Origin of the sequence: Sphingobacterium sp. Mn56C, from assembly GCF_049319645.1 — a bacterium.
In the GTDB taxonomy this organism is placed as follows: Bacteria; Bacteroidota; Bacteroidia; order Sphingobacteriales; family Sphingobacteriaceae; genus Sphingobacterium.
The window spans coordinates 57,672-115,342 of sequence record NZ_JBMOUC010000003.1 but is presented as its reverse complement, the minus strand read 5'-3'; the positions used below and the strand labels follow the sequence as shown (position 1 = coordinate 115,342).

The 57,671-nt window shown below is 41.2% G+C and carries 47 protein-coding genes (2 of these 47 cut by a window edge); 22 read left to right on the top strand and 25 right to left on the bottom strand.

From position 1 onward, the window contains the following. The 12 genes from ACL9RF_RS10170 to ACL9RF_RS10115 form a co-directional block, all read left to right on the top strand. A protein-coding gene (locus ACL9RF_RS10170) for a 3-hydroxyacyl-CoA dehydrogenase/enoyl-CoA hydratase family protein (protein ID WP_422800518.1) crosses the window boundary here: on the top strand, positions 1–2,136 show its 3' portion. It extends 291 nt beyond the left edge of the window; 2,136 of the gene's 2,427 nt are visible here — the last part of the coding sequence; its start codon lies off the left edge, out of view; the stop codon is at positions 2,134–2,136. An 82-nt stretch (positions 2,137–2,218) separates the two neighbouring features. Then, positions 2,219–3,391 carry an acetyl-CoA C-acyltransferase gene (locus ACL9RF_RS10165; protein ID WP_422800517.1) on the top strand — a complete coding sequence of 391 codons (1,173 nt, stop codon included), beginning with the start codon at positions 2,219–2,221 and terminating at the stop codon, positions 3,389–3,391. A 38-nt stretch (positions 3,392–3,429) separates the two neighbouring features. Then, positions 3,430–5,214 (top strand): acyl-CoA dehydrogenase family protein, encoded by a 1,785-nt coding sequence (locus ACL9RF_RS10160; protein ID WP_422800516.1) that lies wholly within the window; start codon positions 3,430–3,432, stop codon positions 5,212–5,214. A 444-nt stretch (positions 5,215–5,658) separates the two neighbouring features. Then, entirely contained in the window at positions 5,659–8,244 is a 2,586-nt protein-coding gene (locus ACL9RF_RS10155) for a TonB-dependent receptor (protein ID WP_422800515.1), read from the top strand. A gap of 209 nt (positions 8,245–8,453) precedes the next feature. Beyond that, positions 8,454–9,887 (top strand): phytoene desaturase family protein, encoded by a 1,434-nt coding sequence (locus ACL9RF_RS10150; RefSeq protein WP_422800514.1) that lies wholly within the window; start codon positions 8,454–8,456, stop codon positions 9,885–9,887. Between the two features lie 4 nt (positions 9,888–9,891). Beyond that, the gene (locus ACL9RF_RS10145; protein WP_422800513.1) at positions 9,892–10,824 is read left to right on the top strand and encodes an epimerase; all 933 of its coding nucleotides are present in this window, start codon (positions 9,892–9,894) and stop codon (positions 10,822–10,824) included. 5 nt (positions 10,825–10,829) lie between these two features. Further along, on the top strand, positions 10,830–12,083 hold the full coding sequence (locus ACL9RF_RS10140) for a YeiH family protein (protein ID WP_422800512.1): 1,254 nt from the start codon (positions 10,830–10,832) through the stop codon (positions 12,081–12,083). Positions 12,084–12,223: 140 nt separating this feature from the next. After that, on the top strand, positions 12,224–12,748 hold the full coding sequence (locus ACL9RF_RS10135) for a hypothetical protein (protein WP_422800511.1): 525 nt from the start codon (positions 12,224–12,226) through the stop codon (positions 12,746–12,748). 35 nt (positions 12,749–12,783) lie between these two features. After that, complete coding sequence (locus ACL9RF_RS10130; protein ID WP_422800510.1) at positions 12,784–13,263, top strand: hypothetical protein; 480 nt, start codon at positions 12,784–12,786, stop codon at positions 13,261–13,263. Beyond that, complete coding sequence (locus tag ACL9RF_RS10125; RefSeq protein ID WP_422800509.1) at positions 13,226–13,819, top strand: hypothetical protein; 594 nt, start codon at positions 13,226–13,228, stop codon at positions 13,817–13,819. Before ACL9RF_RS10130 ends, ACL9RF_RS10125 begins: the two co-directional genes overlap by 38 nt. A gap of 397 nt (positions 13,820–14,216) precedes the next feature. Continuing rightward, positions 14,217–14,771, top strand: coding sequence for an RNA polymerase sigma factor (locus tag ACL9RF_RS10120; RefSeq protein ID WP_422800508.1), 555 nt, complete (start codon positions 14,217–14,219; stop codon positions 14,769–14,771). After that, entirely contained in the window at positions 14,761–15,429 is a 669-nt protein-coding gene (locus ACL9RF_RS10115) for a hypothetical protein (protein ID WP_422800507.1), read from the top strand. The genes ACL9RF_RS10120 and ACL9RF_RS10115 overlap by 11 nt, the downstream gene beginning before the upstream one ends. A 69-nt stretch (positions 15,430–15,498) precedes the next feature. Here ACL9RF_RS10115 and ACL9RF_RS10110 read toward each other — a convergent pair whose 3' ends face one another. The 7 genes from ACL9RF_RS10110 to ACL9RF_RS10080 form a co-directional block, all read right to left on the bottom strand. Continuing rightward, on the bottom strand, positions 15,499–16,068 hold the full coding sequence (locus ACL9RF_RS10110) for a nitroreductase family protein (RefSeq protein WP_422800506.1): 570 nt from the start codon (positions 16,066–16,068) through the stop codon (positions 15,499–15,501). A gap of 12 nt (positions 16,069–16,080) precedes the next feature. Next, complete coding sequence (pepT, locus tag ACL9RF_RS10105; protein ID WP_422800505.1) at positions 16,081–17,334, bottom strand: peptidase T; 1,254 nt, start codon at positions 17,332–17,334, stop codon at positions 16,081–16,083. 63 nt (positions 17,335–17,397) lie between these two features. Then, the gene (locus tag ACL9RF_RS10100) at positions 17,398–18,183 is read right to left on the bottom strand and encodes a DUF4197 domain-containing protein (RefSeq protein ID WP_422800504.1); all 786 of its coding nucleotides are present in this window, start codon (positions 18,181–18,183) and stop codon (positions 17,398–17,400) included. 49 nt (positions 18,184–18,232) lie between these two features. Beyond that, complete coding sequence (locus ACL9RF_RS10095; RefSeq protein ID WP_422800503.1) at positions 18,233–19,066, bottom strand: endonuclease/exonuclease/phosphatase family protein; 834 nt, start codon at positions 19,064–19,066, stop codon at positions 18,233–18,235. A gap of 10 nt (positions 19,067–19,076) precedes the next feature. Then, on the bottom strand, positions 19,077–19,841 hold the full coding sequence (locus ACL9RF_RS10090) for a glycerophosphodiester phosphodiesterase family protein (protein WP_422800502.1): 765 nt from the start codon (positions 19,839–19,841) through the stop codon (positions 19,077–19,079). Positions 19,842–19,904: 63 nt separating this feature from the next. After that, entirely contained in the window at positions 19,905–20,552 is a 648-nt protein-coding gene (locus tag ACL9RF_RS10085; RefSeq protein ID WP_422800501.1) for an HD domain-containing protein, read from the bottom strand. 2 nt (positions 20,553–20,554) lie between these two features. Beyond that, entirely contained in the window at positions 20,555–21,718 is a 1,164-nt protein-coding gene (locus ACL9RF_RS10080) for a THUMP domain-containing class I SAM-dependent RNA methyltransferase (protein ID WP_422800500.1), read from the bottom strand. 67 nt (positions 21,719–21,785) lie between these two features. Here ACL9RF_RS10080 and ACL9RF_RS10075 point away from each other — a divergent pair, with 67 nt between their 5' ends. The 3 genes from ACL9RF_RS10075 (at position 21,786) to ACL9RF_RS10065 (ending at position 24,324) form a co-directional block, all read left to right on the top strand. Beyond that, positions 21,786–22,163 carry a DUF3127 domain-containing protein gene (locus ACL9RF_RS10075; RefSeq protein WP_422800499.1) on the top strand — a complete coding sequence of 126 codons (378 nt, stop codon included), beginning with the start codon at positions 21,786–21,788 and terminating at the stop codon, positions 22,161–22,163. A 254-nt stretch (positions 22,164–22,417) separates the two neighbouring features. Then, on the top strand, positions 22,418–23,206 hold the full coding sequence (locus tag ACL9RF_RS10070) for a hypothetical protein (RefSeq protein ID WP_422800498.1): 789 nt from the start codon (positions 22,418–22,420) through the stop codon (positions 23,204–23,206). 5 nt (positions 23,207–23,211) lie between these two features. Next, entirely contained in the window at positions 23,212–24,324 is a 1,113-nt protein-coding gene (locus ACL9RF_RS10065) for a toxic anion resistance protein (protein ID WP_422800497.1), read from the top strand. Between the two features lie 69 nt (positions 24,325–24,393). Here ACL9RF_RS10065 and ACL9RF_RS10060 read toward each other — a convergent pair whose 3' ends face one another. From ACL9RF_RS10060 to ACL9RF_RS10050, 3 genes are all read right to left on the bottom strand, one after another. Continuing rightward, complete coding sequence (locus tag ACL9RF_RS10060; protein WP_422800496.1) at positions 24,394–24,927, bottom strand: fumarate hydratase; 534 nt, start codon at positions 24,925–24,927, stop codon at positions 24,394–24,396. Positions 24,928–24,931: 4 nt separating this feature from the next. Further along, a complete protein-coding gene (gene fumC, locus ACL9RF_RS10055; protein ID WP_422800495.1) occupies positions 24,932–26,329 on the bottom strand; it encodes a class II fumarate hydratase in 1,398 nt (465 codons plus the stop codon). A 112-nt stretch (positions 26,330–26,441) separates the two neighbouring features. Next, a complete protein-coding gene (locus ACL9RF_RS10050; RefSeq protein ID WP_422800494.1) occupies positions 26,442–27,011 on the bottom strand; it encodes a hypothetical protein in 570 nt (189 codons plus the stop codon). A 137-nt stretch (positions 27,012–27,148) separates the two neighbouring features. Here ACL9RF_RS10050 and ACL9RF_RS10045 point away from each other — a divergent pair, with 137 nt between their 5' ends. After that, a complete protein-coding gene (locus ACL9RF_RS10045; protein ID WP_422800493.1) occupies positions 27,149–28,750 on the top strand; it encodes a S41 family peptidase in 1,602 nt (533 codons plus the stop codon). A gap of 88 nt (positions 28,751–28,838) precedes the next feature. Here ACL9RF_RS10045 and ACL9RF_RS10040 read toward each other — a convergent pair whose 3' ends face one another. From ACL9RF_RS10040 to ACL9RF_RS10020, 5 genes are all read right to left on the bottom strand, one after another. Beyond that, positions 28,839–29,954, bottom strand: a complete 1,116-nt coding sequence (locus ACL9RF_RS10040; protein WP_422800492.1) for an endonuclease/exonuclease/phosphatase family protein — start codon at positions 29,952–29,954, stop codon at positions 28,839–28,841. Then, entirely contained in the window at positions 29,954–30,829 is an 876-nt protein-coding gene (locus tag ACL9RF_RS10035) for a rhomboid family intramembrane serine protease (protein WP_422800491.1), read from the bottom strand. Before ACL9RF_RS10035 ends, ACL9RF_RS10040 begins: the two co-directional genes overlap by 1 nt. Before the next feature lie 13 nt (positions 30,830–30,842). After that, a complete protein-coding gene (locus ACL9RF_RS10030; protein ID WP_422800490.1) occupies positions 30,843–31,571 on the bottom strand; it encodes a rhomboid family intramembrane serine protease in 729 nt (242 codons plus the stop codon). A 14-nt stretch (positions 31,572–31,585) separates the two neighbouring features. Then, positions 31,586–33,568 (bottom strand): DNA mismatch repair endonuclease MutL, encoded by a 1,983-nt coding sequence (mutL, locus tag ACL9RF_RS10025; protein ID WP_422800489.1) that lies wholly within the window; start codon positions 33,566–33,568, stop codon positions 31,586–31,588. Positions 33,569–33,680: 112 nt separating this feature from the next. After that, a complete protein-coding gene (locus tag ACL9RF_RS10020) occupies positions 33,681–34,151 on the bottom strand; it encodes an Lrp/AsnC ligand binding domain-containing protein (protein ID WP_422800488.1) in 471 nt (156 codons plus the stop codon). A 426-nt stretch (positions 34,152–34,577) separates the two neighbouring features. Here ACL9RF_RS10020 and ACL9RF_RS10015 point away from each other — a divergent pair, with 426 nt between their 5' ends. Then, positions 34,578–35,621, top strand: a complete 1,044-nt coding sequence (locus ACL9RF_RS10015) for a hypothetical protein (RefSeq protein WP_422800487.1) — start codon at positions 34,578–34,580, stop codon at positions 35,619–35,621. Here ACL9RF_RS10015 and ruvC read toward each other — a convergent pair. Continuing rightward, entirely contained in the window at positions 35,618–36,181 is a 564-nt protein-coding gene (ruvC, locus tag ACL9RF_RS10010) for a crossover junction endodeoxyribonuclease RuvC (RefSeq protein WP_422800486.1), read from the bottom strand. The two genes, ACL9RF_RS10015 and ruvC, sit on opposite strands and share 4 nt — an antisense overlap. A 97-nt stretch (positions 36,182–36,278) precedes the next feature. Here ruvC and ACL9RF_RS10005 point away from each other — a divergent pair, with 97 nt between their 5' ends. Then, positions 36,279–37,253: a hypothetical protein gene (locus ACL9RF_RS10005; RefSeq protein WP_422800485.1), complete on the top strand. Its 975-nt coding sequence runs from the start codon at positions 36,279–36,281 to the stop codon at positions 37,251–37,253. Beyond that, a complete protein-coding gene (locus tag ACL9RF_RS10000) occupies positions 37,237–38,367 on the top strand; it encodes a glycosyltransferase (protein ID WP_422800484.1) in 1,131 nt (376 codons plus the stop codon). Before ACL9RF_RS10005 ends, ACL9RF_RS10000 begins: the two co-directional genes overlap by 17 nt. Here the strand turns inward: ACL9RF_RS10000 and ACL9RF_RS09995 are convergent. Next, the gene (locus tag ACL9RF_RS09995; RefSeq protein ID WP_422800483.1) at positions 38,364–39,101 is read right to left on the bottom strand and encodes a lysophospholipid acyltransferase family protein; all 738 of its coding nucleotides are present in this window, start codon (positions 39,099–39,101) and stop codon (positions 38,364–38,366) included. The two genes, ACL9RF_RS10000 and ACL9RF_RS09995, sit on opposite strands and share 4 nt — an antisense overlap. Positions 39,102–39,291: 190 nt before the next feature. Between ACL9RF_RS09995 and ACL9RF_RS09990 the strand changes: the two genes are divergently transcribed. Beyond that, positions 39,292–40,662: an alpha/beta hydrolase family protein gene (locus ACL9RF_RS09990; protein ID WP_422800482.1), complete on the top strand. Its 1,371-nt coding sequence runs from the start codon at positions 39,292–39,294 to the stop codon at positions 40,660–40,662. Positions 40,663–40,794: 132 nt separating this feature from the next. On the opposite strand, the gene ACL9RF_RS09985 is transcribed toward ACL9RF_RS09990, so the two are convergent. From ACL9RF_RS09985 to ACL9RF_RS09975, 3 genes are read right to left on the bottom strand one after another with little or no spacing between them, the layout of a single operon-like run. Beyond that, entirely contained in the window at positions 40,795–41,505 is a 711-nt protein-coding gene (locus ACL9RF_RS09985; protein ID WP_422800481.1) for an SDR family NAD(P)-dependent oxidoreductase, read from the bottom strand. After that, positions 41,498–42,433: a lysylphosphatidylglycerol synthase transmembrane domain-containing protein gene (locus ACL9RF_RS09980; protein WP_422800480.1), complete on the bottom strand. Its 936-nt coding sequence runs from the start codon at positions 42,431–42,433 to the stop codon at positions 41,498–41,500. Before ACL9RF_RS09980 ends, ACL9RF_RS09985 begins: the two co-directional genes overlap by 8 nt. A gap of 35 nt (positions 42,434–42,468) precedes the next feature. Continuing rightward, a complete protein-coding gene (locus ACL9RF_RS09975) occupies positions 42,469–42,780 on the bottom strand; it encodes a hypothetical protein (protein ID WP_422800479.1) in 312 nt (103 codons plus the stop codon). Between the two features lie 65 nt (positions 42,781–42,845). On the opposite strand from ACL9RF_RS09975, the gene ACL9RF_RS09970 reads away from it, so the two are divergent. After that, positions 42,846–43,412, top strand: a complete 567-nt coding sequence (locus ACL9RF_RS09970; RefSeq protein WP_422800478.1) for a hypothetical protein — start codon at positions 42,846–42,848, stop codon at positions 43,410–43,412. A 325-nt stretch (positions 43,413–43,737) separates the two neighbouring features. Here the strand turns inward: ACL9RF_RS09970 and ACL9RF_RS09965 are convergent, their stop codons facing one another. Together ACL9RF_RS09965 and ACL9RF_RS09960 are read right to left on the bottom strand one after the other, a co-directional pair. Further along, the gene (locus ACL9RF_RS09965) at positions 43,738–44,910 is read right to left on the bottom strand and encodes a trans-sulfuration enzyme family protein (protein WP_422800477.1); all 1,173 of its coding nucleotides are present in this window, start codon (positions 44,908–44,910) and stop codon (positions 43,738–43,740) included. Between the two features lie 438 nt (positions 44,911–45,348). Continuing rightward, complete coding sequence (locus tag ACL9RF_RS09960; protein WP_422800476.1) at positions 45,349–46,842, bottom strand: catalase; 1,494 nt, start codon at positions 46,840–46,842, stop codon at positions 45,349–45,351. A 242-nt stretch (positions 46,843–47,084) separates the two neighbouring features. On the opposite strand from ACL9RF_RS09960, the gene ACL9RF_RS09955 reads away from it, so the two are divergent. Beyond that, positions 47,085–48,536 (top strand): TPM domain-containing protein, encoded by a 1,452-nt coding sequence (locus ACL9RF_RS09955; protein ID WP_422800752.1) that lies wholly within the window; start codon positions 47,085–47,087, stop codon positions 48,534–48,536. Between the two features lie 72 nt (positions 48,537–48,608). Here the strand turns inward: ACL9RF_RS09955 and ACL9RF_RS09950 are convergent, their stop codons facing one another. From ACL9RF_RS09950 to ACL9RF_RS09940, 3 genes are all read right to left on the bottom strand, one after another. Next, entirely contained in the window at positions 48,609–50,999 is a 2,391-nt protein-coding gene (locus ACL9RF_RS09950) for a hypothetical protein (RefSeq protein WP_422800475.1), read from the bottom strand. Between the two features lie 86 nt (positions 51,000–51,085). After that, positions 51,086–55,921, bottom strand: a complete 4,836-nt coding sequence (locus tag ACL9RF_RS09945) for a DNA repair ATPase (RefSeq protein WP_422800474.1) — start codon at positions 55,919–55,921, stop codon at positions 51,086–51,088. Positions 55,922–55,997: 76 nt separating this feature from the next. Then, positions 55,998–57,671 carry the 3' portion of a flotillin family protein gene (locus ACL9RF_RS09940; RefSeq protein ID WP_422800473.1) on the bottom strand. It continues 444 nt past the right edge of the window, so only the last 1,674 of its 2,118 coding nucleotides appear in the window; its start codon lies off the right edge, out of view; the stop codon is at positions 55,998–56,000.

The following is a 57,671-nucleotide window of genomic DNA, read 5'->3' as shown; positions in this document are numbered from 1 at the left end:
ATAGCGCAGGTCGACTGGATTATTGAGGTGGTAGTAGAACGGTTGGATATTAAAAAATCTATTTTTGAACAGGTGGAGAAGTATCGGAAACCTGGCACATTAATAACCTCTAATACCTCTGGTATCCCCATACAGCTAATGGCCGAGGGGCGTTCGCCTGATTTTATTGACCACTTCTGTGGTACCCATTTTTTTAACCCGCCGCGCTATCTGCAGTTGTTAGAAATAATACCTTCCCCACATACTAAAAAAGATGTTATTGATTTTCTGGTGGATTTCGGTGATAGAATGTTAGGGAAAACGGTAGTGCTGTGTAAAGATACGCCGGCATTTATAGGCAACCGTATTGGGGTGTATTCTATGTTGGCGATTACCCACCTGGTCGAACAGTTGGGGCTTTCTGTGGAGGAGGTTGATAAATATACTGGCCCGGCAATGGGGCACCCTAAATCTGCAACCTTCCGTACAGCAGATGTGGTTGGTTTAGATACGCTGGTAAATGTGGCTAATGGTTTGGCCGAAAATGCACCAAACGATGAAGCTAAGGGCATTTTTAAGCTTCCAGCGTTTATTTCGAAGATGGTGGAAAATAAATGGCTTGGCGAAAAGACTAAAAAAGGTTTTTATGAAAAAGTGCGCACAGCGGATGGCAGTTCCGAAATTCTTTCTCTGGATTTGCAAACGCTGACTTATGCGACGCAAAAGAAAGTGAAGTCCGCTACGTTGGAGGCTACCAAGCTCGTTGATGACCTGGCGAAACGTATGCAGGTATATGAGCAAGGTACGGATAAGGCGGGGGAGCTGTTCCGTGCAATGCATTACCCTTTGTTTGAGTATGTGTCGAATAGAGTGCCCGAAATTACGGATGATTTTTTCCGTATCGACGATGCTATACGTGCGGGTTTTGGTTGGGAGTTAGGGCCCTTTGAGGTTTGGGATGCTATCGGTGTGCGGGCGTCCTTAGAAAAAATTAAAGCCGAGCCTAAACGTCTACCCGGACAGTCGGGGGTAGTCGCTTCTTGGGTGCTTGAAATGCTCGAGTCGGGGGCGGAAAGTTTTTATAAAATTGAAAATGGCGTACGTCATTTTTATGATATTGCCAGTAAATCTTACAAACCTATTCCAGGAACGGAAGATTTAATTGTCTTGGACCATATCCGGGATACCAAAACTATATGGAAAAATTCGGGTGTTTCTATTCTTGATCTGGGGGATGGTATTTTAAATTGTGAGTTCCATACCAAAATGAATACCATTGGTGGCGATGTGATTCAGGGCGTAAATAAAGCCATAGACCTCGCTGAAAAAGAGTACAAAGGTTTAGTTATCAGTAATGATGGCAAGAATTTCTCTGCCGGAGCTAATATCGGAATGATATTTATGATGGCTGTAGAACAAGATTACGACGAGCTGAATATGGCGGTACGGATGTTTCAGAATACATCTATGCGGATACGCTACTCTTCAATCCCGGTGGTGGTCGCTCCTTTCCAGCTTACGCTGGGTGGTGGTTGTGAGTTTGCTATGCATGCCGACTTTGTGCAGCTACATGCTGAAACGTACATGGGGCTGGTAGAGTTTGGTGTTGGCGTTATTCCAGGTGGTGGTGGGTCTAAGGAATTTGCCCTCCGTGCATCCGATGAATATAAGGACGATCAGATTGTGCAAAATACCTTAAAAGATAAGTTTCTGACCATTGGACAGGCAAAGGTGTCAACGTCGGCCGTGGAAGCGTATGAGTTGGGATACCTACAAAAAGGAAAGTATGCCATTACCATGAACCGATCTCGGTTGTTGTTAGATGCGAAGCATAAAGCATTAGAATTGGCCAATGCGGGGTATATACAACCTGCGCATCGTCAAGATATCAAGGTGTTGGGCAACCAGGGTTTGGGTATTGTTTATGTTGGTGCATCTTCTATGCGTGCCGGAAATTACATTTCCGATCATGACCAGAAAATTTCAGAAAAATTAGGTTGGGTTATGTGCGGTGGAGATCTTTCTGCACCGACCGAAGTATCTGAACAGTATCTCTTGGATTTAGAACGTAAAGCTTTTCTGGAGCTTTGTGCCGAACGCAAAACATTGGAGCGTATTCAACATATGCTAACCAAGGGTAAGCCGTTAAGAAATTAACCGTAAAAACTAGAATTTGAGCTGTGCTTTTAGGCGGTTTTAACGCTGGAGTACAACCTGTAAACGACTAAACATAGAAAAAATGGAAGCATATATTGTAGCAGGATATCGTACCGCTGTAGGGAAAGCACCACGTGGTGGTTTCCGTTTTATGCGGGCTGATGATTTGGCAACAGCAGTTATACAACATCTTGTGGCATCGGTGCCAAACTTAGATAAAGAAGAAATCGACGATGTAATCGTTGGCAATGCTATGCCCGAGGCGGAGCAAGGTATGAATATGGCGCGTTTTATCGCTTTAATGGGGCTGGATACCGATAAGGTTCCGGGCGTAACCGTAAATCGCTATTGCGCTTCAGGCTTGGATACCATTGCCACGGCCACAGCAAAGATTAAAGCAGGTATGGCTGATGTCATTATTGCGGGGGGGGCCGAGGTGATGTCGGGAATGCCTTTTGGTGGTTGGAAAATTGTTCCCAACCCTAAGGTTGCCAAAAATAACCCCGATTGGTATTGGGGAATGGGTTTAACAGCTGAAGCTGTAGCGCAGGAATATAAAGTTTCACGTGAAGATCAGGATGCCTTCTCCTTAAAATCGCACCAGAAAGCTGTTGAGGCCCTAAAAAATGGGCACCTTAAGGATGGCGTTGTACCGATTACTGTACAGGAGAACTACAGTAAAGATGGCAAATTAGCTACCCGCTCGTATGTCGTGGATACGGATGAAGGGCCGCGTGCTGACACCACATTGGAGGCTTTGTCGAAGTTAAAGCCCGTTTTTGCTGCCGATGGTTGTGTTACCGCAGGAAATTCTTCTCAAACATCGGATGGGGCGGCATTTGTGTTGGTTATGTCGGAGCGTAAAATGAAAGCTTTAGGCTTAAAGCCTATTGCCAAGCTTCTTTCGTATGCCGTTGCGGGTGTTCCGCCGCGTATTATGGGTATTGGTCCGATTTATGCCATTCCTAAAGCCTTGGAACAGGCTGGCTTAAAGCAGGAGGATATCGATCTTTTTGAGCTGAACGAAGCCTTTGCTTCGCAGTCGCTGGCGGTAATTCGAACATTGGGGCTCGACGAGGATAAAGTAAATGTTAATGGTGGTGCTATTGCATTAGGCCACCCGCTAGGTTGCACAGGTGCTAAACTTACTGTACAGCTTTTACATGAGCTAAAACGTAGAGGTAAAAAATATGGTATGGTTACCATGTGTGTGGGTACCGGACAGGGGGCAGCCGGTGTATTTGAACTATTATAATGTAAAATAGATTTCTCACAACTATAAATGCAAAAATTATGAGCGAAAAAACAACAATAAAAGGTGGAGAATTCGTAATAAAAGAGACGAAATATACGGATATTTTTATTCCTGAGGAGTTTGATGAAGAGGCAAAAATGATACGTGAAACCTGCTTGGACTTCTTGGACAGGGAGGTGCTTACGAAATTGGATAAAATTGATGCGCAGGAGGAGGGGCTGATGCAGAGCTTGATGGATAAATCTGGCGAGCTTGGTATGCTGGGGGTTTCTATTCCTGAGGAATATGGTGGTTTTGGTAAGAATTTTAATACGTCGATGTTGGTTGCTGATGCGGTCGGAGGGGGCTTCTCCTTTGCGGTGGCACTGTCTGCCCATACGGGGATTGGTACTTTACCGATTTTATATTACGGAAATGCGGCACAGAAGGAAAAATATATCCCGAAGCTGGCAACAGGCGAGTGGAAGGCTTCTTACTGCCTTACAGAGCCTAATGCGGGTTCTGATGCCAACTCGGGGCGCACTACGGCGAAGTTAAATGCCGAGGGTACACATTACCTGATTAATGGGCAGAAAATGTGGATTACCAATGGGGGCTTTGCGGATATTTTTATTGTATTTGCAAAAATTGATGACGATAAAAATTTGACCGCATTTATTGTTGAAAAATCTTTTGGCGGTATTACCATGAACCCTGAGGAGCATAAATTGGGAATCAAGGGGTCTTCCACAAGACAGATTTTCTTTAACGACTGTGCTGTGCCGGTGGAGAATATGCTTTCTGACAGGGAGAATGGATTTAAAATTGCCGTTAATATTTTAAATATTGGCCGTATTAAATTGGGTGCGGCAACTATCGGTGCTGGGCGTAAAGCTATTTCTACCGCCGTTAATTATGCCAATGAAAGGGTGCAGTTTAATTTGCCTATTTCTAAGTTTGGCGCTATACGTTATAAGCTTGCTGAGATGGCGATACGATTGTATGCTAACGAGTCTGCAGCGTATCGTGCTGGCCAAAATATCGATGATGCGTATGCTGCTTTGGTCGCTGCGGGGATGGATGAGGGGAAAGCCAAGCTGAAGTCGGTAGAGCAGTTTGCTATTGAATGTGCCATTATTAAGGTGTGGTGTTCCGAAATGTTGGATTATGTCGTGGATGAAGGGGTTCAAATTTATGGTGGCATGGGCTATTCGGCCGACGCGCCTATGGAAAGGGCGTATAGGGATTCGCGTATCAACCGGATTTTTGAAGGTACCAACGAGGTAAACCGTCTTTTGGTGGTTGATATGTTATTAAAGCGTGCGATGAAGGGGGAACTGGATCTGATGGGGCCTGCGCAGGCTGTTGCTGCTGAGCTGATGGCTATTCCGGACTTTGCTGATGCGGATGAAACGCCTTTTGCTGCGGAAAAGAAAATTGTTGCCAATCTTAAAAAAGCGGGTTTGTTAATCGCTGGCGCTGCCGTACAAAAATTAATGATGTCTTTGTCTAAAGAACAAGAAATTTTAATGAATATTGCGGATATTATTGGTTATGTGTATGTTGCCGAATCGGTTTTATTGCGTGCCGAAAAGATTTATTATACCCAGGGTGAAGCTGCTGCGGCACTCCCTGTAGATATAGCTAAAGTGTACTTGTATTCTGCTATTGATAAGGTGAACAGCGCGGGAAAAGAGGCATTGTACTCGTTTGGCGAGGGCGATGAATTGAATATGATGCTCGTCGGATTGCGTCGTTTTACCAAAGCTCAGCCGTTTAACGTTAAGGATGCACGCCAGCGTATTGCGCGCAAACTAATTGACGACAATAAATATAGTTTCTAATTTTATTTATAATATTTTTTTAGACTACCATTTCGGGATTTGATGCCGGAGATGGTAGTTTTTTTTTGCTTCTAGCAACAGATATTTTAGAGGAATAAAAAAAAAAGAATATTAAATCTATAAAAATAGTAGTCTTTTTTGAAAAATGTTTTTACATTTGTTAAGAATTGATTGTAATCATAGTTGCAGTCTTGCTATTAACCAAAAAATTACGAACATTTATGAATAACATTTACGCAAAAAAAATAAGAAAAAACCGACAGCAGTGGGTGGTAAACTTGACAAGCAGCCTGATTGTTGACGAGCGAATGTGCAGTTAAATTTCTCTTCCCTTAATATATATATATGGATGGGGAAGCTAGGCTTCCCCATACTGTAAGAATCAAACAAGTAGTCAATTGGCGTTGGAACTTGCTTTTTTCCACTAATAATCAACCTAAATATATGAAAAGAAATGCTTTTTACCGCATCTTATTGACCTTTGTTGGCCTATTTGCAGGTAGTTATATTTTGCTTGCACAGGTAGAAACAAAACCTATTATAAATGCAAGTCTTGTCGGATCGGTAGTCGATGCGCTGACAAAAGAACCTTTAGAAGGCGTTACCGTGCAGCTGGATGCTGTAACCCACCAGGTGCGTACCGACCGGGATGGTTTATTTCAGTTTGTTACCGGACAGAAATTGCCTTTTACGTTAATCCTTACCCGTGTAGGGTATCAAACACAAAAAATTGTGGTGCATACGTCGCCTACTGTAATCGAGCTACAGCCTCAGGTGGAGTCGCTGGATCAGGTGCTGGTAACGTCGCGCCGTAGAAAAGAACAATTGCAAGATATTCCGATTCCAATTTCCTTAATACGGGGTGCAGCATTGGAGGATGCCGGTGCTTTTAACGTAAACCGCCTAAAGGAATTGGTTCCTACCGTGCAGTTGTATTCATCTAATGCACGCAATACTACTTTAAATATCCGGGGCTTAGGTTCCACCTATGGTTTGACAAACGATGGTATCGATCCGGGCGTTGGTTTTTACCTCGACGGGGTCTACCTGGCGCGGCCGGCAGCTACCTGGTTAGATTTTATAGATATTGAGCAGATTGAGGTATTACGCGGACCTCAGGGTACTCTTTTTGGCAAAAATACTACCGCAGGAGCATTCAATGTCACCACACGCCTGCCCCAGTTTCGCCCGGAAGCGAACTTTGAGGTTAGCTACGGTAATTATGGGTTTATACAGGCGAAGTCTTCTATTACAGGACCTCTGGCTAAGAATTTAGCAGCAAGGGTTTCCTTCTCCGGAACACAGCGCGATGGAACATTGTTTAATGTTTTTACCAATCGAAAAATAAATAATACCAATAACTTAGGTGTGCGCGGACAGGTTTTGTTTACCCCTTCCGATGATGTGAAAATTGTTGTGGCAGGGGATGTAGGTACGCAACGCCCCGATGGTTATGGCTGGGGTGTGGCTGGCGTAGTAAAAACACAACGTGCAGATTACAGGCAGTTTGATGCCATCATCAAAGACTTGGGTTATGTTATTCCTTATAACAGCGCATTTGAGCGTAAAATTGATTTGGATACGCAATCGAAGGCCGATAATGAGCTGGGTGGTGTTTCGGTAAATGCGGATATAAAAATAGGCAATGGTACCTTGACCTCTACTACGGCATGGCGGTATTGGGATTGGGTGCCTTTGAACGATCGCGATTATTTGGGTATTCCTGTATTCACCATATCGGCAGGCAACTCGAAACACAACCAGTATTCGCAGGAGTTTCGGTATTCAGGAAAAATAAGCGATAAGGTTTCTGGGGTGCTGGGGCTTTTTGGATTATGGCAAGACTTAAAAACAGATCCTGTACATACGGAAGAGGGCGGTTCGGCCTTATGGCGTTTTGCGCAGAGCTCGACGAGTGCATTGTGGAAGACCCCTGGGTTGTTTGATAATTTTGGTATACGTACAAAATATGGTATTAAAAGTACAGGATTGGCAGCCTATACGCAGATTGATTGGGCTGTTACGTCACAGCTTCATGTTTTGCCGGGTTTACGTTATAATTATGATAAAAAAATTGCTAACTATAACCGGCAAAGGTACGGTGGGTTAGATACTCAAGATCCCGCTTTATTGGCACTTAAAAACTCTATTTATACCGATCAATCTTTTGATACTGACGCTTCTGCTGATAACTTCTCGGGGCAGCTTTCTGTGCAGTACAAACTGAACCCCAAAGTTAATGCTTTCGCTACATATGCCATCAGTTATAAACCTGTAGGTATAAATGTGGGTGGTTTGCCTACAGCAAATGGGCAGGTGCTGCTGGATCTGGCGCGTGTAAAGCCGGAAGGGGTACAGCATAAAGAGTTTGGAATAAAGAGCAGTCCGGGAAAAAATGCTATACTTAATTTAACCCTTTACCAAACGGATATTAAGGATTTCCAGACGCAGGTGCAAACGCCTGATCCGGGGGTAAACAGGGGGTACCTGGCCAATGCCGAGAAAGTACGTGTGCAGGGGATAGAGCTCGATGGTTCGGTAAATATTAAAAATATTTTACGCTTAAATACGGCCTTGGCTTATACCGACGGAAAGTATACCAAATTTACAAATGCACCGGTGCCCCTTGAGGAGGTTGGTGGCGCACAGGCTTTTAAGGATATTTCTGGTGGGGAGCTTCCAGGGATTTCTAAATGGTCGGGGTCTTTTGGTGCTGAGGTAAGTCAGAAGGGTGCTTTAATCGGATTGCAGGGGAAATTTTTCTTAGCAGCAGATCTTTTCTTCCGTTCAAAATTCTCTTCGAGCCCTTCCCCTTCAAAATACCTCAATATCGACGGTTACAGTTTACTGAATGCGCGTGTAGGTTTTTCTGGCACCAATGGCATTTCAATTTTGGTATGGAGCCGTAATCTGGCGAATACCGATTATTACGAACAGCTGTTGGCGGCGCCAGGTAGCTATGGGCAGTATGCTGGTATTTTGGGCGACCCACGTACCTATGGTGTTACGCTACGCTATAACTGGCGTTAATTTTTTTTGAAGGCTACTAATTCAGCTTTTTTAGGTATGCTGATGGTATAAAAATTTTTCATTTCCCTATTGAAGTCGACTGAAGGTAATATGCTTTCGGTCGCTTCTTTTTTTTGTGGTTATGGAATGGCGATTATGCATTTTATATAGGGGTATAGTAATCACAATATTATTTGATATTTTTAAGGAAATTGTGAGGATCGATTAATTTGAAAAACTACGACGCTATTATACTGGGTTCTGGGCCAAATGGGTTAGCTGCGGCAATAAGCCTGCAGCAACAGGGGTTGGCAACTTTGTTGATAGAGGGGGGCGACAGCCTGGGCGGTGGCGCACGGACGAAAGCTTTAACGCTTCCTGGATATAAGCATGATGTGTGCTCGGCCATACATCCGATGGCGATGGCTTCGCCCTTTATGCGTTCTCTGCCGTTGGCAGACTATGGCCTGCGGTTTGTGCATGCCCCATATCCTGCTGCCCACCCTTTGGATTCCCATGAAACAGCATTATTATACCCTACACTGGATGAAACGGTTGATGCGCTAGGGCTGGATGGAAGATATTATAAGAACCTAATTCAACCCTTATTTAACGCATGGGAAACCTTGGCTCCGGATCTTTTGGGACCATTGCGTTTTCCGAAGGTACCCTTTGATATGGCTGCCTTTGGCTTGAAGGCACTTCAGCCGGCAACTTGGATTGCAAAGTCTTTTGCAACAGAAAAAGCAAAAGCGCTGTGGGCTGGGATGACGGCGCATGGCATCCAGCCGTTATCCAATTGGGCTACATCGGCAATTGGTATGGTTTTAATGGCTGTTGGGAATCGATATGGCTGGCCAATTCCGGTGGGAGGGTCGCAGGCGATTGTCGATGCTATGGTTGCATATTACAAAAAATTGGGTGGAGAGGTTATTTTAAACAACTGGGTAGATGATATTCGGCTGTTACCCCAACATCGTATTTTAATGCTTGATTTAACCCCGTATCAGCTGCTGAAATTAAAAGGTCTAAATTTAACGGAAAAATATAGTACCCAATTGAAGCAATACCGACAGGGGATGGGGGTTTTTAAAATAGATTGGGCCTTGTCGGATCTTACACCCTTTAAAGACCATCGCTGCCAACAGGCGGCTACGGTTCATATCGGAAATACGTTTGCCGAAATTGCAAGGCATGAAAAATTGACACAGGAGGGGAAGATTGTGGATAAGCCTTTTGTGTTGTTTGCCCAGCAAAGTAACTTTGATAACAGTCGGGCGCCCGTTGGAAAGCACACCGGCTGGGCATACTGCCATGTACCTAACGGTGCTACAAACGATATGACAGCACAAATTGAAAACCAGATTGAACGCTTTGCACCCGGGTTTAAGGACACTATTCTTGCACGGTCGACCTTCAATGCGATGCAAATGGAGGCCTATAATCCGAATTATAGGGGCGGTGATATCAATGGTGGCTTAATGGATATAAAACAGCTTTTTACACGCCCAGTGCCGAGTTTAACCCCTTATCGCACCAGCAATAGTAGGGTTTACCTTTGTTCCTCATCGACCCCACCGGGGGGCGGTGTGCACGGAATGTGTGGTTTCCATGCGGCTAAAGTGGCATTAAAAGATCATTACGGTATTACCATAAATCTTTAACACAATGAAAAAAATAGTATTGGCTGGAGGGTCCGGGAATTTGGGCTCGTTGTTGATCCGTACATTTCGGAAACGCTACCCCGGGGTAGCCCTTTTCATTCTTTCTAGAAATGCGCCAGCCACCTTAAAGGGTGGTGTCGATGGCCTGCATAAGGTGTTATGGGATGGAAAAACTTTAGGTGCCTGGCAGCAGCATCTTGAGGGAGCTGATGTTGTGCTAAACCTCAGTGGAAAGAGTATACAGTGCCGGTTTACAGATGCTAATAAAAGGGTACTTAAGAGCTCTCGTTTAGCTCCTACTAGCGTATTAGGGGAGGCGATAGCGACATTACAGCAGCCGCCCAGATTATGGATTAACTTTTCTGGAATATCGATTTTTAATGGGATGGAGCAGGTGCAGAATGAGGATAGCACCAGCTATGGTAGCGATTTCTTAGCGCAGCTTACCCAGCAGTGGGAGCAGGCTTTTTGGTTAAGTAATACGCCCAATACCCATAAGGTGGCGCTGCGTGTTAGTCCGGTTTTAAGTGCACAGTCGGGAATGTTTTCCGAATTACTTCCTTTAGTTAGGTGGGGCCTTGGCGGGAAGGTGGGTAGCGGCAGGCAGCTGGTAAGCTGGATACACGAGCACGATTTAGCCGCTTTGGTTTGTTGGATCATGGAGAAGGAATATACTGCTTCGGTTTACCATGCCTGCAGCCCACATCCGGTTACGAATAGCGAATTTATGCATGCCTTTCGGGAGGCTGTAGGCTGTCGTATGGGTTTACCTTTACCGACACCTTTAGCCCATGTTGGGGCGTTTTTTAAAGGAGTTGATAGCAGTGTATTGTTGCAGACTGTTCCTGTTCGCGCAAAAACATCGTTACAAGAGGGCTTTTCTTTTAAATTTCCCTATATTCACGATGCTTTAAATCAATTACTAACATCAACATAAATCTAATGTCATCAAAATCTTTTTCTTTTACCGAAGATTGGGTCGTTGTTATTCTCGGGCTCGCCACTGTTGCGCTCGCCTTATGCGGTATTATTGTTCCTGTCCCTTCTTTTAATTGGGCAGATTGGCAGGATTTAACGACAACCGTATTTTCAATAGCGAATATACAGGCTATATTAAGTCAATTTCTTTTGGTTTTTGTTATTGCTATTGTCGGTGCTTTGCTCCTAAAGAAAAACCTCAGAAGCTTGTTGATTGTATTTCCTGTAGTCTATGTGTTAACGCTGGTAGCCTTGGTCGTGGCTGGGAATAATGTGATTAAAGAATATAATCTTGAGGCGGTAATTTTTAGTTTAGGAATAGGTTTGGCGATAAGTAATTTTTTTAGTTTGCCAGCTTGGTTTAAAAATGCCTTAAGCACGGAGTTGTATGTAAAAATTGGTCTGGTTTTATTGGGTACGACAGTAATCTTTGGGGATATCCTGAAAGCAGGCTCCCTGGGGTTGATACAGGCCTTGATTGTGGTGGTTTCGGTTTGGTATTTTGCTTTTTGGATATGCAAAAAGATGAAGATCGATAAAGAAATGTCGCTCATGTTATCCAGTGCGGTATCGATCTGTGGGGTATCGGCAGCGATAGCGACATCAGGGGCTATAGAAGGCGACAGCAAGAAGCTGTCGTATGTGATTTCGCTGGTATTGATTACCGCCATTCCGATGATGATTTTTATGCCCTATATGGCCGAATGGATGGGGCTTTCTCAGGAGGTAACAGGTGCTTGGCTTGGTGGAAGTATAGATACCACTGGTGCTGTAGTAGCGTCGGGGTCTTTGGTGGGCGAGGAGGCCTTAAAGATTAGTACCATTGTTAAATTCTCGCAAAATGTATTGTTGGGTATTGCCGCATTTATGATTAGTATATACTGGACCTATACGAAGTCGGTAGAAGAGCAAGCAAAAAATGGAAAACCAACTTTAAAAGTGATATGGGAACGATTCCCGAAGTTTGTAATCGGTTTTGTAGCGGCTTCATTGTTGTTTTCCTTTGTGATTTCGCCCGAAACAAATCTTCAGGTTAAAGATGGGTTAAAAAGCCTGCAGGGCTTATGGTTTACCTTGGCTTTTACTTCTATTGGCCTGGAAACAAACTTTAAAGAGCTTTTTCAGCATAGCAATAAAAAGCCGTTATATGCCTTTTTAATTGCACAGACCTTTAATGTTGCCGTTACTTTGGTTATCGCCCTCTTGTTATTCCGCTAACCGTAGTCGTAAAAAATAACCTTCGGTGGTTCGGGCATGCGGATACTAACTAAAAGTTTAGGAAGTTTAACAACTGTCCAAAAGCATAGGGAGTAAATATATTTTTTTAGTTCTTTTTGATCATACGAAATCAAAATCCTATGAAATATATTTACTTTTTATTTTTGCTTATTATATGCTCCTGTACAAAGGATAATTTACACATACAACCCCCCGATCCCGTTCAAGAACCGTTTAATCTGTCTAATGGTTTGGGTAAAAAGCTTGAAAATCCCTATGCTGTTCGTAATATCAAGATCGCTTTAACACATTTGCAATCTAAACATGGAACATCCGCATTAGCTCCTGAATTAAAACCCACGCATTTGTTGGTCAGGTTTTTACCTAAAACTTATGAAGATATGCTTCTGTTGGAAGCAGATAGTACTCTTTATTATGATTCTGTACCTTATGGTTATGAGAATTCTGCAGATCTAAGTTACTATCAGGATCCTTCTATTCCAAAAGACCAATATACATGGCAATATGCTATCGTTGATTATGACTATATATTTCCACAGGTACATTACGAAGTTCTGGAAGAACTTTATAGGCCTCAGGATGAGGAAGATGAAATTGAAGCACTAGCGTATAAGGTAACAAGAAATCATTTTAACAGGAGTTAAGTGATGCGTATTGGGCACAGGTACAATACCAGGCTATGTTTGATGAAACTGCTGGAACCTATGGTGATGGTAGTTCTACCTATGCTAAATATACAGGCGTAGCAGAGGCTTGGTCCCATTTTATAGAATATCAATTAATGCAGCAGATCGGACTGCTTGGTAAAGAAAGGTATGCTATCCTTATGACTGCTTATACGCAAAGTTCATCGCCCTCTACCATTCCAAGCACAGATGGGGATGGTGCTAATTTGGCCTGTTGGATCCCATCCGGTTTATTCCGGGATTTAATAAGCAAGGAAAGTAGAGAAGTCGAATTAAAAGATGGTAAAAATTACAGTACTACATTATTGAGCAGCGTAACTCCAGTTGTCGGGTTTACCTATTCGCAGCTTTATCGTTTTCTAACAAACGATGTACGATCCGTAACCGACCTAAAAAATAAGATTATTCAATATTACCCACACAAAAATACCAACCATGAGATTACGCGATTATTCCAACTTTATGGCTATTAAACTAAACAGCAAAAGGATATCCCTATTCGCTTCCATTATTATTATGTGTGTTTCTACGGCTATGCACTGTAGAAAAGCGGATTACATCTATAGGCCTCTGGAAGGGCTTGAAGGGAAAAAAGTCTGGTTAGAACTGAAACCGCAGCAAGCGGTTTATAAAGTGGGGGACACCGTATTATTTGAAATACAGGTAAAAGCGGCGGATTTGGGCTTACAAGATTTTAGGTTATTAGATTATATTTCTGTAAGTAATTTTTATCTGTTCGATAAAAACAACGACCTTAAATTGGATTACGATGCCTGTAAGCGAGGACTAGTAATTGCTAACCTATCATCGGATAAATTAACGTACACGCAAAATGATAGCATAATACTGCAAAAGGCTGGAAAGTTTCGCGTTTGTAGATCTTGTAAAACTTACTTGAAACAACCTACAAAAGGCCTACTTTCTATTACTATTTTTTCCGGAAAACGGGTGCCACGTGGTTATATTGGCCAGGTTCCGATTTATTTTAAGGAATCGCAGCAGCCTTATATCGACATTGAAGTACAGTAAAGTGAATCTTGCTTTATGGTGTTTTAGCGTATTAGCTATGCTGTCCTGTAAAAGCGTCAAAGAACTTTTCTACCTTAAATGCCTAATAAAGAATCGAAAAATAGTATAGCCCAAAAATAATGCCTTCGTCGCAAGCGATAGAGGAGCCTTACTTGTTGTTTTTATAGCAAGAAGAATTAGTTTTCAGACCATTTTATGCGGCAAGGGTATTGAAGAACATCCTGCATAGTAGCGACTTTGTTAGACTGTACTGGTTAATCGCGATTCCGATAACCTTATTAGGAACGCTACGTCTTTTTTTGCTAATCCATACTTTCCAACGCTATTTCTTAAACCTGAGAATCTTTTTTTTATGGAAATTAGTAACTTGTAGCATCATAATTCTGAAATATTTGGCATGAACAACAATGAAAAGGAGCTTTTGGCACAGTACCGTACTGCAGGAGACCTGGCGGTCTTAGGTAAGTTATATGCTCCTTATATGTCATTGTTGTATGGTGTTTGTTTTAAATACCTGCAGGATGCTGAACGCAGTCAGGATGCGGTGATGCAGATCTTTGAAGAGCTTATCCCTAAACTACGGCAGCATAAGGTTGATGCTTTTAAAAGCTGGCTTTATGTCTATGCACGGAATTATTGTTTAATGCAGCTACGTAAAGATAAGCGTATCCCGCATGTAGATATAGATGAACGCCTGGCAGAAACGGAGATTGCCTTATTGCAACCCGACGAAAATAAATGGGAAGAACAGGATTTTGATGCACTGGAAAGCTGTATGAAAACCCTCAACAACGAACAGGAAACATGTGTCCGTTTGTTTTATTTGGAGCAAATGTGTTATAAAGATATTGCAGATCGTACGGGATACGACTTAAATAAAGTGAAGAGTGCCATTCAGAATGGCAAGCGTAACCTCAGGATCTGCATGGAAAGTAAAAATAATGGAAAATAACTATCAGTTATCGCGAATTCATAATTACGTCAATGGCTTAATGAATCCTGAGGAGATGTATGCCCTGGAAAAAGAAGCCTTGGCCGACCCCTTCCTTCAGGATGCCATAGATGGCTATAGAATGCAGCAGGGGGTAGACGTGAAGCAGCTTAGCCTGCTGCAGCAACGCTTTAATGCACGTATTGCGGAAAATAACATCAGCAAAAATAAACGTTTTTATAGTTGGCAGCGCTTGGCTATAGGAATGACGGCTGCGGTAATGTTTGTTACAGTATCGACCTTATTATTAATCCGCTACCTACCGAGTTCAAACCCTAGTAATCTGCATGAGGTCGAGCTCATGCAGGACCAAGTGTTTACGGTCTCATTGGCAAATACTGGAGCATCGGATGGCGAGCCAGTGGCGGGATGGCAGGCTTTTGAAGATTATCTAACAGCAAATTATACAGGGCATAGGCATACGGAAGGGGATGTCTTAATTCGCTTTAGTATATCAAGCGAAGGGCTGCCAAAAGATTTTGTACTAAACGATGGAAAAGGTAATGCTAATGCGGATACTTATAAAGAGCTTCTAAATCTGATACAGCGTGGAGGGAAATGGCAAGGGCAGGAAGCCGAAATACGGGTGAACCTGCATGAAATGAAAATTAAAAATTAATAGTTGAAAAATAATATATAAGAAATAAGAACAAGGGCTGTTCTATGAAGACAGCCCTTGTTCTTTGTATTATTCCTCCCAACGGATTTTATCCTCAATCGGGGATCGTGCCGGTTCACGGCTTTCTGCGTTGTGGTGGCCTAAGTAGAAAATACCAATACATTTTTGGTTTTCTGCTAAGTTTAAGAAACCACCTAAGTGATTAATCAAACCCGGTGTTGCCCAGTAACCTCCGATATGTAAGGAGTGTGCCGCTAACCAAAGGTTCTCTACAGCACAAGAAGTTGCTGCTAGCTCTTCCCATTCAGGAAGGTCGCCCGTATAGTTTACAATAAGCGCGATAGCAACGTTAGATTGTGTTGCTTTTTTAGCCATATTTTGTGCTGTTGCCTCCGTATATTTCTCTGCAGGGGTTACCGTTTTGTAAATACGGGAAAGCTCCGTTCCTAATCTTTCTAGGCCCTCTTTACGGAAGATGACAAAACGCCAAGGCTGTGTACGTTTATGTGTTGGTGCAGCGTTTGCGGCCTCCAAAATAGTAAGGATATCCTCGCGACTAATATCTTCCTGTGTAAAGCTGTTTTGATTTACCGTTCTTCTGAAATGAATGGCATCTAATACTGCGTTTTGTTTACTCATTGTTGTATCGTATTAATTTGATTTTTCTTCCCAAAGCGAGGCAATATGCAATATTGTTTTTACCGCTTTTTCCATATCTTGTTTACTTACCCATTCCATCTTACCGTGGAAGGCGTGTCCACCAGCAAATACATTTGGACAAGGGAGGCCCATAAATGACAAGCGCGAGCCATCTGTGCCACCACGGATAGAGCGGCGCTCGGCCTTCATGCCTGCTCTTTCAATAGCTGCCAGTCCGATTTCCATAATCTGTGGGTATTTGTCCAACACCTCCTTCATATTACGGTATTGTTCTTTAGTTTCGAAAGTATAACTTGTTCCCGGGTATTTCGCGACTATATTTTTTACACAATTCTCCAACTCTGTTTCATGTTTTTGGAGGTTGCTGGTTAAGTGGTCACGCACAATAAAATCTATTGTTGCCTTTTCCACCGTTCCTGATACTTGTGTTGGATGCACAAAGCCCTCTTTTCCCGAGGTGCTCTCTGGTGATAGTCGGTCTGTTGGTAATGATTCTATAATTTTAGCTGCAATTTTTAGGGCCGATTGCATTTTGTTTTTCGCAAAGCCCGGGTGCACCGAAACACCATGGATGGTAACTTTAGCACCATCTGCAGAGAACGTTTCATCCTCAATAGTTCCGGCACGTTCACCATCCATAGTATAGGCAAACGTTGCACCTACCTTTTCGAGGTTTACAAAATCTACACCACGACCAATTTCTTCATCCGGTGTAAACAAAATTTTAATGGTACCGTGTTTTATTTCCGGGTTAAGCATCAGGATACGTGCAGCATCCATAATTTCAGCAACACCCGCTTTATCGTCGGCACCTAATAAAGTTGTTCCCGATGCGGTAATAATATCATTCCCGATTTGTTCAGCAAGGTCTTTATGATCATTAAAGCGGATTACTACGCTATTATCATCCGGAAGAACGATATCTTGCCCCTGATAGTTTTGGTGTACAATAGGTTTTACATCCTTCCCTGAGCAGTCCGGAGAAGTGTCTACATGCGAGCAGAAACAGATTACCGGTACATCTTTCGTGGTATTGGACGGAATAGTGGCATATACATATCCATTTTCATCTAGGTGCGCATCGGTTAATCCTAAATCCAATAATTCCTGTACCAGAATACGGCTTAAGTTTAATTGCTTCGCTGTAGAAGGGAATGTTGCGGATGCAGCATCCGATTGGGTATCAATCTGCACATAACGCATAAAACGTTCGGCAACCTCAAATTTATTTAAACTGTTAATCATATAAAACAAGTTGTTGTACGTATGCTTTAAGTGTTGGTATTAAAGCGTTTAGAGTTTCCTAATTTATTTCTGTTTATCGGCCCAGCCAAATACTTTTGTTAAGAGCGCCGAATTACGTGCATTTCCAGTGTTCGTACGTACCTTAGCCTCTTCGTCTGCCACCTTAATAAATAAGCCATCAATTGCTTTCTGCGTAACATAGGCATTTAAATCGGTTTGCACCTTGGTGCTGGTAAGGGGAATATTATTGTAAGCGGAGGTTAATTGTGTCCAATAGGTGCTCACATTATTTTGGCCCAATGCAGAAGCCACAATTGGGCTAAATTTTTCGGTTAATGTGGCCGTTGTTGTTCTTTTAAAGTAGTTTGTGGCGGCATCTGTTTGGGTACCCAGTAAAATTTGAAAAGCATCCGTTACAGTCATTTGCGACAGAGCGCTCACAAATACAGGAGCAGCTTCTTTAACGGCAGATTCTGCAGCCCTATTCAGGCTATTGATAAACTGATCGCATAAGGCGCCCATACCCACCGTACGTAGTGTCTTTTCAATCTTCTGCGCTTCTGCGGGCATCAGGATCTTTACGGCAGCATTTCCCAGGAAACCATCCTTTACCGACAGCGCATTTATGCTGCTCATAAGCCCATTACTTAAGGCTTGTTTTATCCCCGTAGCGGCTTCCTGCTGTGTAACAGCGGTATTGCTTGTTGCGGTATTATTTTTCGTTGTTTTACTTGAGCTGTTTTTACCCTTTTGTTGTAAAATAGAACTTGCGGTCTTATCTAATTTTTGGGCAAACGCTATTGCCGGAATAGTTAGGACCGCAAGCATACAAATCTTTACATATTTCATGTTCGGAATTTTTAAACCAAAGCAAAAATACAAAAGATAAATTTGATATCTACCATTTCAATACCGACATCACGGGAAAATGATCGGAAGGAAATTTCCCCATATACGTGTCGGTTAGAATGCCATATTTAAGTACTTTAAAAGGTTTAGTAATAAAAATATGGTCAATACGTGATTTCTCTTTCAGGCTTTCACCCCAACCGTTAAAACTGGAGTTGGGTTCATACTTCAGCGGTGCCAGGGTATACGTATCCTGCACGACACCGCTGTTGGCAAGGGTAAAATACGCTTCATCATTTTCATCCACATTAAAATCTCCGGTTAAGATGAGCGGTAGATCCTTAGCAAACTCTTTGGCTTTAGCTAAAATTAGCTTAGCACTTTCTGTGCGTGCTTTACGGCCAATATGGTCAAAGTGCGTGTTCATAAAAATAAACTTTTTATGGTTCGACAGATCCTCCAATACGGCCCAGCTACATATTCTTGGTAAAACCGCATCCCAGCCTTTATTAGGCCTTTCGGTGTCGCTATCCGAAAGCCAAAAAGTCCCTGATTGTAAAGCCTTAAAACGTGTTGTATTGTAAAATATCGCCGAATGTTCGCCTTTGCTGTGGCCATCATCACGGCCGACGCCCACATAGGCATAATCCGGTAAGTTCTGCTGCATATCTTGCAGCTGTTCGAGAAACCCTTCCTGAATACCAAAAATCTCAAATTCATGAAACAGAACTAAGTCGGTGAGATGTTTTTTACGTACCTCCCAAAGGTTACCCACATCGTTATCAGTCTTCATTCGGATATTATACGACGCTACACGAATGGTTTGTGCCAGTCCAATAAGCGTAAAAAAACACAAAACCGATACAACGAATGCTTTTTTCATATTACAGATTTTACGGATTTAAAAGTTTGTATAAAGATTCAGGTTCATCCGTTGTAATATAATCAATTTTACGATCTATAAAAAACTGCATATCCTCGGTACTATTTACCGTCCAGACATTGGTTTTCAATTTTAACGCTTTTGCTTGCTTTATCCAGTCGTTATTTTTCTTAAACACAGATAGGTGGTAATCAATTCCGCTAAGTTGGGCATTGTAAATTTCCTGGGGTGCTTTATCACTAGAAAGGTAATGGATTTTCGCCTTTTTATCCAGTTCCCTAAATTTTAAGCAGGCCTCATAACTAAAAGCAATAAATTCCACCATATCCTTTGCTTTAAGCCGCTTCACCAAGTCATAGGATTGCTGTACCGCCTGGAGAGTACGCTCAACACCTAAGCGATTGGTTTTTAGCTCATAGATAAGTTTGGTATTTTTTTGTTTCAGTCCTTCTTTGAGGTATTCTTCAGCGGTAGGAATAGACTCCCCATTCGGATGTTTTTTTGTCAACAACTCTTCGTAAGTCGATGTCGCAATATCCAAACCATAAAAATCATTATCATGGTTTACGACGAGGATATCATCTTTCGTAAGGTGAACATCAAACTCAGAACCCCAAACCTTTTGTTTAATTGCCTCCTGTAGCGATGCGATAGAGTTCTGCGGAGCATGAGTATGCTTCCATGCGCCACGGTGGGCGATAATTTTCGATTGCTGTGCAAACGCTACTAGCGTTGTTGTTAAAAGTAGTACCGTTGCTAGTGTTAATTTTTTCATTTTAGGCAGTTTAATTATAAAAACTGCCTAAAAATAAAAGTCTCTTATTAATTTATCATTAAATTAAAGGCAACCATCCCATTCGCCATAAAATTGTTGCAGAAAATTCTCCATAAATTCATGGCGTTGTGCCGCAAGCGCTTGTGCTGTAGGGGTATTCATTTTATCTTTTAACAATAATAGCTTTTCGTAAAAGTGGTTTATTGTTGGCGCTGTTGTATTTTTATACGCCTCTTTGCTGATGTTGGTTACTACAGGGATATTCGGATTATGAATTTCTCTGTTTTTAAACCCGCCATAAGTAAAGGCGCGTGCAATACCGATAGCACCAATAGCATCCAAACGATCTGCATCCTGAACAATCTCCAGCTCTTTAGAGTGGAAAGTGACCTCGCCCAAGGAAGCCTTGAACGACATATTTAAAATAATCTGCTGTACATGTTCTATAGTAACCGAAGCAACACCGATACGGCTTAAGAATTCGCCTGCTATACGCGGTCCGATGGTTTCGTCGCCATTATGGAACTTGCTATCGGCAATATCGTGCAATAAAGCTGTTAATTCACAAACCAGATGATCTGCATCCTCCGTTTGCAAAATAAGCTTCGTATTCTTCCATACCCGTTCAATATGCCACCAATCGTGGCCTGCTTCCGCGTTTTGTAGGCTTTCTTTAACAAAAGCTACTGTTTTTAGAATATACTCCTGCATAATTATTTTTCTTTCGTGCCTTCATACAATTCGTACTGCAATAACCTACAGTCGAGTTTACCATTGAAAAATTCGAACCTTCGCGAAGCACGTAAACCGATTTTTTTTGCGAGGTCTGGGTTTCCTGTAAACACATAACCGCGGTATCCTTTGCAATGTTGTTTTAAAAAGTCGCCGATACGTTTGTACGTAATTTCTAGTTTAGTATGCACGCCCAAACGCTCGCCATATTCCGGGTTAAACATAATAACACCAGGGCCTTGTGGAACAGTTGTTTCGGCAAAGTCGCAGGTTTCAAACTGTATAAGGTGCTCCACACCGGCAGTTTTTGCGTTCATTCGGGCAATTTCTACAGCTTGATCCGAAATATCTGAGGCAATAATTGGAGGGATATTTGTTTTCTCTGTTACCTCCTTAAGTTTTCTCCGCTCGGCAAAAAATACCTCTTCGTCGTATCCTATAAAGTGCATAAACGAATAATTCATTCGTTGTAAACCAGGAAGGCGTTTTTGTGCCATTAAGGCTGCCTCTATAGCTAATGTTCCTGAACCACACATGGGGTTAACAAATGGCGTAAGGCCATCCCATTGCGTTGCCATAATTGTTGATGTCGCTAAAGCTTCTAACATCGGTGCTTTGCCCGGTAACTTGCGGTATCCATGTTTTGCAAGAGTTTCCCCAGAAGTATCCAAGAATATCTCTGCCCGCTCTTCCATCCAGTGCAGGTGGATAACTGCTTTCGATAAATCAGGGCCTGAATCTGGACGTAGTCCTTTTTTTTCTTTGATACGGTCAACAATAGCATCTTTAACCTTAACATTGGCAAAAAGTGGCGTCGTAATGGTCTCGTTATGTACGTTGGATGTTACAGAAAAATACCCATCGAAGGGGATAATATTTTCCCATTCAATTTTGGAAAGTGCAGCATATAACTCCTTTGCATCGCGGGCCCGAAAAGCTGCGAGCTCGTATAATACCTGACTAGCAGTACGTAAGTGTAAATTTAATTTAATGCATTCATTTATAGAGGCATTCAATTCTACCCCTGTATTAAAAGCACGCTTAATTTCAAAACCTAAGCCCTGTACTTCCTGCTGTAAGAATGGTGACAGTCTTTTATTGCATGTCACTATTACTTTGTTTGCTGTGTTGAAAACTTCCTTCATATTTATGCAAAGTTAGTTAATCTAACACGCAAAAAATGTGTAATTTTATGGTTTAAAATTTTTGTATATGGAAATCAGAGGAAAAGTACACGAAGTTGGTGCAACACAGCAAGTTACGGAGTCTTTCAAAAAAAGAGATATAATTGTTGCTTATGCAGAAAACCCACAATTTGTAGAATATATTCGTTTTGAAGCGACACAAGATCGCGTTAATATCTTCGATAACCTGGCTGTAGGTGAGGATATTGAGGTGTCTTTTAACTTACGTGGTCGTCCATGGACGAATAAAGAAGGGGTTACTACCTACTTCAACTCTTTAGTTGCATGGCGTGTTACAAAATTAGCAAATACAACAGCTTCGGCTCCTGCTGCAGGATACGGCGATATGCCAACACCGGTTGATATTACTTCTTCTGGTGCAGATGATGATGATTTGCCATTCTAATTAAGCTATTAAAGCCTATTTCACTAGGTAAAAGATAACGTAAAGCTACTCTTCGGGGTGGCTTTTTTTGTTTTCCAAGTGGATGATTTCTTGGATGGCGTAACAAAAAAACGATTTTGGCGACCAACATATAAGCTGCTGTTGAAAAATAGCTCCTTTAGGTTAGTAAAGGTAAGAAACAATATATTTTCAGGCTTGTAATGAGATTGGTTTATTTTTTTAAGTATTTTAGATTTTAAATAAGGATATATACTATGGGATGGGCAACAAATAAAAGTAAACGTTGGGAACTAAGCCAATTATTGGGCACATTTTTGTCCATTTTAATTTTTATACCATCTATTCATTCCATTGTTATGATGTCGCAAGCCTATCGGACGAAGGTACGATCGCGCTTTATGCTATCGTGGGTCTTGTTGGCTGTGCAAGCGGGCATATTTTATGGCTTTTATTTTTTTAGCGGAGCAATGTCTTTTGGCATGATGATGACCATATGTGCCTATATTAGTGCGTACATCGTAGGGAACGGTCTATTGCTTAAACAGGCGAAATCGTATTTACAACGTTTAGCGCTAGCGGAAATACGGCCTTTAACATGGATAAACAGTATAGCCGACCAACGTCGCCTGGAGCTGGCGCAGGCGGAGATGGAAACGGCACAGTCTTTTATTGGTAAATTAATGTATTACCGGAATACCATTGAAAACCGAAATATTCAGCAACATATAGAGCGTATTGTACGTTTATTTCGTTTGTTGGAAGAAAGAGATAAACACGAGGCAGATAGATTTTTGGTACGTCATGGCACTGTCGTTAATGTATTGCGGGAGTACGATGACTTGGAGAATACCCGCCTGAATAACTCGGTTACGGTAGATTCAAAAATTAAGTTAGAGCAGGTGTTAGCACAGGCTGCATCGGCTATAGAATCGGATGTCACGAATTTAATAAAATATAGACTGCTCGATGTATCGGCAGAATCGGAGGTATATATTCAGACCTTAAAAAATAGAAACCTTTTAAACAACGATTTAGATAAATAGAAATTATGGCAACAATAGACCTTACAACATACGAAGACGATAACCATCCTAATCCAGGTAAAAATACGGATATGCAGGTAAACTTCACTGCAGCGGAAAAAGCACTGGTGCAGCAGTATAAGGATAAGATAAATCTGAATTCGACGACCGATATTATTCAATACGGTGTGGCTAGCCAGACTAAAATAAGTAATTTTTCCAACGAGATTTTAAAGCAGGTGCGTACCAAGGATATGGGCGGTGCCGAGGATATCTTATTAAACTTGCGTAACGATATAAAATCCTTTGATGAGAATTTGAATAAGAAACCACTTATTCCATTTTTTGATACGTTAAAGAAAAAAATTACCCGCTTACGTACAGAGTATGCATCGGTAGAAACCAATATACATCAGATAGAGCTTAAGTTAGAAGGGCATTACAAAACCCTCTTAAAGGATGTAAATATCTTTGATAAACTTTTTGAAGAGAATCAAGGTTATTTTAAAGAGCTGTCTCTACATATTGCTGCTGGAGAGGAGAAGCTGGAGGAGGTATTAAATACCACCCTGCCCGCCATGCGAAGCGACGCAGAAGAGTCGGGCGACCAGCATAAAATACAACAGTATAAGGATATGGAACAGCATGTGGTACGTTTTGAAAGGAAAATACACGACCTGAAGTTAACCCGCATGGTAGTGCTACAGACGGCACCACAAATTCGTATGATACAGAGCAATAGCAGCTCCCTAATGGAGAAAATACAGTCCTCGATAGTGAATACGCTGCCGTTATGGAAAAATCAAATGGTATTAACCTTAGGCATTGCACATGCGCAGCGTGCCTTGGAGGCGCAGAAGGCGGTGACGGATGCAACTAACGAGCTATTGCGTAAAAACTCGGAAATGTTAAAAGAATCGACCATCAACGTTGCCCGTGAAACGGAGCGCGGTATTGTCGATATTGAAACCATTAAAAAGGCTAATTCGGATATTATATCGACCATTGAGCAGGTGTTGCAGATCCAGCGGGATGGACGTGAAAAGCGTAAAGTGGTAGAGCAAGATTTGTTGCAGACGGAAAATGAATTGAAAAAGCAGCTGTTAAAATCTTCCGATGATGCTAAACTGATTAATTAATTTCTTTATGTACTAGCAGCGGCGTCATAAGACGCCGCTGCTAGTACATAAAGTATCCAATATTATATCTTAAGTTTCCCAGCGTTTTTTTGGTACGCAGGTAATATCTTTAATTTTTCGTAGTAATATAGGCGTACCGTCGAAGCGGTTTTCCAAGATGATCGAATCTTTTGATATTTGTGTGAGTTTAAACCGCGGTGCGTACTCGCCACTTTTATAACAGCCCGATATTTTCTGTTTCCCATTTTCTTTGGTGTATACGCCGTCGACAATAATACTATCGCCACGAAGCACATAAACAGCCTTAGCAAATTCGGTCCATTGCCCACCTTTATAACAGCTATCCGGTAGGGTTTGTGTCTTGGCATGCACCTGCATCTGTGTATACATAGAATCGCAGGTAAACGTCATTTGATTAAGGGTATAGCTTAACAATTGATCTTGATGTGCTACAGAATCTTGAACCCAAATGCCTTGTAAAAAGGGCACCCCTTCGGTTTGCATATCGGAGTGCCTATAGCAGCCCAGCAAAGCGAAAAGCATACCTAAGGACATCCCGAGGTATGCTTTCTTATTACTATATTCTTTAAAGAGTTTTTTCACCCGCTTATTTTAAACTTCCGACCATTTCTTCTGGTTTTACCCATGCGTCAAATTCTTCAGCGGTAACGTAACCCAAAGCAATAGCTGTTTCTTTTAAGGTAGAGTTGTTTTTATGTGCTGTTTGCGCAATCTCTGCCGCTTTATAGTAACCAATTTTCGTGTTTAATGCAGTTACCAACATCAAAGAATTGTCTACCAATTCTTTGATACGCGTATAGTTTGGTTCAATTCCTGCCGCGCAATGCTCTTCAAAAGAAACACAAGCATCTCCAATTAAACGTGCCGATTGTAAGAAGTTGGCCGCCATAATAGGTTTAAAAACATTCAATTCATAGTGTCCTTGTGTGCCACCAATAGTAATAGCAACATCATTACCCATTACCTGTGCCGCAACCATAGTTAAAGCCTCACATTGTGTAGGGTTAACTTTTCCAGGCATAATCGACGATCCCGGTTCATTTTCAGGAATTAAGATTTCGCCAATTCCTGAGCGTGGGCCAGAAGCCAACATACGGATATCGTTTGCAATTTTATTCAATGCTACCGCCAATTGTTTTAAGGCACCATGAGTTTCAACAATAGCATCGTGTGCCGCTAATGCTTCAAATTTATTTGCTGCAGTAACAAAAGGATGACCTGTAAACTCCGCAATATATTTGGCTACCGTAACATCGTAACCTGAAGGTGTATTTAACCCTGTACCTACAGCTGTACCACCTAAAGCTACCTCAGAAAGGTGGGCTAATGTATTTTTAACAGCCTTTAAGCCGTAGTTTAATTGTGCAACATAACCCGAAAGCTCCTGTCCTAATGTTAGCGGTGTTGCATCCATTAAGTGAGTACGTCCGATTTTTACTACATGCATAAACTCCTCAGACTTACGTTTCAAGGTATCGCGAAGTTTTTCAACACCAGGAATTGTAATTTCTACAACAGCTTTGTAAGCTGCGATATGCATACCCGTAGGGAACGTGTCGTTTGAAGATTGTGATTTATTGACATCATCATTCGCTTTTAATACAGGTTCGCCTTCACCGATCTGGCCACCCGCTAATACCTGTGCACGGTTTGCGATAACCTCGTTCACATTCATATTCGATTGTGTACCCGAACCTGTCTGCCAAATAACCAATGGAAACTGGTCGTCAAGCTTTCCGGCAAGGATTTCATCACAAACGGCAGCAATAGCGTCGCGTTTTTCGATAGGAAGTACACCCAATTCATGGTTGGCATATGCAGCCGCTTTCTTTAAGAAAGCAAAACCTTCGATAATTTCGTGAGGCATAGAAGCTGGAGCACCGATTTTGAAGTTGTTACGTGAACGTTCTGTTTGTGCACCCCAGTATTTGTCTGCAGGTACCTGAACTTCACCCATAGTATCTTTTTCTATTCTGAATGACATAGTATAAGCGTTTTGTTTTTGTTGCACAAAGTTACTGAATATAAGGGCCCGTTTAAAATTTATCTCCCAACTTTTTTAGACCTACGTATGGCTGTGCAGGATGTAATTGCAGCTACATGCCCAGTCTTTTTTGAATATGCTCGTTGATATGGTGGTACAGCTGTTTAGGCTTCAACGTTCGCCAAGGGATTTCATTTAAGTAGCCCCCTAAACTAATGTAATAGTCGATGTTATGCTGTTGAAACTCTTCAATAACATGCGGTCTAAAGTGCAACCCAGCAATCCAGCCGTCTTCGATATCCTGAAACCATTCTTCGTAATACGCATCATCGGAAGCGTGGAAATTTAGGATATTCTCTCCGATAAGGATAAACTTTGTAATCCCCTCGTTTAGCATTAAATCAATGATTTCCCGTTTTAGGAGCATGATATCATTGTAAATAGCATCGTTCCATTCTCCGATAAATTCAATTATGCTGTAACCCAGGTCATAGTCGACATACAAGATTTTTAAGTACAAGGTCTGCGAGCCGAAATCATCCCATTGGGGGTGCAGCAGAAAATTGTATACCTGCTTATCAAATTCAAATTCGTTATAAACAGTTTCATAGAAAGGTGAGCGCTCATCATCCGAAGCGATATAGTCGTGGCGCCAGTTATAGAAGGGTTCAAGTTCGTGCATATTGAAAAAATATAAATAAATATGCCTTTTGTTTACTGATATTAAACGGTTTGGAACATATTTTTGGTATCTTTGAGTCGTTTTATCGATTTAAAAAATAAAATTAACTCTTTATTTTTGCTCAGGCAATTTTTTACATGCAAAAGGGGACTGGAAGGAATATATTTGTTGCGGCTACTTATGCGGCTACGTTGCTTTTAGGATTGATTTTAGGTCAAAACTATGTCGATCAACAAAGCAATAATCCGGGGAGTTCCTTAATACCCATCGGATTGTCGGATAACTCCTATAAAATGCAGCAGGTATTGGATCTTTTATCCAATAGTTATGTCGATAGCCTAAATATAGACTCGCTACAAAATGGCGCCATTAATCATATTATTGCCCACTTAGATCCCTATTCCTCCTACCTATTGCCCAACGAATCGCAAGCCCAATCCGAGGCATTGGAAGGAACGTTTGAGGGTATAGGCCTGGAGTTTTTTAACCTTAACGACACCTTGATGGTTGTAGGAGTCATGGCGAATGGTCCAGCCGAAAAAGCAGGTTTAAAAGTTGGCGACCGCATTTTACGTATTGATTCAACCTTAGTTTCCGGCCGTAATATTGCACAAAAAGTAGTAGACCGACTTATGCGCGGTAAAAAAGGATCGATGGTAAAACTTTATATCAACCGGGATACGGTTATATCGAATAAAGTTTTTAAGGTAATGCGCGATCAGATAAATGTGTCATCAATCGATGTTTCGTATATGATACAACCATCCGTAGGATATATTAAGATACGAAGGTTCGGACTAAAGACGGCAGAAGATTTCAAACATCAAATTAAAGAGCTTAAGAAACAAGGTGCGCGCAATTTAATTTTAGACCTGCGAGATAATGGGGGCGGTTATTTCCATGTCGCCATCCGCTTAGCCAGTGAATTTTTTAAGGATAAAAAGTTAATGGTTTATACCGAAGGGGCACACGAGAATAGACGAGAATATTATTCCGAAGGCGATGGCAATTATACCGAAGGGAAGTTAGTGGTTTTAATCAATGAGTCTACGGCATCAGCATCCGAAATTGTTGCCGGCGCCGTGCAAGATTGGGATAGAGGTACTATTGTGGGGCGCCGTTCCTTTGGCAAAGGTATTGTTCAGGAGCAGTTTGATTTCTCGGACGGCTCTAGGGTGAACCTTAGTATTTCAAGGTATTATACCCCTTTAGGGAGAAGTATACAACGAAAGTATACCGCAAATTGGTCTAATATGATAGATTATGCCGGCATGTACAAAGGGCTCTGGGCTTTGGATACCACCTATGCCAATGCGCAAATGTTTAAAACGATGGCCGGTCGGGAGCTGTTTAGTGGAGGTGGCGTAAGTCCAGACGTCAAAATGTCTATAGATTCCAATTCCTTAAGTTTGCTATACCAAAATATTGTGAAATCTAGCTACCTGGAACAATTTGTGTACGAGCGTTTTACGAAGCAATTGCCCGCATACTCTATTGATAATTTTTTGCAGGGCTACCATCTGCCGCAACAGGAGTATGATCGGTTTATATTATTTTTAAACAGCAAAGGAATAAGCGTTAGTGAACGAAAGAAAAGAGATTTAATGGAGTTGATACGTTCCGATATGGAAGCCATTGTAGGGCGCTATTACTTTGGGCGTGAAGCCTATTTTAAGGTTAAGAATCGCTATGACGATTTTATAAGTCGAGCAATAGAAATATTAGTTCCTAGTTCCTAGTACCTAATTCTTAATGCCTAGTTTCTAATATCTAATACCTAAAGCCTAAACCCTAAACCTAAAGTCGCAGCTGAAAAAGTAGAATAAATTAATGAATAAGGTCTGCCCAAATCGGATAATGGTCGGATAATCTCTCCTTAATAATCCCATAATTATCGACCCGTATACTACGGTCGCAGAGGATATAATCAATTTGAAAAAGGGGCAACATTCCAAAATGCGTTACGCCCCATCCAAAGCCCTTTTCTTCAAATGCATTATACATATTTTTTCCAACTAAATTTACACTGTAAGACATTGGGGTATCGTTAAAATCGCCCATTACAATGTAAGGATAAGGGCACTGTTCAATATGCTGGCGTAAGGATTTAGCTTGTTCACTACGATTTGTAAAAGCTCTTTTAAGTTTTCTGCCCACTCTTTTGGTACTTCTTTCATCTTTAATCTGCTGTGCAGATGCCGTTTTTTGAATAAAGTCTTTGTCCTCATCCTGCAGGGCAAAAGATCGGAGGTGCACATTATATATTCGGATCGTATCCATTTCACGTTTAATATCGGCGAAGATAATACGATTTATACCGTATCCATTTTTTAAGATTGTACCTTGATTAATAATGGGGAATTTCGAAAAAATAGCCTGACCATATCCTTCATAATCATTCTGCGATGCTGGTTCAAAGTAATAATCTTCAAAATTCGCCTCCTCCAAAAGGTGTTTTACAAACTGTTTTGACCCCCGTATGCGGCTATAGAATTCCTGGAAGCAGGCAATGTCAGGGCTAACGGTATTTACCAGCTCCGCAGTTTCCTCCCTAAAAGTAGCCTTGGGGTTATCATATTTTTCAAAAAGGTGCACATTAAAACTCATGACGCGGAGGATTGTGTCGGCTTTAACGACCATCTTGTCGTTGTTATTTTTAAAGTTTATATGTTTACTTAAGAGGTTCCAGCCTGCCAGGATACAGAGCAAGCTGATAAGCATATATCTTTTTTTACGTAAAAACCAATATACAATAAACCCTAAATTGATCAGGAGGATCGGCAAAAAAGCCAAGCCAAAAAATGCTATAGGCCAAAACTGCTGTGGGTCAATAAAAGAAGCAGCATAACTTAATAAAAGCGCCAATGCGGCCAATATATTGGCGGTAAATACGGTTCTGCTAAAGTAGCCAAGTTTATTTCTAAAAAACAACCGATTGCCCATTATTCTCCCTGCTTACTTGCTCTAAAAAGAATTTCTTTCTCTTGCGAAGTTAGGCTTTCATAACCACTTACCGAAATTTTGTCCAGCACCTGGTCCACGACCTCCTGGTTAGGTAAATCGTTTGGATGTTTTTTAGCATTGTATGGTGGTCTATTGTAATTGCTATGTACCACCTTCAGATTTTTATTTTTTTGCGATTTCTGAAACACACTACTCCAGTCGTTACCCTTTCTTAAGCTTCGTAAAAATCCGAATCCGAAAAGTACAGCAGCAAGATATGCAGGGGCAGCATTAGGGCTGTAAAGGATAAGAAAACCAAATTCTAAGCCTAAAAATAAGGCAGCTATAGTTTTCAACTTTACATTACCAAATAAAAGCAACCGTACCTCCATTGTTGGTACCAGTAAGGTTGTAGCAATAATCAAAGCCGCAAGCCCCATGGAACTTCCATTCCATAACGGCGATGCGCTGCCAAAAAATGGGAGTGCTGAGGCCAGGAGAAAGGTCAGGGCACCAACAGCTATACCGCCAAAATACAAGGTTAATAACTGTCTGGTATTGAGTAGATTTAAGAAAATATTACCAAACCAAAACAACCATAGGCAGTCGAAAAGAATACGGAATATCTCTTTATAAATAAAAGCATGCGTTAAAATAGACCAAGGCTGTTGTAAAAATACCGTGAAAGTAGAGGGGAGACTAAGTTTCTCATAAGTAAATGTGAAAAGATCGAAATTTACGATCTCCTGGTCGCCCAATAAATCAAAAAGATAAATTAAAACAAACAAGGCAACCTGTATAGATATAATATACGGTATCGGAGAAGCATTTTTATACGTCTCTCGAACGAATGTCTTTAACATACTCTCTTTCATGGCTTTTTTAATTCTAATAATAGCCTCTTTTTATATTCCAGATCTTAATCAGCAAATAGCCAAATAACGCACCGCCGACATGTGCAAGATGCGCAATAGAAGAACCCGAGTTGTTGAAACCCAAATAAATTTCAATTACTATGTAAGCACCGACAAAGTATTTCGCTTTAATAGGCACCGGAATAAACATAAAATACAAAGGCATATTCGGAAAGAAGAAAGCAAAGGCCAACAACAAACCGAAAATTGCACCCGATGCACCTACCATTGGTGTACTATAGATACTCGCAATTGTAGTTACAGCATCATTAGAATATAAATTAGGGTTATTCGGGATATAGCCCTTGTTATTGTACACATCCGTAAACGACATCAGCTCATTTTTTGCTAATGGTGTACCCATAATGCTGTTTACTTCATACGCCTGCACCCCATACTGTAACACCAACGCTCCCAAAGCACAGATAAGGTAGTAGTTTAAAAAACGTTTTGAGCCAAACATGCGCTCGATAATGGGGCCAAACATAACCAAGGCAAACATATTAAAAAATATATGCGTAAACCCGCCATGCATAAACATATACGTTATCGGCTGCCATATCCTGAAGAATGGAGAATCGGGATAATAAACACCAAATAAATCATTTGCCGGTTCAAAAATTATGGAACCTATAAAACATATAATGTTTATAATAAGTAAGTTTTTAACTACAGGAGTTAGGTTGTCCAGTAAATTATTCATATATATAGTAAATATTATAGCTTATCAAATTTTTCCAATAATTCCTGCAAGGTAAAAGTAATAATCGTAGGTTTACCATACACCGATAAATTTGGCGATTCACAGGCAAATAAACGGTCAATAAGTTCAGACATCGCATCATTATCCATTTCTGTACCTGCTTTAATAGCCGCTCCTTTAGCCAGACTTCGCGCTAAATTATCTCTTTTGGTAAGTTTTAATTCCGCTTTATTCTGTTTAAAGTCCTCCAACAATTGCTCCACCACCTTAGCTTCATTCACATTGCCACCCAAATCTGCCGGCACACCATCTACGATATACGTTGTTTTGCCGAATGGGCGTAGCTGGAAGCCCAAAGACTGCAATTCTGGGGCAAGATCCTTCATCAGCTCAAAATCAGCCGCTGTTAGCTCTATGGTACTTGGAAACAAACTCTGCTGGCTGCTACCTTTATTATTATCCAATTGTTCCAAATAATGTTCAAATAGTATACGCTCATGTGCCGCTTGTTGATCGATAAGCATAAAGCCCGAATGAATCTGCGATACAATGTAACGCTTATGGATTTGGAAAAATTGTTTTTTAACCTCCGATTTTAAAAATGTAGGTTCTTTTGTTTCCGTTATTTCCGGATGCAACGCTAACTGCTCACTTGTATCTTGTTCCGTAATTTGGTACAAAGTGTCCCAATTTTGTGGAATACCTGTTCTCTTTCCAAAGTCGGTGTCAAAACCTTTGCTCAGAAAAGTAGACTCCTTGCGCCCCTCCAAGCCTTTCAGCCCCTCCAAACCTGTTAAATCCTCCGGGTCGCTCAAACCCTCCAAACCTTTACTATAGCTTTCAGCCCTTGAATTTTTGTTGGAATACAACTTGTCGGCATCCGACTCAAAAGGGTTAAAGTCCGGGTTAAATGTAATGGTAGGCGCTTGAATCTCTTCCAAAGGCTTTGCAGAAATCAAATTGCTGAAACTCGACTCCTGGTTATTAAAATCCAAGGATGGCGCGATATTATATCTGCCCAAAGAACGCTTTACTGCCGAACGAAGGATCGCATAAATAGCCTTATCATCTTCGTATTTAATTTCCGTTTTTGTAGGATGCACATTGATATCAATCTTACTTGGATCAATTTCAACAAACAATACATACAACGGAAATGTTTCTGCAGGCAAAATCTCCTCATAAGCGTTCATTACCGCATGATTAAGGTAAGGGTCGCGAATAAAACGTTTATTCACAAAAAAGAACTGCTCACCGCGGGTCTTCTTTGCAAATTCAGGCTTGCCTACAAAACCATTAATCTGGATAATTGTCGTATCTTCCTCCACAGGAACAAGCTTCTGATTATAATTATTGCCAAACAGGTGAACAATACGCTGCTTCAGTGTTCCGGGCGATAAATGAAAGAGTTCATTATTATCGCTATGTAAGCTGAAAAATATTTCAGGATGTGCCAAAGCTAAACGTTGAAATTCCTCGATAATATGTCGCATTTCAACGGCATTACTTTTAAGGAAGTTTCGACGTGCAGGAATATTAAAAAACAAGTTTTTTACCGCAATACTCGTTCCGTTTGGCGTTGCTTCGGGGCGTTGCTCTACAAGCTTAGAGCCTTCGATTTCGATCAAGGTCCCCAACTCATCCTCGTGTCTTTTTGTTTTCAGTTCAACATGCGAAATTGCAGCAATCGATGCCATGGCTTCACCTCGAAACCCCATGGTACGGATAGCGAAAAGATCTTCTGCTTTACGTATTTTGCTCGTAGCATGCCTTTCAAAGCATAACCTGGCATCCGTAACACTCATTCCACAGCCATTGTCTATGACTTGAAGTAAAGTCTTTCCGGCGTCTTTTAAAATAAGTTTAATACGATCTGCACCAGCATCAATAGCATTCTCAATCAATTCTTTTACGGCCGAAGCAGGGCGTTGAACAACCTCTCCGGCAGCAATTTGATTGGCTACAGCATCAGGAAGTAATTGAATAATATCCGACATACGTCGCGAAGTTACGAAAAAAAATACAGGCGTACCTTGGCTAATGGATTATAATCGGGATAGTTTTTGTCATAGCTAGGCAAGTTTTGGTTGCCTAGCTATAACACTATGATTATAAAGTAATTTGTCTTTTAATGCTTTCTTCTAAAGAAATAATTGTTTCTGTGCGTTGAATACCTTTCAGTCCTTGAATATCCTCGTTTAGGACCTTACGCAAATGCGCCGTATCGCGACAGATAATTTTAGCAAACATACTATATTGCCCCGTGCAATAGTGCAATTCTACCACCTCTTTAATTTCTTTTAGCTGTTGTACAGCGTCGGAATACTGAGATCCTTTTTCCAAATAGATCCCCAAGAATGCGGTGATGTCAAAACCGACCTTCTGCGGGTTTATAATTAGGTTGGATCCGTGAATAATACCCAGTTCTTCCATTTTTTTCATGCGAACATGGATAGTTCCTCCGGAAACTATAAGTTTTTTTGCTATTTCTGTGTATGGTATGGATGCGTCTTCCATTAAAATGGATAAAATTTGAACGTCCAAGTTATCTAAATCGTAGTTTGAATAGTTTTTTTCCATAAAAAAATTAAAAAATACTAACTTTTATGTGCTTTTTTTATTTTTTTGCAAAATCTTTGGATTTAAACCTTAAATATTTGCTGTTGTTTTACAAAAATATTAATTTTGTTTCAACAAAACCGAAAATTTTCCGGTTTTGTTGAGTTTTTTACAAAAAAGCATGTTACTTCCCTCAAAATAACATAGGTTTATAATTGGTTAGCGAAAAAGTTCTCCGCCCGGAGAGCTTTTTCCGTTTATATAGTAACCAAAATAAACTGTCTTGCTTCTTAAATATTTTTCAAAAATAACAACAAAAAATCAGATTCTATTTTTATTTTTTGAAAAAATGGAAATAAAATTTGACATTTTTGTATAAAGTTAAGGCCTTCGGGTTTGCTGTAAATCCTTATATTTATGGTAAATACAGTATAAATCATTTTTCCTATGGAGATAGAAGATGTAAAAATTTCACGCAAGAAACCTATTTTCCCAATTGGTCAGGGTTTGTTGAAGTATTTAAAAATGTATCAGCGTGATGCGCGTTTACCGATTTCGTACTTTGATTTACTAAATTTTCAGGAAACAATTCCTGTATTGGATAAATATGGTGTCGATACGCATTGGGAAACACCATTATATCCCCCTTATATACAAGATTATTTATACGATGGGCTGAAAATAATCTATGCACAGTTAAAAGCGTCAGGAAATACACGTATTGTCGAGCATAAAATCATCGATCGCATTGAATACTGCGCATTTGGCAACACAAAACCCTTCCGTGTGCGTATAATTAACCGTTTAAACGATGTTTACGACTATTTTTACATCAAAAGAGCGGATGCCTCTCGTATTTATGGGTTGGAATTGGAGGAAATATTATCGCCAAATCAAGTGAATTATATTTTTGCAGGTGATACACTTGTGGAGGAGCATATTGTAGGAATTCCAGGTGATGTTTTTAGTAAAGCGCAGCTGAATAACCCTGATTTTAACCAAACACGTATTGCCAAAGAGTTTGTGAAATTTAACGAGCGCTGTATAATTTCCTTACTAGGCGATATGCGTGCTTATAATTTTGTGGTACAGATAACGCCGGATTTCGATGATTATCAATTTCGCCTGCGTGCTATAGATTTTGATCAGCAGTTTTTTGAAGGAAATCCGAAGGTTTATATGCCTCAATTTTTTAAAGAAAACTACCCTTATGTACATTTATGTATGAACCATTTAACCGATAAAACCGTATTGCAATACCAGCAAGAGGAAAGATCTTCCATAGTACATCGCGTGCGTAGCGAGCGGCATCGGATAAAAGAACTGCGAGATGCCTCCCAGACTCAGCAACTCTCTACCGAGGAGAATATTGCCCGCTTACGGGAAGGTTATGCGGATTATTACCATAATACCTGTTATTACGACTGTAAAACAATGACAGATATTGTGGAGTTAAATGTTAAAAATGTAATCCGGCAGGTGCAACTTTAGCGAATACGGTCTTGGTTATCCTTAATAAAAGACGACCAATTGGAATAGCTCTTCCCTTGGCTAAGGCTGTTCTGTTGAAAAGAATGGCATACGGCCACGCCAAGACCATCGGTAGCATCTAAAAATTCGGGCGTTTCCTTAAATTTTAATAGGTTCTGAAGCATAGCAGCAACCTGCTCCTTGCTGGCACTACCATTGCCCGTTACCGATTGTTTAATTTTTCGTGGCGAGTATTCAAAAATAGGAATGTCGCGACTTAATGCTGCTGCCATCGCTACACCTTGAGCGCGCCCTAGTTTTAGCATTACCTGAATATTTTTGCCATAGAATGGCGCTTCAAGCGCAACACAGTCGGGTTTATATTCCTCAATCAATGCTAGGGTCTTTTTAAAGATGCGTTGCAGCTTAAGGCCATGGTCATCGAGGTGCCCCATTTTAATAACACCTAAGGTTACTAAGGAGATATTTTTCCCGGTTTCTTTTATAATACCGTATCCGAGGACAACAGTTCCAGGGTCAATCCCTAATATAATTCTTTCCTTAGCCTTTTCCTTTTGCATAATACGGCAAAGTTAAGGAATAGTTTACGCTCTTTTAAGGTGCTATGCCTGCTTTTAATTAAAATATGCTTAAAATTGTGTAGAGAAACATAATACATTGACTAAAAAACAAAGAAAATATCTTAATTATAGTATAAAGCTGGGTATTGTGGGGTTGGCTATTTACTTTGTCTATAATAAGGTAAATAATCAAGAAAATTTGCGTGCCTTCACAGATTTGATGCAAAGTATAGCGCCTCAAGTTATGTATAGCACCTTGGCGGCTGTTGTTATGCTGATGGCTATGAATTGGTTGATAGAGGTTGTAAAATGGCGGTATTTAAGCCGAGGGCTGGAGAGATTAACCTTCTGGAAAGCAACAAAATCAGTGTTTTGCGGCCTTACATGGGCTATCTTTACGCCCAATCGAATTGGCGAATACGGGGGGCGTGTGCTGCTGCTCCAACCCCAAAATAGAGCGCGTGGTGCCGTGTTAATGGGGGTGGGGTTATTTGCTCAATTGGTATTGACCAGTGTCTTTGGCGCCGTAAGTATAGCCTGGTTTGTATCGACCTTTATGGCGGCTCCTGCATCGGTACTTGTTGGCGTATGGCTTTTGGCTATTATTTATGTAGCCGCTTTTCTATTGCTTTATTTTAATGTGCATTGGGTCGACAACTTGGTGGGGCGGGTAAAGTTATTACGTCGTGTGCAACCTTTTTTCTCCGTTCTTCAGGATGTCCAGCCTCGGGAGTTGAGGGTTGTGTTATTATTATCCTTTACGCGTTTTGTTATTTTTACTTCACAATATATACTACTTATGTTGGTTATTCTACCAGAAATCCCCCTGGTAGCCATGATATTAATGATTTTTATTCTTTTCTTTGTGCAGGCTGCCGTACCTTCCTTGGATATTTTTGATTTTAGTGTACGCAGCTTTGTAGCGGGTAATTTATATAGCTATGTTACTAACCAGGAGATAGCCGTAATGGCGATTGTTTCCTGTGTGTGGTTTGTAAACTTAATTTTACCGGCTATTATAGGCTCTTTTTTTGTGTTGAACGTTAATTATTTAGGTGATAGCAATTCTTAATTTTATCTTACTATTTTTTGCTGGTATTTATGTAGTGCTGGTAATCTATATGCGACGAGGCTGGGCAATTATTCCATATTTTTCCTCCAATAAGGCTGTTCATACGCCTGTGTCGGTGCTTATTGCCGCGAGGAATGAAGAGCAAAATATCGGGCGTACGATCGAATGTATACTGCAGCAAGATTTTCCCGATGGGCTGATGGAGTTAATTATTATTGACGATCATTCTACGGATAATACCGCCGCGATTGTGCAGCAGTATGCCAATAGGGGGGTCAAGCTGCTGCAGTTGCAGGTTGGTGCGCGTATGAACTCGTATAAAAAATATGCGATTACAAAAGCAATTGAAGTCGCCACCGGTGCGATTATTGTTACCACAGATGCTGACTGCCGCATGGGGCCACAGTGGTTAAAAACTATCGTGCAGTATTTCGAATGTAATGACACCTATTTGCTCTCTGCTCCGGTAGTCTATTCAGAAGAAAAATCGCGCTTTGAAACCTTGCAGACAACCGAGTTTATGTATTTGATAGGGCTTGGTGCCGCAGGTATAGGCAATGGGTCGCCGACAACTTGCAATGGCGCTAATCTGGCCTATAGGAAATCGGTGTTTTTTGAGATGGGTGGCTTTACGGGTATTGATAATTTAGCGTCGGGCGATGATGAGTTATTCCTGCATAAGGTGGCAACACGTTACGCACATAAAATAGGTTTTTGCAAGGCTAGGGAGGCTATCGTCTATACGGATGCCAAACCTGACCTTCCTTCCTTTATTAGCCAACGTAAACGTTGGGCTTCAAAAAGTACCAAGTACAAAGATAAAAAGGTCATCGCATTGGGGGTGAGCATATGGTTTTTTAACCTGGTTTTGATTCTCTCGTTATTGGTGTTTATTTGTAGCCTTCCCCAGTTGCATTGGATGCTGTTAACGGCTTTTGGCTTAAAACTAGCCGTAGAGTTTATATTTATGGTGCCGATAGCAGCGTTTGCACAGCGTAAAGATGTATTGAAATACTTGCCACTACTTACCGTATTACACAGCTTTTATTTGGTATATATTGGTATTGCAGGCAATACCGGTAAGTACGACTGGAAGGGGAGGAAGGTTAATTAAACTTTTACCTTTGCCCGTATAATTTGCTCCGCATTATGAACAATTTCTTCTGGATTTAATCCCTCTGTAGGGATAGGATCTAAAACCTCCCAGGACATTTTTGTAAATGGACGTAAAGGAAAAGATCCATATTTTACCATCAGGTAGGAGCCGTTAATGACAACAGGTACAACCAAGGCATTGGGGTTCTTTTTTAATAAGGTTGCAATACCCCCCACCGAGAAACTTTTCATTTCTCCGGTTTTTGTTCGTGTACCTTCAGGAAAGATAAACGCCGACCAGTTTTTTTGTTTCATATTGTTGGCAAGTTTCAAGATTTCAGCAATAGATTGCTTAGGGTCTTTGCGGTCTATATTTGCCGCCCCGCCATGTAATAAATTAAATGAAATACTCGGAATTCTAGCTTTTGCTAATTCAATTTTGGATATAAACTTTCCGTGAAATCGGCGTAGAAAAAATATCAACGGTGGAATATCAAAGGTACCTTGATGGTTGGCCACAAAGATAATAGGTCTATCTGTGGGTATGTTTTTGTTGTCGATGAATTTGACGGTATTGAATAAGCAATAATAAGATAAGGTCAAAAATAAGTTAAGTATATCTACACTTTTTTTATGAACCGCATAACCACCGAATTTTAAGCATAACCATTGTATAGGATGAAAAATTAATAATGGAATTGAAAAGAAAACGTAAAAAATCGGGGTTAAAATATAGCCTAATAACTTTCTCATACTTTCAGTAAAACTACAAATATAGTAAATAGTATACGAATGCATTAGCGTAGTTTATTTAAAAGGCTATTAATTTACTGTTCCTCGCGAATGGTCTTTTTCGTGTAGATATTCATACGTTTTCATCCTCGGTGAACTTTATTTTGTATTTTAGACTTGCATATTATTTTTACATTTATCTATGGATGCAATGAAGCGAATATTATATTTTTTTCTTTTCTTTTCTTTACATGCATGTTTGGGGTATGCCCAGGTGCTGGATGGTGCCTGGAAAGGCGATTTGAAATTTGGTGAGAGTGTGCTCCCTTTTGTTATTCATCTGCAGGATACTCCAGCAGGTGTCAAAGCCTGGGCCGGTAGCCCTAAGCAGGGGGTTTTTAATATTCCAGCAACGGCAAAAATAAAGGGTGATTCTATTTTTATTACGGTCCAAGGAGGCATTCGTGTGCAGGGTATGTTCCGTAAACAAGATACGATGGAGGCGACATTCTACCAAGGGGCAGTGCAGCTGCCACTGACTTTGGTACGTGGCAATGCGGAGCGCAGCACAGCGGTGCCTGTCCTGCCACGTCCGCAGGAGCCACAGCTGCCGTATCCGTATGATACCCTAGCGGTAACGTTTAAAAATTCTATCGATGGGTTGAATTTAGCAGGCACATTAACATTTCCGAAAGGCGGGGGAAAACACCCTGCAGTAATCTTAATAACCGGTTCGGGGCCCCAAAATAGGGAGGAGGAGTTTTTTGGGCATAAGCCCTTTAAAGTTTTGGCCGATTACCTCACAAGGCAGGGAATCGTTGTGCTGCGGTACGACGATCGCGGTGTTGGTAAAAGTGAGGGTAATTTTCAAAAGAGTACGATAGAGCATTTCAGTAAGGATGCTATGGCTGCCTTTACGTTTCTGGTAAACCAACCCATGGTCGATTATAATAAAGTGGGTATTATTGGGCATAGTGAAGGAGGTCTGATTGCCAACTTATTGGCCGGGCAAGGCTTGTCGCACCTTTCTTTTATCGTATCCTTGGCAGGGCCGGCGATACCTATTGATAAACTAATGGTGCAGCAACTCTACGCCGTTGGTAAAGCCGCAGGTATGAGCGAAACGCAGCGCGCTGCAGCAGCGAAAATTAACGCCAGAAATTTTGCTATAGTAAAAGGGAATTTACCTGTTGATGAAGCTTATAAAGCTATTATGACCAATATGGTCGATTCTGCAGGCATAAAACCTAATACGGATGTAGAGGTAGAGATGATGACCATGTTGGCGCCAGCATATCGCTATTTTATGCGCATAAATCCGGAACCTTTTATACGTAAAATCCATATTCCCGTATTTGCGGCCTACGGTTCATTGGATATTCAAGTGCCCGCAGATTCGAACCTTAAAAATCTATTTGATCTGCTGCCTAAAAATGAAAAGACTGTACTTAAAGAATACGACGGGAAGAACCACCTATTTCAGTCTGCAAAAAAAGGAACACTAGACGAGTATTCGCAGCTTACGGAAACCATGAGCCCCGAAGTAATGCATGATATTGCCCAGTGGATAATAGGGTTGTAAGCCCTAGCGAACTGTAGCCAGAGGCGCTCTACAAATACACAGGCATACAAAACAAATGGAGCTACTGTAGGAAAGGAGCTCCTTTTGTTTTGTATCTATACCTATATGTTGTATAACCTAAGGTCGGTTTTATTAAGGGGTTGTATTCGATACGGGTAGTATTTTACCGTTATAGTATTTACGTCCATTCTGCGCAAATTCCGCCACATAACGGCCCATTTCAAACGCAAGCGTACCTGCTTGTAAATCAGGAAAAGCCTCCTCAAACATTTCAGTCTGTGAAGAGCCCAATGCTAAACAGTTTACCTGTATATTTTGCGCCTTAAATTCCTCCGCTAAACACTCTGTCAATACCGCTAAAGCACCTTTACTTGCCGAGTAAGCGCTTAAGCCCGAAAATTTTGTAGATCCTTGTACCCCGCCCATGCTGCCAATATTTACGATATGTCCGCCCTCAGTCATTAAAGGGGCGATATGTCGAATCATATTGACATGGCCTAAAATATTCGTTTGCAGCATATGGGCAAACTCCTCGGAGGAAGTCGCTAAGAAGGGTTTGTTTACTAATGCCCCCGCATTGTTGATCAGGATATCAACCTTATCAAACTTCGACTTTACAAAAGGCAATAATCCTTCGGTATAATTGTCGTATACAATATCAAATTGTGCCGGAAACAGCTGTCCGCCATCGTGGTTTAAAGACGAAGCAATTTCATGTAGTTTACGCAGTTTATCTGCTGACCGCGCTAAGGCAATAACCTGATTGTCTTTATTTGCGGTTAAATCCAGCACGGTTTCAAAACCTATGCCACTGCTGGCACCGGTAATAATAATATTAGCCATATTTTTCTTCTTCTACAGTTTCATTATCAAATTCGCTCTCCACCTCAGCAGCAGAAGGCAGTTTATCTTCACCCAATGCCGAGGGTCTAAAAATAAAATATAAGCCCGGAAGCGAGGTGATGAGGGTAAGGGTATAAAATATAAGTGTTACCGCTACCATCAGGTGTTCATCGATTTTTAAATAAGTAGCCATCATAGCGGCAAAGGCATCGCGGACACCTATAGCGCCACCCACAGATGGTATTATTGCTGCAACCGACGAGAGCAAAAACGTCAATAAATAAGGTGAAAACTTATCCTCATGCCCTAAGGCATACAATATAAAAATTGCACTCAGTATCTGTAAGCCCTGTACCACCAAAGCCTTAAAATGCGTTTGTAAAAAACGTTTCGCAAAGGGTCTAAAAAATAAATACAAGATGGATACGTACGATGCTGTACCTATAATGGCACCCGCCATAGTAAGGTAGTTCGGGATCGCGAAGCGCGGCATAAAGATTATCAGTGCGCAGGAAACAATTGCTAATGCCCATAAACCACTTAAACGATCAAAAAACACTGCACTGAGTAGCTGTTTTGTCGATACCTGATGTTTACGTTTTAGGAAATAAACCTTATAGGCATCGCCACCAATACCGCCAGGAAGGAAGAAATTATAAATAAGACCCAAAGCATAAAGCTTGAGGTTATACTGTTCAGAAAGCTTAAGTTTTATGGTTTTGAAAAAGCTATTTAAGCGCGACGATGCTATCATCTGGCTTAAGATATACGACAATAGTGCCAAAAATAGATACAACCAATTCGAATGGACAATGGCATTTTTGATGTCATTGAACTGTATTTTCTGCGATACCCAATATATTGCAGCTAGGGTTACGATAATTTTAAAAATATTTTTCCCTATAACAAATGCCTTATTTTTATCCATCGTATTTTATAAAGGTGTAAAAGTACATATTTATCCTATATTGCAGGGTAAATACGACTATAGAGCAATACGATATAGGCAATAAAAAATATTGCAGATAAAGAAAATAACCAATTTATATCTGTCTCCTGGTATTTCTTCCGTAGGGTTAGTATAAGCAATACCACAACTAAAACAAACAATAAAAAAGGAAACGCAAGGGTCCAAGGATTAGGAAAATATAAGGAAGCACTTGCCAAGTCTTTTTTACCAAAGTAAAGGTAAACCGAAAATGCTAAAACAAGCAGTAACAATCGGACGAATGATTTCGCTACAATTTTACTTATGGTATGATTTTTGGTTGTCATCGCTAAAAGATATCTAGTTTTGTATATTTGCAAATATACATCTTAGAATAATTAATATTTATATCATGCATAAACGTATCCTATCCTTATTAACACTTTTTACAGTGATTTTACTTGCCGCATCTTGTGGTGCGCAGAAAAAGGGAACTTCAACATCTGGAGGTTCGTCGTCAACAACAGCTGCTTCAGGGCCTTCGGCATCCCAATGGCGCGCAGGCGTTAAAGGTGCTTGGGTATTGAACTCGGTGACACGTGAAGATATTCCAAATACGTACACGATTAAGAATATTTTTGATGAGTCGCCAGTAGATTGTTTTATTGGTAGCGAATGGAACCTTCCGGGAGGAAATCAACGTGGTACCATTACATTTAATGCTACAGGAACCCTATGTGCGAACGGTGCAGTACGTACTATTGTATGGTCTATTTTCGACGCCACAAAAGTTGGCGGACAACCCCAATTTCAATTTAAGAAGTTGTATGCCGGTGATAAGGCATCGAATGTGACTAGCGGATATCGTTTAGACCTTTCTTTTGCAGATCAGCAAAATTTAGTCATGAAAATGGAAGTGCCATTGGACAATGGTAAAATCGGATATTTGGTATTTAATTTTACGAAGATTCAAAAGTAATAGTTCTGCTTTAACGCAGGAGTATAGCTAATACTAGCGCTAAAGAAAGTATAGGCTATAAAAAGGTTTACTATATTAATGTCATCCCTTGGGGTGGCATTTTTTGTTATGCTAAACTGGCAACTATGGATGGCTAAACCTACCTATACCATTTGGTGTAGGCGAGGTTATGCGCACTGCAAGAGGGCTTTTAATAACACCTTTCTAAGGCCTCCTGTTTATTACAAGGATGAAGTTAATAAAGAAGTGGGGCTCCTATACTATAAGGCCCCACTTCTTTATTTGCTTTATAAGTTTCAACAGCAGTATTAGGTCCTAACTATTATTATTTAGTAGCCTCTAAAGCCTGTATAATATCTTTAATAATATCTTCCTTATCTTCCAAACCTACCGAAAGGCGTATCGTGCCAGGTTTAATACCCAGGTTTACTCTTTCCTGTTCCGACAATTTTGAGTGTGTAGTAGACCCCGGGTGCGTAGCGATCGATCTAGAATCGCCTAAATTTGAGGTATAACGTATCATTTCCAGGTGGTCGATAAATCTAAAAGCCCGTTCTTGTCCGCCATTTACTTCGAAGGTAACAATCCCACCGCCAGCTTTCATTTGTTTTTTCGCCAGTTCATACTGTGGATGAGAAGGGAGGAAAGGATAGATAACCTGAATTATTTCCGTATGTTTTTCCAATGCTTCGGCCAATGCCAATGCGTTCGAACAATGCCTGTCCATACGTAGCCCCAGTGTTTCTAAGCTTTTAGATAACACCCAAGCGTTAAATGGCGACATTGCAGGGCCGGTATGCCGTATAAAGAACATTAATTTATCTATAAGCTCTTTTTTGCCGACAATAATACCCCCCAACACACGTCCCTGACCATCCATATATTTTGTGGCCGAATGAATCGATAAATCGAACCCATACTGTAAGGGCTTTTGCAGGTACGGTGTAGCAAAACAGTTGTCTATAGCAAAAATAATATGCGGATACTTCTCCTTGAGTCTACCCAACTGTTCCAAATCGTATAAGGCTAAACCCGGATTGGATGGCGACTCTAAAAATATAATTTTCGTATTTTCTTGAATGGCATTTTCCCAAATATCAACATCGGCAGCATCTACATACGTGTGTGTTACCCCCCAGCGTGGAAATAGCTGGGTTAATAGCTGATGCGTAGAGCCAAAAATCGCACGGCTAGAAACAATATGGTCGCCATTTTGAATGAAACCTGCAAAGGAAGCAAAGACGGCAGCCATACCCGATGCAAAGGACAAGCCTGCTTCAGCACCTTCCATTGTGCATACGCGATTAATAAACTCACTGGTATTGGGGTTGGCATACCTAGAATACACCATGCCCTCTTCTTCTTCGGCAAAGATAGCCCTTCCTTGTTCGGCACTATCAAAAATAAAACTTGATGTTAAATATAATGGTACAGAGTGCTCTCTAGTTGCTGAGCGGGGAGCCTGTTCGCGTATAATTCGGGATTGATCTTCTTTCATGATAGGCAAAGTTAAAGAATTGTTTTATTAATATTTTGCCAAATATGCATCTTTAGCGCTTTCATTTTAAGATCCTTGACGATTAAAGAAAAGGCGTTTAAAAAATTATATAATGCTTTTTCGGGTAAGTTTTTATTTGTTATTTGGTGGGAAAGGAAAATGACCTAATATTGTTGTTTTAACATCAAGTTTTGGAAAATCCTTTACCTTACTAAGGAGTTGTATGGAGCTTGTAAACCTTGGAAAGAGGAAAGTGTAGTGGTATTTTTTTTTGACGCGGTAAGGCCAGTGAACAGCGGGAATGGTGTCTCTGACAAGGCGTAGCGTAGTAAATTCACGAGGGGGCACCGCGCTGCACAAAACTGAAGACGGCTCTCCCATTTCTAGGCCTGTCATAACCAAAAATTGGCCGTCCAAATAGACGGCCAAATTTTGGTATTACTGCCGAGGCATATGTTCCGCTAACGTATCCATAGAAAGCCCCAGACCCTTGGCAACACCTAAGCCCAGGTTCATATCTGCTCTAAACCAATGGCATAACTGCCGCATACTTATTTCGTCTTTTTTCGGCCCCTCAATACCCGACATGGCAGCAACGATATTGTTAATCAAATGTTGTTTCTGTTCCATATCCAACAAACGATACAAATCACCGGGCTGTGTATAATGGTCATCGTCGTTTTCATTTCTATCATAATGGTCTGCGATAATACTATCCAGATGCATCGCCGGTTCGGCATATTCGCGCGCTTCGCGGTTATTGTCGAACGAGTTTGGGAAATAGTTTGGCAGATTACCAGCATTACCATCTACACGCATCTGCCCATCCCTCTGGTAGTTATTTACCATAAAAGGGCATCTGTTTACAGGAATCTGCTCGTAGTTTCCCCCCAATCTATAACGCTGTGCATCCGGGTACGAAAGAATCCGCCCTTGTAACATCTTATCTGGCGAGAAGGATATACCATCTACCACATGCGCAGGTGCGAATGCCGCCTGCTCCACATGCGCAAAATAATTATCCGGGTTCTCATTGAGCTCGAGCACCCCAACTTCAAGTAAAGGATAGTCTTTTTGCGACCATACCTTAGTAAGATCAAAAGGGTTCCATTTAAAGGTTTTTGTCTGCTCTTCGGTCATTACCTGAATAAAAAGTTTCCATTTCGGAAAATCGCCCCTATCAATAGCATCAAATAAATCCCGTTGGGCATAATCCATATCTTTAGCACGCATATCATCCGCTTCGGGGCCAGTAAGGTTTTTAATCCCCTGCTCAGTTCGGAAATGATATTTCACGAAAACCTTTTCATTTTTATCGTTAATCATTGAAAATGTATGCGATCCATACCCATGCATATGTCGGAAACCAAAGGGTGTGCCCCGATCCGACATCAGTATGGTAACCTGATGCAAAGACTCGGGATTTAGCGACCAGAAGTCCCACATCATCGTAGGCGATTTAAGGTTAGTTTCGGGATCTCTTTTTTGTGTATGTATAAAATCGACAAACTTACGGGGGTCCTTGATAAAAAAGACAGGCGTATTATTCCCAACCAGGTCGTAGTTGCCATCCTCCGTATAAAATTTAAGCGCAAACCCACGTGGGTCGCGTTCAGAGTCTGCGGAGCCCTTCTCTCCACCAACCGTAGAAAAGCGGATGAAAATCCGCGTTTGTTTACCGATTTCATTTAAAAATTTGGCACGCGTATATTTTGTTACATCTTGTGTTACAGTAAATGTACCATAAGCGCCAGAACCTTTGGCATGTACAATTCTTTCCGGAATACGCTCTCTATTGAAATGCGATAAGGTTTCGTGTAAGAAAAAATCCTGCAGTAAAATCGGCCCTCTAGGTCCCGCCGTCAAAGAGTCCTGATAATAGGGTACAGGAGCGCCAGAGGCCGTTGTAATTTTCTTTTTGTTCTCTTCCATAGCTTATATCTTTATAATTTATAAATACAATTTCTTTAACTATTGTTTCAAAAATAGCGTAAAAAATAAGCCCTTGCTTATCGTTAAAGCTGATGCGATATAGTTTAAACCTATAGTCTGAGATCTATGTAATATCAATAAGTTTATAACAGGGTAGGTGAAAATTATTCAAGCAGCAGCAGCTATTAGCTAAATATATTTCTTAGTTTTAGCACTACTATTTAAAGGATGAGAAAAAACTACTGCTGCTACTTATTATACTAACACATAACCTCTATAGCTATGCGCAATATTCGGTAGCAGACATTCCATCACCCAAAGTAAAAGGACAAAAATACTGGGTCAGTGATCCGGACCACAATCTGTCGGCAGCAACCGTTATGGAATTAGATTCGATATTGCAGCACATCGACGAAAGTACGCAGGCGGAATTTGCGGTTGTTGTAGTCAATAATTTTGAAGGAGCCGATATTTTTGAATTCGCTTTAGCGGTATTCAATACCTGGGGCATAGGGAAAAAAGAGACGAACAATGGGCTTTTGTTATTTGTGGCTAAGGATAGGCGGTCGTACCGTTTTGTCACAGGTTATGGTATGGAGGCAATGTTGCCAGATGCTTATTTAAAACGAGTAGGGGAGACCTATCTGGTACCAAATTTCCGCAAAAGCGACTACGATAAAGGCTTGTTAGATGCGGTACATTATATTGAAGAACAATTAAAATCGCCGCATACCCGAACCGAGTTAACGGCCATGATGTCCAATTCGGCACCCCTATGGAGCATCCACAATCCGGCACTACGCCACAGCATATTAGTCGTTCTATTATTTTTTGCTGTATACAGCTACATCCATCGTGTTACGGCAAATCTTGTAAAAGCTAGAAAGAAAAAGCCCCAGGTATTTACTTCATTTTTTTATGGTATTTGTTGCATGCTGCTGTTGATATTCCTGAGTCTATTTGTATTTGTTTTTATATTCCATAATCTGGAGGAGGTATACCAGCGGAAGCATATCCCTTATTTTATCTACCTGCAGGTTACCCTAATTATGACGATGAAAATTACAGAGGGGAGGATGTTGATACTCGATGCCTATAAAGATGAGGAAGATATCGATACTACCTTACGGAAGTACCTTCGTCGAATGTATTTGCCCATACTATTGACCCCTTTATCCTGGATAGATTGGTATAGTATAACTAAGCGGCTAAAAAGAAATAAAGGCCGTTTTGATGCCCCCGATACCCATCCTGGATGGCAGCGATTAAATCGTTCCAATGCTGCCGCCAGGCCAAAGACCTATCTCAATAAAGGGCAGCAGAAGGAGGAAAGTATAAAAAGCTTACGCTATGAGATCTGGAAGAACACCCAAACGGGAGAGGTACGTTGTATTCCTTGGGATAAAAAAACAGGCTATTCCATATGCCCGAAGTGCTCGTTTTATACAGTAATACACAACCAAAATAGAACCATCCGATCGGCAACCTATACCGCTACCGGGGAAGGAGAAAGTTTTGACAGTTGTGCATACTGCGCTTATTTTCTACACCTTAATTTCTATACTATTGCCACCAAAAGCCGCAGTACAGGATCCAGTAGCGGAGGCAGCAGCAGTAGCGGCGGATCAAGCAGTAGCAGGGGGAGTTTTGGTGGCGGTTCTTCAGGTGGCGGTGGTGCCGGAGGTCGCTGGTAACCGGAGCAGATTTTTATACCCTCGCTGCAGGCATTGTTTTTTCCATGCCTGCAGTACGGGCACCTAGCCGTATTAGTCGAACAGCGCACGTTCAAGCGCTGTTAGCACCGCTTTATTATTTGCGGTCAGGTCGGCAATAGAAGTAAAGGTATGCGACTTAATAGTTTTGTTGTCCCTAATGATCAATACATCAATGTTGCCATTTTTCTGCGGATTCACTTGCACACCTTCGCTTATCTTTCCCTGTTCGTCGTAACGTACGCGGCCTAGGAAATTAACCTCCTTAAATGGAAAGGCCAGGTCGGATTTCAGTAGGTCATTAAGTTTACGCTCATCCTGCGTAAATGCCTGGGAATAAAAGGAAATAATATCGGCTGTGGTTTTGACCTTCAGATTTTGTAGCGAAAGATACAAGCCCTGCAGAAAACCGTTTCCTCCCCAATCCTTATCCATATCACTCAGGTTTATCGAATAGGTTTTAACAGTATCGTTTTCCAAGTAATAAAACGTCGCCGATTTTGGGGTACCTATCGTGGTGTGGAGCATCGGTACCGCAGGTATAAATACCTGGTTTTCCTTATATACGGTAATAGAATCTATGCTGCCACCCATTTTCACGCGGATCTCTACCGGCGATTGTATTTCGGTGATACGCAGTTCATCTGCAGAACCGATAAAGCTAATACGGTTAAAGTAATGCATGGCAAAAATATTGAATTCCAATTTTGTAGGAATACCATCCTGGTAGTAAGTTGTTAAATAGCTGTTTCTATTGGGGCTAACATAGACAGGTCCTGTTATTGGTCGGTTACCCTCATAAACTGTCGTTAGATTGTAGGTATAGAAATGGTAGTCATCCAGCTGTTCGATCAGATCAAAAGAATACTCCTTTTTTAGGATTCCATTTTCGTAATAAGCAATAATACGGATGTCGTCGATAAGAGATTTTGTTTTAAAGAAGCCATGAAAAGGCTTACCATTTTTATAGGTTCCTGTATAGACGACCTGCTTCTGATCTTCAATACTAAAATTAAAATAACTAATATCCTGTAGCTCCTGGTCAGCATACCTACTGGAAACGATAATATGTGCGAAGGAATCATCCGTAAATTCCTCCTTTAGCACAAGATCACCTTTGTTATACGTCAAACGATTTTTTCCTTGAATAGAAACCCCCTCTACAGGTTTATCGTTTTTATAAAGGCAAGTATATAACAACTTTCCATTTTTGTATAGCTTATCATATCCATTCTTTAGCCCCTCCGTGGTTTCATATTCCTGGATCATATCCGTTAGTGCATAGTTGCTAAAAACTTTCTGTGTACCCTGCAGTTTACCTTGGCTATAGCTATAGATACACAAGTTTTCCTCGTTTTCAAAAAAGGAACCTTCCCACGGCAACCCATCTTTATAAGTTCCGGTAGCAACAACCGTCTTTTTGTCGCCAGACCAGCTTACCTCCGTCCCCGTTTTCTGCCCATTAATAAGGGTAAACTCGGTTATAATGCCGCGCTCGATACGGAAAGTTCCCTCAAAAGGTTTACCCGCCTTGTAGGTGTTTTCGGCAAGCAGTGTACCGTCTAACGCATATGACCGGCTAATACCCTCCCTTTGGTATCCCTGGTAACTGACGCTATCTTTACGCTGCACAGCAAGGCCATTTTTGCTGTAGTAGCTACAGCTAAAATATCGGCCCTTATCCTGGGAACGGTCGACCTGCAGGTTTTTTAAAAGTTTTCCGTTACGATCATAAATCTTTTGGCTTATCAATTCACTGTTGTAGCCATTCCGACTGCCATAGCCATCCTCTTGAGCCAGATGACCATTATCCCAATACGTAAGCACCCTAAATTGCGTAACAGGCGGGGCCGCAGTTTTATCCGGGGTGACTTGTGCTTCAATTTTTACAGCCGCTACAGGACGTATAGACTCCGTATCCGAATCCGAATCCGACTTCAACCGAGCTTCCTCGTAAAAATTATTGGGCAATTGGTTAATAAATGTACCAGAAAAGGCATTATAATCCAGACACTGCCCTTGCGCTAGGGTTCTATCCTTAAAAAAAACGGCAATATTCTTTTTTCTACCGTTCGCATCGTAGGTTATTTTTTTCCAGGGCATGCCATCCGGGTAATAATAAGTCAACACCTTCGTATTACTCGGGTTTGTGATTTGTTTTGTCGATTCATCTATACCGTTTTCATCGTACCAATACACATCCCCCACATACGTATTGGGGTTGCTGGCCAAAACATAGCCCTGCATCTGGCGGTTTCCATTTTTATAAAAATCCTGTATCAGTAGCAAGTCGCCGACTTTTTTAAGCGGCAAAGGCCGGAAAAAGGCATAATTATTACGGTTGCTCTCCTGCCAATCGTTATCGAAATAAAGCGTGTCTTGGGCGTTGCTGTTGGCAAACGACAGGAGTATCAGTATAGCGATAAGGGGGGCTTGTATTTTCATGGGATTAACAGGGTTAAAGATCCTATAAAGCAAAGAAGGTGCCCAAAATACAGGCACCTTAAAAAAATAAAAATTGTTTTACATATCTACTGGCTTTTAATAGCATGAATTATACCTTCCAAATTTTCATTAAATTCAAGCAATTGCGCAAACACCTTATCGTCTTTGTCGAGGCCGCCATGTCTATTATTTTTCCGAAAAATATTTTTAATAACATCCCAGCGCTGTTGTTCCTCCGCTGTTAATAATCCAGCCAATTCCTTCAATTTTAAGAGATTGCTTTCCGTGTCGGCAGTTAATGTCTGCGATTCCCCCTCATAGTGCGCTTTAATAACATTATCGATCTCCTTATCGTTCATCATCGGCACCAGCTGCCCCACCAGCTTACTCATATTCCGGTAGGAGCCCTGCATTTTAAAAGGCGGTTCGGTACGGTAACTATCCTGCATAGCAGCACTTTGAATATAGTTACGGTTTACTTTAACCACCACATCACGGATTTTTAGCAGCTGTTGCAAGACAGCGATAAAATCGTCGACCTCCTGCTTAAGATAATTTCCTTCCAAATCAGGCAGCTGTTCCTGTTTGGATTCTACATATTCGATAAGCGCATAGAAATCTGTAAATGATTTGCTGGCAATCTTTTCGAGGTACGGATTTTCGATGGCTGCATTTTCGATAAGGCTGAGGTTAAAAAGCTGTTCCGTATCTCCGATTACATCCCCTAAATTATAAACATCAGCACGATTTGCCAACATATCAGGAATTTGAAATTTGGCACCACTTTCGGTATACGGGTTTCCGGCCATCACAATACAGAAACGTTTTCCGCGGAGATCATAGGTTTTACTCTCCCCATCAAATATCCCATCAATTTTACGTTGCCCATCCGCCAGCGATATAAATTTTTGTAGAAACTCGGCATTCAAATGCTGTATATCATCCAAGTATAACATCACATTATCCGCCATTTCAAAACTCAGGTTTATCTTTTTGAGTTCCTCCCTTTCGCCCGAGGTTTTAGCCTCTATAGGGTCTATAGAGGTTATGGTATGCCCAATGGTAGGGCCATTTATCTTCACAAAATGCAAACCCATGGTTTTGGCTAAATATTCCATAAGCGTTGTTTTCCCATATCCCGGAGGCGATATTAGCAACAGCATACCCATCCTTGCTGTGCGTTTGGTATCGCCAGCAGCCCCAAGCTGTTTGGCTAGGTTGTTGCCTATTAGTGGAAAATAAACCTCGTTGATTAGTTTATTACGCACAAAGGACGTCAACACCTTGGGTTCAAAATCATGAATTTTAAGCTCCTTTTCATAAGCCTTGTTCAGTTGATCCTTAAGGCTGCTAAAGGACTCAAAACGGGGAACATTTACCTGTGTAAAGTGTTCCATTTTTTGAATAAAAATATGGTATTGCATATGCAGGGTACCGTTATCTAAAATAGGGTGGTTACCTTTAAGCTGCATAAGGGTAACGCTATCCTTGCCAAAGATCAGCTTTTGCGGGTCATCGGGAAATAGTAATGCTATAGCCGTTTCATCCGCATATTTTCTGAATTTTTCCTCCGCAGGGTTTGCATCGACGTACGCATTTACCCAGTTTGAAACCAAATAAAACCTATCCGTTAAGGAGAAATGGATATTGTCTAACAACTCCGCAAACTCCTTCCATTTCTTTTTCTCCGCTAAGGCCCGAGAAAAGTCTTGCTTCAACCGATCTGCATGTTCACTTCGAACAAAAGAATTGTACTGGCTAAGCGTTTTAAATACATAAGAAGCTAAGCTGTAACCGTCGATCAGCTCCTTATCCAGTGTCGTTTCCCAAACCTTAAACTGCGCTATAATTTCGTTCAATGTAGAATCATACCTATTGGTATTGGGGAAAACTTTGCGTACTGCCTCCGTCGATTGAATTAATGCCGATAACCGATTGCAGGCATCCGCTGCAAGGTCATGCCAGAACAGCTGCGCAGCATTGCGTAGTTCAATGCTATAACGCAGTAAATCCAATTTTTGGTCGAGTGTAGTTAAAGCCTCATAAATTTGTAAGGCATCGAAGTTATGAACCCCCTTGATATATCCTTCGCTATACTGCTGTTCAACAGTTTTGCTGATGTATTCAGCCGCATCAAAACCAGGGTCTCCCTGGCCGGCCACGAACGTTTTATACGCCAAATATTCAGCTCGGTACACCGTATCGTTTTCCGAAACAATTTCTTGATCCCAAATATCAGTAAAAGCCAGAATTTCGGCATTTTTAACTTGTTTATAAAAGCTCGTACCCGTAAGGTGGAAATACAAATCCTGCTGCCTACGCACCAGCGTAAGGCTTAAGTTTTGGTGGTTTACAGCGAACTTATGTTTACCCAGCGCAATACTATTCTCGCCATCGGCAAAAAGCTCCGTTTTATCGCGTAGTATACGTAAGGCATCCTCTTGCGATTTTTTAAGGAGATTTTCTAAGTTCTCAGCTTTAGAGACATCCTGCAAAGATCTTAAATCAGCGATTAAATGGCGGATTTTATCAATCATTAAGTCCGTCATATAAAAGCTTAAAATTTCCTCCCGCGTTGTGTATGCTTTTGCCTTATTTTCTACATTTTTAAGCACCCGCAGACCAATCTGCTCCAGAGAAGCTGTACGCTTATTGATTTGCGTTACCATAAGCTCCCTGCGCAAGTTGAAAGCCTTAATCACCTCATCCCTTTTGTCCGCTATTTTTAAGGCAAAGTCATCAAATTCCGAAAACTTGCTTTCCAGCTCCTCCAGCTGAACAATTATTTTTGTGTAATATTCATCCAGTTTTTCTGCTGTACCCGACAGCTCCAAGTAGTTTGTTACCGACTGCTCCAATAGTGTCAGTTGAGCCGCAAATTCGGCTGTAGCTTCATGGCTACGTAAGGTATTCAGTTTTCGGGTGAGTTGTGCGCGCACCTCATTTAAGGAAGAGAAGATAACCGATATCTTGGCCACGATTTTTGTAGTCTGTGTGGTATCCTCAATTTTAAGGCTATTTAATATATCGATTAGTAATTCCAGTTCCCGGGATATTTCGCTGTTATTATCTTCAATAATTTTGGCATCAAAAGCCTTTTTAATATTTTCGACCTCTGCTTTTTGTTTATTTACCCTATGCTCATAAGTCTGCAAAGCCTCCTCGCGTAAAAGGAAAGTTATGGTCTTTTCGGCCAGCTCGTCCGCTAGGGTAGCCAGCTTTTCCAGCAAAATATCAACCTGTTCTTCTTGGACATACCGTACATTTTTGAGATCTAATAATTCCCCCTGCAAGCGTCTTGTGTTGGCAAGCTGATGGACCAGTTGGTCTAGATCAGTAACGACGGTGCTGTTTATGGAAAATAAAAGGCTGCTCACCTTTTTCTCTACTTCCAAGAGAATATCAGCGGCATGTTTACGTTGCGCCTGCACCTTTACAAATTCGTCTATAGCCGTATTTGCCACCTCCTGCACCTGCGCCAGAGGCGCTCCAAGTTGCAGTAGGGCAGGGTCGTTAATCCAGAAATAGCTGTCCAGTAAAGAAGTGGATTTTTTTAAAATATCCTCATACAAACCTTCGTAACTATCTTCTTTTTGGATAAGCTGTATAACCTCCTGCACCTCAGCCATAGCCTGAACAATCTGCTTGTTGCCAACCTTATACACCGGGTCATCCTGTCGGTCACTATTTTCTTGAAGCTCCAGCATATAGGGTGTATCCCAGATCTGCACCTGGTGATGACGCGTTGCTTCAGCCTCCGTACGGAAATAAATTAATGATCCATCTACAAATACCGTAAAACCATTACATATTATCGGAGTTTCTACCGTCTGTTGGATGATATTGTACGACATTAAGATATACGTATTACTTTCCGCATGGGTAAAGATATACAAGAAGTCCTCCCCATTCGGCGAAGCAACACTACGCAAGAATGCTGCATTTTCTACCGGGCTGTCAAACAGCTTGTAGGTGCCATTTTGCAGGTAATAACCATCCGAAAAAATTATCCCCTGGTTATCAGGTAATACTATTGCCGATTGATTTAAGGATTTAAGGTTTACAACCTCCTTGGTTCTTTGGTTAAAAATATAAGCCCTAAACTCCTCCTGGTAGGGTTTTATGCGTACCGCCAACAGATTCCCAAGGTCAGCATAAAAGTAATCCGCATCATCAAGCTGCTGGTCTGTATTGAACACTTTTTCGCTATAAATACCTTTACCAGTATCGGTATTATCTTCAATTTTGAAGGTAATATCACCATGTATAGCCTCGATAAATACCTTATCCTGAATCGATATATGTGGGTATTTTCCCAAACGTCGATCTTCGAGCGTAGTTTTTGTCCAGTCAAATGCAAACTGCGGCGGAGCTTTTACCTCATGTATGCTGCGGTCATCCTGGTAGAGGAGTTTACCATCGCGGATAAGCCATTTAAAGGCCTTAAGATCATCCGTATTTTTACTCGTCTGGAAGATCATATACAAGTAGTTCTCCGTTCTGCGAAATTTGGAGAATATAGCATCCCGGTAATACTTGTAAAGATTTTGATAATCGTTTATAAAGTTAGGATCCTGTAATAAGTCAAGCGGTTGCGGCGTAAATTGGTTATTTTCAAAAGTATAAATACTAAAAACATCCTCCAACTTAATCTCTGTGCGCAAGCCAAAGTGTACATTATACCCAAAAATACAAAGTTGGTCTAACGCAATAATCCCCCGTGCTACACAATTGTTATCGGTTGTAATCCGTTGATTGGCCTTTAAAGAAAAGCTGGTGGCATTAAAAACACGCTTACGTGCATCATTTAGCTGATGGAGTTTTTTGGTGAGCTCCTCCTTTTGCGACTGCAAGCGTTTACGGATAATTTCATAAGCGCCAGTATCTAAAGTATTTTCCTTGTTTTGTGTCGTTTCTTTCATATACGGTTGTTATTAAACAATAGTTATTGCTTAATAACAATGAGGAGGCTGCTCCCCATTGTTGCTGATGATTCCTTTAGTACCCAATCTTCTTGTTAGAGATGCCCAAGTTTTTGGCTATTCCAAACAAGGAGTTGATAAATCCAGTATCCTCGTTATTTCCTTCCCTATTTGCTGCCTGCTGCAGCTTTATTAATGCTGCGGAAACGGTAAGGTTTTTAATATCATTTGTAGAAATACCATACTTATCGGCCAGGTTACGCACTTTTTCCGCAATATCGCCATTGCCATCGGGGCCGAGCAACGAATTTTTGATGGATAAAGCATGCTCCGAATGATTGATCAGCTTATCAAACCCCTTAGCATTTGATACCTGGCGAACAATATTCTCAAAGAACAAAGTTTCGCCACCTACGATATCAATTTTTGCTGTCTTCAAAGCCTCACCAAGCACCGTTGATTGCGCCTGAGCGATATCTTTTTGCACATGTATCTGTGCCAACTCGATATCGCGTTCTTTTTGCAACTGCAGCTTAAACTCTTCATGATCCTTACCCACGCCATCAAGCTCTTTCATTGCTGCAGCTTTTTCTTCAATACCTTTCGCTTCGGCCAATGCTTTTTCACGGATAATTTCTGCCTGTGCCAGGCCTTCCTTACGTGCAGCTTCAGCCTTTCTTTCAATCACAATAGCTTCTTTCGTGCCCCGTATTTCTTCTGCATCCGCTTTAGCAACCATAACCTCAGCCTCCGATAGCCCGATTGCAGCCTCTTCTTTAGCCTGAGCTTCAGCAATAATTTTGCGTGCTTCGGCTTCTTTTGCTGAAGCTTCTTTTTTTGCTTCCGCCTCGATCAATAACTCCTGCGCTTTCTTCTCGGCGATTTGGCGTGCAGCCTCGGCATCGATAACCTTCTTTTCGGCCTCCTGTTCAGCAGCAATTTTGGATGCTTCAGCCGCTTTAACCGTCGCAATGAGGCGCTCCTCAGCCTCCTGAGAGGCAGCAATAACCCCCGCTTGTTTTTTACGTTCTACCTCGCGGAACAGTTCCAGGTCTTTTACCGCCTGTTGCTCTTCGATTACACCTTTCTCCAGTTGCACACGCTCTTTAATGACAGTCTGTATACTTTTTTGTTCTGTTTCTACCGAACGTTGTTTGTCGATCTGTGCTAAAGTTACAATACGCTCTCTTTCGGTAGCTTCCAGGGCCCTATCTTTTTCAACCCTTTCGGTTTCTACGGCGTTGGTACGGAGTTTATTTTTCTCCGCAATAATAATTTGGCGAAGTTTATTTTCCTCCTGTATAGCGAGCTGTTCTTCGGTGGCAATGCGTACAGTTTCCGATTTTAGACGTTCCTCTTCCCGTACCTTAACAATTTCCGCCTCTTCACGCGATTTTATATTTTCAATTTCACGGCGCTGTTTCTCTGATTTTTCAGCCAATTGCCTATCCAATTCCAAGATAGCCTCACGCGCCTCAACATTTTGTTTTTTGATAACCTTCTCCTCTTCACGACGAATTAAATTGGCATTCATATTTTGTTTAGCCGTTAATTCTGTGATTTTTTTAATCCCCTCCGAGTCCAATATATTATCAGGGCTTAAGAATTTAAGCGATGTCTGTTCCAAATAGTCAATGGCACAATCGTCCAAAATATAACCATTTAAGTCTGTTCCGATAATATTTAATATCTCATCGCGAAATTCTCTACGCGCCTCATACAATTCGGTGAAATCAAACTTTTTACCCAC

Coding starts and splice junctions, on each gene's coding strand:
- ACL9RF_RS10165 (WP_422800517.1), top strand. CDS start 2,219: ATGGAAGCATATATTGTAGCAGGATATCGTACCGCTGTAGGGAAAGCA.
- ACL9RF_RS10160 (WP_422800516.1), top strand. CDS start 3,430: ATGAGCGAAAAAACAACAATAAAAGGTGGAGAATTCGTAATAAAAGAG.
- ACL9RF_RS10155 (WP_422800515.1), top strand. CDS start 5,659: ATGAAAAGAAATGCTTTTTACCGCATCTTATTGACCTTTGTTGGCCTA.
- ACL9RF_RS10145 (WP_422800513.1), top strand. CDS start 9,892: ATGAAAAAAATAGTATTGGCTGGAGGGTCCGGGAATTTGGGCTCGTTG.
- ACL9RF_RS10140 (WP_422800512.1), top strand. CDS start 10,830: ATGTCATCAAAATCTTTTTCTTTTACCGAAGATTGGGTCGTTGTTATT.
- ACL9RF_RS10135 (WP_422800511.1), top strand. CDS start 12,224: ATGAAATATATTTACTTTTTATTTTTGCTTATTATATGCTCCTGTACA.
- ACL9RF_RS10130 (WP_422800510.1), top strand. CDS start 12,784: ATGTTTGATGAAACTGCTGGAACCTATGGTGATGGTAGTTCTACCTAT.
- ACL9RF_RS10125 (WP_422800509.1), top strand. CDS start 13,226: ATGAGATTACGCGATTATTCCAACTTTATGGCTATTAAACTAAACAGC.
- ACL9RF_RS10120 (WP_422800508.1), top strand. CDS start 14,217: ATGAACAACAATGAAAAGGAGCTTTTGGCACAGTACCGTACTGCAGGA.
- ACL9RF_RS10115 (WP_422800507.1), top strand. CDS start 14,761: ATGGAAAATAACTATCAGTTATCGCGAATTCATAATTACGTCAATGGC.
- ACL9RF_RS10110 (WP_422800506.1), bottom strand. CDS start 16,068: ATGAGTAAACAAAACGCAGTATTAGATGCCATTCATTTCAGAAGAACG.
- pepT (WP_422800505.1), bottom strand. CDS start 17,334: ATGATTAACAGTTTAAATAAATTTGAGGTTGCCGAACGTTTTATGCGT.
- ACL9RF_RS10100 (WP_422800504.1), bottom strand. CDS start 18,183: ATGAAATATGTAAAGATTTGTATGCTTGCGGTCCTAACTATTCCGGCA.
- ACL9RF_RS10095 (WP_422800503.1), bottom strand. CDS start 19,066: ATGAAAAAAGCATTCGTTGTATCGGTTTTGTGTTTTTTTACGCTTATT.
- ACL9RF_RS10090 (WP_422800502.1), bottom strand. CDS start 19,841: ATGAAAAAATTAACACTAGCAACGGTACTACTTTTAACAACAACGCTA.
- ACL9RF_RS10085 (WP_422800501.1), bottom strand. CDS start 20,552: ATGCAGGAGTATATTCTAAAAACAGTAGCTTTTGTTAAAGAAAGCCTA.
- ACL9RF_RS10080 (WP_422800500.1), bottom strand. CDS start 21,718: ATGAAGGAAGTTTTCAACACAGCAAACAAAGTAATAGTGACATGCAAT.
- ACL9RF_RS10075 (WP_422800499.1), top strand. CDS start 21,786: ATGGAAATCAGAGGAAAAGTACACGAAGTTGGTGCAACACAGCAAGTT.
- ACL9RF_RS10070 (WP_422800498.1), top strand. CDS start 22,418: ATGGGATGGGCAACAAATAAAAGTAAACGTTGGGAACTAAGCCAATTA.
- ACL9RF_RS10065 (WP_422800497.1), top strand. CDS start 23,212: ATGGCAACAATAGACCTTACAACATACGAAGACGATAACCATCCTAAT.
- fumC (WP_422800495.1), bottom strand. CDS start 26,329: ATGTCATTCAGAATAGAAAAAGATACTATGGGTGAAGTTCAGGTACCT.
- ACL9RF_RS10050 (WP_422800494.1), bottom strand. CDS start 27,011: ATGCACGAACTTGAACCCTTCTATAACTGGCGCCACGACTATATCGCT.
- ACL9RF_RS10045 (WP_422800493.1), top strand. CDS start 27,149: ATGCAAAAGGGGACTGGAAGGAATATATTTGTTGCGGCTACTTATGCG.
- ACL9RF_RS10040 (WP_422800492.1), bottom strand. CDS start 29,954: ATGGGCAATCGGTTGTTTTTTAGAAATAAACTTGGCTACTTTAGCAGA.
- ACL9RF_RS10035 (WP_422800491.1), bottom strand. CDS start 30,829: ATGAAAGAGAGTATGTTAAAGACATTCGTTCGAGAGACGTATAAAAAT.
- ACL9RF_RS10030 (WP_422800490.1), bottom strand. CDS start 31,571: ATGAATAATTTACTGGACAACCTAACTCCTGTAGTTAAAAACTTACTT.
- mutL (WP_422800489.1), bottom strand. CDS start 33,568: ATGTCGGATATTATTCAATTACTTCCTGATGCTGTAGCCAATCAAATT.
- ACL9RF_RS10020 (WP_422800488.1), bottom strand. CDS start 34,151: ATGGAAAAAAACTATTCAAACTACGATTTAGATAACTTGGACGTTCAA.
- ACL9RF_RS10015 (WP_422800487.1), top strand. CDS start 34,578: ATGGAGATAGAAGATGTAAAAATTTCACGCAAGAAACCTATTTTCCCA.
- ruvC (WP_422800486.1), bottom strand. CDS start 36,181: ATGCAAAAGGAAAAGGCTAAGGAAAGAATTATATTAGGGATTGACCCT.
- ACL9RF_RS09995 (WP_422800483.1), bottom strand. CDS start 39,101: ATGAGAAAGTTATTAGGCTATATTTTAACCCCGATTTTTTACGTTTTC.
- ACL9RF_RS09990 (WP_422800482.1), top strand. CDS start 39,292: ATGAAGCGAATATTATATTTTTTTCTTTTCTTTTCTTTACATGCATGT.
- ACL9RF_RS09985 (WP_422800481.1), bottom strand. CDS start 41,505: ATGGCTAATATTATTATTACCGGTGCCAGCAGTGGCATAGGTTTTGAA.
- ACL9RF_RS09980 (WP_422800480.1), bottom strand. CDS start 42,433: ATGGATAAAAATAAGGCATTTGTTATAGGGAAAAATATTTTTAAAATT.
- ACL9RF_RS09975 (WP_422800479.1), bottom strand. CDS start 42,780: ATGACAACCAAAAATCATACCATAAGTAAAATTGTAGCGAAATCATTC.
- ACL9RF_RS09970 (WP_422800478.1), top strand. CDS start 42,846: ATGCATAAACGTATCCTATCCTTATTAACACTTTTTACAGTGATTTTA.
- ACL9RF_RS09965 (WP_422800477.1), bottom strand. CDS start 44,910: ATGAAAGAAGATCAATCCCGAATTATACGCGAACAGGCTCCCCGCTCA.
- ACL9RF_RS09960 (WP_422800476.1), bottom strand. CDS start 46,842: ATGGAAGAGAACAAAAAGAAAATTACAACGGCCTCTGGCGCTCCTGTA.
- ACL9RF_RS09950 (WP_422800475.1), bottom strand. CDS start 50,999: ATGAAAATACAAGCCCCCCTTATCGCTATACTGATACTCCTGTCGTTT.
- ACL9RF_RS09945 (WP_422800474.1), bottom strand. CDS start 55,921: ATGAAAGAAACGACACAAAACAAGGAAAATACTTTAGATACTGGCGCT.